The organism is Pseudalkalibacillus sp. Hm43 (assembly GCF_051842935.1).
Lineage (GTDB): Bacteria > Bacillota > Bacilli > Bacillales > Fictibacillaceae > Pseudalkalibacillus.
Map to the genome: position 1 here is coordinate 1 of NZ_JBPXRR010000002.1, position 56,658 is coordinate 56,658.

General features: G+C 44.0%; 62 protein-coding genes (1 of these 62 only partly in view). 18 read left to right on the forward strand and 44 right to left on the reverse strand.

Translation table 11 applies throughout. The annotated features are described in order from the left end of the window. Window positions 1–431: 431 nt before the first annotated feature. Entirely contained in the window at window positions 432–1,301 is an 870-nt protein-coding gene (locus tag ACSVDE_RS16320; RefSeq protein ID WP_439302034.1) for a nucleotidyltransferase-like protein, read from the reverse strand. Between the two features lie 156 nt (window positions 1,302–1,457). Between ACSVDE_RS16320 and ACSVDE_RS16325 the strand changes: the two genes are divergently transcribed. Then, window positions 1,458–1,823: a YgzB family protein gene (locus tag ACSVDE_RS16325; RefSeq protein WP_439302035.1), complete on the forward strand. Its 366-nt coding sequence runs from the start codon at window positions 1,458–1,460 to the stop codon at window positions 1,821–1,823. Window positions 1,824–1,843: 20 nt separating this feature from the next. Here the strand turns inward: ACSVDE_RS16325 and perR are convergent, their stop codons facing one another. The 9 genes from perR to ACSVDE_RS16370 form a co-directional block, all read right to left on the reverse strand. Then, window positions 1,844–2,281: a peroxide-responsive transcriptional repressor PerR gene (gene perR / locus ACSVDE_RS16330; protein ID WP_439302257.1), complete on the reverse strand. Its 438-nt coding sequence runs from the start codon at window positions 2,279–2,281 to the stop codon at window positions 1,844–1,846. A 106-nt stretch (window positions 2,282–2,387) separates the two neighbouring features. Beyond that, window positions 2,388–2,939, reverse strand: coding sequence for a cob(I)yrinic acid a,c-diamide adenosyltransferase (locus ACSVDE_RS16335; protein WP_439302036.1), 552 nt, complete (start codon window positions 2,937–2,939; stop codon window positions 2,388–2,390). A 2-nt stretch (window positions 2,940–2,941) separates the two neighbouring features. Beyond that, window positions 2,942–3,892: a D-2-hydroxyacid dehydrogenase gene (locus ACSVDE_RS16340; RefSeq protein WP_439302037.1), complete on the reverse strand. Its 951-nt coding sequence runs from the start codon at window positions 3,890–3,892 to the stop codon at window positions 2,942–2,944. A gap of 230 nt (window positions 3,893–4,122) precedes the next feature. Then, entirely contained in the window at window positions 4,123–4,590 is a 468-nt protein-coding gene (gene bcp / locus ACSVDE_RS16345; RefSeq protein WP_439302038.1) for a thioredoxin-dependent thiol peroxidase, read from the reverse strand. Between the two features lie 97 nt (window positions 4,591–4,687). Then, on the reverse strand, window positions 4,688–5,110 hold the full coding sequence (locus ACSVDE_RS16350) for an ion channel (RefSeq protein ID WP_439302039.1): 423 nt from the start codon (window positions 5,108–5,110) through the stop codon (window positions 4,688–4,690). Between the two features lie 96 nt (window positions 5,111–5,206). Further along, a complete protein-coding gene (locus ACSVDE_RS16355; protein WP_439302040.1) occupies window positions 5,207–6,490 on the reverse strand; it encodes a hemolysin family protein in 1,284 nt (427 codons plus the stop codon). 91 nt (window positions 6,491–6,581) lie between these two features. Next, the gene (locus tag ACSVDE_RS16360; RefSeq protein ID WP_439302041.1) at window positions 6,582–7,367 is read right to left on the reverse strand and encodes an ABC transporter permease; all 786 of its coding nucleotides are present in this window, start codon (window positions 7,365–7,367) and stop codon (window positions 6,582–6,584) included. 6 nt (window positions 7,368–7,373) lie between these two features. After that, window positions 7,374–8,165 carry a daunorubicin ABC transporter permease gene (locus tag ACSVDE_RS16365; RefSeq protein WP_226551708.1) on the reverse strand — a complete coding sequence of 264 codons (792 nt, stop codon included), beginning with the start codon at window positions 8,163–8,165 and terminating at the stop codon, window positions 7,374–7,376. Then, the gene (locus ACSVDE_RS16370; RefSeq protein WP_439302042.1) at window positions 8,158–9,171 is read right to left on the reverse strand and encodes an ABC transporter ATP-binding protein; all 1,014 of its coding nucleotides are present in this window, start codon (window positions 9,169–9,171) and stop codon (window positions 8,158–8,160) included. The genes ACSVDE_RS16365 and ACSVDE_RS16370 overlap by 8 nt, the downstream gene beginning before the upstream one ends. 268 nt (window positions 9,172–9,439) lie before the next feature. Between ACSVDE_RS16370 and ACSVDE_RS16375 the strand changes: the two genes are divergently transcribed. Further along, window positions 9,440–10,729, forward strand: a complete 1,290-nt coding sequence (locus ACSVDE_RS16375) for a glutamate-1-semialdehyde 2,1-aminomutase (protein WP_439302043.1) — start codon at window positions 9,440–9,442, stop codon at window positions 10,727–10,729. A gap of 196 nt (window positions 10,730–10,925) precedes the next feature. Here the strand turns inward: ACSVDE_RS16375 and ACSVDE_RS16380 are convergent, their stop codons facing one another. After that, window positions 10,926–11,738 (reverse strand): TerC family protein, encoded by an 813-nt coding sequence (locus ACSVDE_RS16380; RefSeq protein WP_439302044.1) that lies wholly within the window; start codon window positions 11,736–11,738, stop codon window positions 10,926–10,928. 359 nt (window positions 11,739–12,097) lie between these two features. Between ACSVDE_RS16380 and ACSVDE_RS16385 the strand changes: the two genes are divergently transcribed. Further along, the gene (locus tag ACSVDE_RS16385) at window positions 12,098–13,186 is read left to right on the forward strand and encodes an FUSC family protein (protein ID WP_439302045.1); all 1,089 of its coding nucleotides are present in this window, start codon (window positions 12,098–12,100) and stop codon (window positions 13,184–13,186) included. Window positions 13,187–13,232: 46 nt separating this feature from the next. Here the strand turns inward: ACSVDE_RS16385 and ACSVDE_RS16390 are convergent, their stop codons facing one another. The 9 genes from ACSVDE_RS16390 to ACSVDE_RS16430 all read right to left on the reverse strand — a co-directional run bounded on the left by ACSVDE_RS16390 (window position 13,233) and on the right by ACSVDE_RS16430 (window position 22,913). Then, window positions 13,233–14,144, reverse strand: coding sequence for an ABC transporter permease (locus ACSVDE_RS16390; RefSeq protein WP_439302046.1), 912 nt, complete (start codon window positions 14,142–14,144; stop codon window positions 13,233–13,235). A 47-nt stretch (window positions 14,145–14,191) separates the two neighbouring features. Further along, on the reverse strand, window positions 14,192–15,196 hold the full coding sequence (locus tag ACSVDE_RS16395) for an ABC transporter permease (protein WP_439302047.1): 1,005 nt from the start codon (window positions 15,194–15,196) through the stop codon (window positions 14,192–14,194). Window positions 15,197–15,400: 204 nt separating this feature from the next. Further along, window positions 15,401–16,984 (reverse strand): ABC transporter substrate-binding protein, encoded by a 1,584-nt coding sequence (locus ACSVDE_RS16400; RefSeq protein WP_439302048.1) that lies wholly within the window; start codon window positions 16,982–16,984, stop codon window positions 15,401–15,403. A 25-nt stretch (window positions 16,985–17,009) separates the two neighbouring features. Continuing rightward, a complete protein-coding gene (locus ACSVDE_RS16405) occupies window positions 17,010–17,996 on the reverse strand; it encodes an ABC transporter ATP-binding protein (protein WP_439302049.1) in 987 nt (328 codons plus the stop codon). A gap of 14 nt (window positions 17,997–18,010) precedes the next feature. Then, window positions 18,011–18,982 (reverse strand): ABC transporter ATP-binding protein, encoded by a 972-nt coding sequence (locus tag ACSVDE_RS16410; RefSeq protein ID WP_439302050.1) that lies wholly within the window; start codon window positions 18,980–18,982, stop codon window positions 18,011–18,013. A 273-nt stretch (window positions 18,983–19,255) separates the two neighbouring features. Continuing rightward, complete coding sequence (locus ACSVDE_RS16415; RefSeq protein ID WP_439302051.1) at window positions 19,256–21,046, reverse strand: ABC transporter ATP-binding protein; 1,791 nt, start codon at window positions 21,044–21,046, stop codon at window positions 19,256–19,258. 66 nt (window positions 21,047–21,112) lie between these two features. Beyond that, entirely contained in the window at window positions 21,113–21,640 is a 528-nt protein-coding gene (gene ntdP, locus ACSVDE_RS16420; RefSeq protein WP_439302052.1) for a nucleoside tri-diphosphate phosphatase, read from the reverse strand. An 84-nt stretch (window positions 21,641–21,724) separates the two neighbouring features. Further along, on the reverse strand, window positions 21,725–22,402 hold the full coding sequence (locus ACSVDE_RS16425) for an SOS response-associated peptidase (protein WP_439302053.1): 678 nt from the start codon (window positions 22,400–22,402) through the stop codon (window positions 21,725–21,727). Window positions 22,403–22,682: 280 nt separating this feature from the next. Further along, window positions 22,683–22,913 carry a gamma-type small acid-soluble spore protein gene (locus tag ACSVDE_RS16430; RefSeq protein WP_439302054.1) on the reverse strand — a complete coding sequence of 77 codons (231 nt, stop codon included), beginning with the start codon at window positions 22,911–22,913 and terminating at the stop codon, window positions 22,683–22,685. A 177-nt stretch (window positions 22,914–23,090) separates the two neighbouring features. Between ACSVDE_RS16430 and ACSVDE_RS16435 the strand changes: the two genes are divergently transcribed. After that, a complete protein-coding gene (locus tag ACSVDE_RS16435) occupies window positions 23,091–23,315 on the forward strand; it encodes a hypothetical protein (protein ID WP_439302055.1) in 225 nt (74 codons plus the stop codon). A 212-nt stretch (window positions 23,316–23,527) separates the two neighbouring features. Here ACSVDE_RS16435 and ACSVDE_RS16440 read toward each other — a convergent pair whose 3' ends face one another. Both ACSVDE_RS16440 and mutY read right to left on the reverse strand, forming a co-directional pair. After that, complete coding sequence (locus ACSVDE_RS16440; protein WP_439302056.1) at window positions 23,528–24,286, reverse strand: SDR family NAD(P)-dependent oxidoreductase; 759 nt, start codon at window positions 24,284–24,286, stop codon at window positions 23,528–23,530. Between the two features lie 2 nt (window positions 24,287–24,288). After that, window positions 24,289–25,380 (reverse strand): A/G-specific adenine glycosylase, encoded by a 1,092-nt coding sequence (gene mutY, locus ACSVDE_RS16445; RefSeq protein ID WP_439302057.1) that lies wholly within the window; start codon window positions 25,378–25,380, stop codon window positions 24,289–24,291. Between the two features lie 202 nt (window positions 25,381–25,582). Here mutY and ACSVDE_RS16450 point away from each other — a divergent pair, with 202 nt between their 5' ends. Further along, entirely contained in the window at window positions 25,583–26,566 is a 984-nt protein-coding gene (locus tag ACSVDE_RS16450; RefSeq protein ID WP_439302058.1) for a metal-dependent hydrolase, read from the forward strand. Between the two features lie 195 nt (window positions 26,567–26,761). Here ACSVDE_RS16450 and ACSVDE_RS16455 read toward each other — a convergent pair whose 3' ends face one another. Then, window positions 26,762–27,025, reverse strand: coding sequence for a YfhJ family protein (locus tag ACSVDE_RS16455; RefSeq protein ID WP_439302059.1), 264 nt, complete (start codon window positions 27,023–27,025; stop codon window positions 26,762–26,764). Between the two features lie 95 nt (window positions 27,026–27,120). On the opposite strand from ACSVDE_RS16455, the gene sspK reads away from it, so the two are divergent. Next, on the forward strand, window positions 27,121–27,270 hold the full coding sequence (gene sspK / locus ACSVDE_RS16460) for a small, acid-soluble spore protein K (protein WP_439302060.1): 150 nt from the start codon (window positions 27,121–27,123) through the stop codon (window positions 27,268–27,270). 22 nt (window positions 27,271–27,292) lie between these two features. Then, window positions 27,293–27,451: a YpzG family protein gene (locus ACSVDE_RS16465; protein WP_226551677.1), complete on the forward strand. Its 159-nt coding sequence runs from the start codon at window positions 27,293–27,295 to the stop codon at window positions 27,449–27,451. Window positions 27,452–27,527: 76 nt separating this feature from the next. On the opposite strand, the gene ACSVDE_RS16470 is transcribed toward ACSVDE_RS16465, so the two are convergent. Beyond that, on the reverse strand, window positions 27,528–27,842 hold the full coding sequence (locus ACSVDE_RS16470) for a YfhH family protein (protein WP_439302061.1): 315 nt from the start codon (window positions 27,840–27,842) through the stop codon (window positions 27,528–27,530). A gap of 90 nt (window positions 27,843–27,932) precedes the next feature. On the opposite strand from ACSVDE_RS16470, the gene ACSVDE_RS16475 reads away from it, so the two are divergent. After that, window positions 27,933–28,604, forward strand: coding sequence for an SDR family NAD(P)-dependent oxidoreductase (locus tag ACSVDE_RS16475; RefSeq protein WP_439302062.1), 672 nt, complete (start codon window positions 27,933–27,935; stop codon window positions 28,602–28,604). Here ACSVDE_RS16475 and recX read toward each other — a convergent pair. Next, window positions 28,591–29,406 carry a recombination regulator RecX gene (gene recX / locus ACSVDE_RS16480; RefSeq protein WP_439302063.1) on the reverse strand — a complete coding sequence of 272 codons (816 nt, stop codon included), beginning with the start codon at window positions 29,404–29,406 and terminating at the stop codon, window positions 28,591–28,593. The two genes, ACSVDE_RS16475 and recX, sit on opposite strands and share 14 nt — an antisense overlap. A 110-nt stretch (window positions 29,407–29,516) precedes the next feature. On the opposite strand from recX, the gene ACSVDE_RS16485 reads away from it, so the two are divergent. From ACSVDE_RS16485 to ACSVDE_RS16500, 4 genes are all read left to right on the forward strand, one after another. After that, complete coding sequence (locus tag ACSVDE_RS16485; RefSeq protein ID WP_439302064.1) at window positions 29,517–30,425, forward strand: TIGR01777 family oxidoreductase; 909 nt, start codon at window positions 29,517–29,519, stop codon at window positions 30,423–30,425. Window positions 30,426–30,501: 76 nt separating this feature from the next. Continuing rightward, complete coding sequence (locus ACSVDE_RS16490; RefSeq protein WP_439302065.1) at window positions 30,502–31,626, forward strand: amidohydrolase; 1,125 nt, start codon at window positions 30,502–30,504, stop codon at window positions 31,624–31,626. Window positions 31,627–31,910: 284 nt separating this feature from the next. Next, window positions 31,911–32,471, forward strand: a complete 561-nt coding sequence (locus ACSVDE_RS16495; RefSeq protein WP_439302066.1) for a GNAT family N-acetyltransferase — start codon at window positions 31,911–31,913, stop codon at window positions 32,469–32,471. A 246-nt stretch (window positions 32,472–32,717) separates the two neighbouring features. Next, complete coding sequence (locus ACSVDE_RS16500) at window positions 32,718–32,876, forward strand: YfhD family protein (protein ID WP_439302067.1); 159 nt, start codon at window positions 32,718–32,720, stop codon at window positions 32,874–32,876. Window positions 32,877–33,129: 253 nt separating this feature from the next. Here the strand turns inward: ACSVDE_RS16500 and rlmD are convergent, their stop codons facing one another. The 4 genes from rlmD to ACSVDE_RS16520 all read right to left on the reverse strand — a co-directional run bounded on the left by rlmD (window position 33,130) and on the right by ACSVDE_RS16520 (window position 37,559). Then, the gene (gene rlmD, locus ACSVDE_RS16505; protein ID WP_439302068.1) at window positions 33,130–34,509 is read right to left on the reverse strand and encodes a 23S rRNA (uracil(1939)-C(5))-methyltransferase RlmD; all 1,380 of its coding nucleotides are present in this window, start codon (window positions 34,507–34,509) and stop codon (window positions 33,130–33,132) included. 80 nt (window positions 34,510–34,589) lie between these two features. Further along, complete coding sequence (gene pdaA, locus ACSVDE_RS16510) at window positions 34,590–35,393, reverse strand: delta-lactam-biosynthetic de-N-acetylase (RefSeq protein ID WP_439302258.1); 804 nt, start codon at window positions 35,391–35,393, stop codon at window positions 34,590–34,592. Between the two features lie 275 nt (window positions 35,394–35,668). Then, window positions 35,669–37,219: a fumarate hydratase gene (locus tag ACSVDE_RS16515; RefSeq protein ID WP_439302069.1), complete on the reverse strand. Its 1,551-nt coding sequence runs from the start codon at window positions 37,217–37,219 to the stop codon at window positions 35,669–35,671. A 151-nt stretch (window positions 37,220–37,370) separates the two neighbouring features. Further along, window positions 37,371–37,559 carry an SE1561 family protein gene (locus ACSVDE_RS16520; protein WP_226551664.1) on the reverse strand — a complete coding sequence of 63 codons (189 nt, stop codon included), beginning with the start codon at window positions 37,557–37,559 and terminating at the stop codon, window positions 37,371–37,373. Window positions 37,560–37,949: 390 nt separating this feature from the next. On the opposite strand from ACSVDE_RS16520, the gene ACSVDE_RS16525 reads away from it, so the two are divergent. Then, a complete protein-coding gene (locus ACSVDE_RS16525) occupies window positions 37,950–38,291 on the forward strand; it encodes a winged helix-turn-helix transcriptional regulator (protein ID WP_439302070.1) in 342 nt (113 codons plus the stop codon). A gap of 94 nt (window positions 38,292–38,385) precedes the next feature. Here ACSVDE_RS16525 and ACSVDE_RS16530 read toward each other — a convergent pair whose 3' ends face one another. From ACSVDE_RS16530 to ACSVDE_RS16550, 5 genes are all read right to left on the reverse strand, one after another. Further along, window positions 38,386–39,186, reverse strand: coding sequence for a YfkD family protein (locus tag ACSVDE_RS16530; protein WP_439302071.1), 801 nt, complete (start codon window positions 39,184–39,186; stop codon window positions 38,386–38,388). A 183-nt stretch (window positions 39,187–39,369) separates the two neighbouring features. Then, a complete protein-coding gene (locus ACSVDE_RS16535) occupies window positions 39,370–39,972 on the reverse strand; it encodes an abortive infection system antitoxin AbiGi family protein (protein WP_439302072.1) in 603 nt (200 codons plus the stop codon). Window positions 39,973–40,029: 57 nt separating this feature from the next. Continuing rightward, window positions 40,030–41,385 (reverse strand): MATE family efflux transporter, encoded by a 1,356-nt coding sequence (locus tag ACSVDE_RS16540; RefSeq protein ID WP_439302073.1) that lies wholly within the window; start codon window positions 41,383–41,385, stop codon window positions 40,030–40,032. A 43-nt stretch (window positions 41,386–41,428) separates the two neighbouring features. Next, complete coding sequence (locus tag ACSVDE_RS16545; protein ID WP_439302074.1) at window positions 41,429–42,040, reverse strand: YitT family protein; 612 nt, start codon at window positions 42,038–42,040, stop codon at window positions 41,429–41,431. Further along, complete coding sequence (locus ACSVDE_RS16550; RefSeq protein ID WP_439302075.1) at window positions 42,025–42,411, reverse strand: OsmC family protein; 387 nt, start codon at window positions 42,409–42,411, stop codon at window positions 42,025–42,027. The genes ACSVDE_RS16545 and ACSVDE_RS16550 overlap by 16 nt, the downstream gene beginning before the upstream one ends. A gap of 136 nt (window positions 42,412–42,547) precedes the next feature. Here ACSVDE_RS16550 and ACSVDE_RS16555 point away from each other — a divergent pair, with 136 nt between their 5' ends. The 3 genes from ACSVDE_RS16555 to ACSVDE_RS16565 all read left to right on the forward strand — a co-directional run bounded on the left by ACSVDE_RS16555 (window position 42,548) and on the right by ACSVDE_RS16565 (window position 45,060). Then, a complete protein-coding gene (locus ACSVDE_RS16555) occupies window positions 42,548–43,714 on the forward strand; it encodes an MFS transporter (protein ID WP_439302076.1) in 1,167 nt (388 codons plus the stop codon). 16 nt (window positions 43,715–43,730) lie between these two features. Continuing rightward, a complete protein-coding gene (locus ACSVDE_RS16560; protein ID WP_439302077.1) occupies window positions 43,731–44,492 on the forward strand; it encodes an alpha/beta hydrolase in 762 nt (253 codons plus the stop codon). 127 nt (window positions 44,493–44,619) lie between these two features. Further along, the gene (locus ACSVDE_RS16565; protein ID WP_439302078.1) at window positions 44,620–45,060 is read left to right on the forward strand and encodes a redoxin domain-containing protein; all 441 of its coding nucleotides are present in this window, start codon (window positions 44,620–44,622) and stop codon (window positions 45,058–45,060) included. Window positions 45,061–45,112: 52 nt separating this feature from the next. On the opposite strand, the gene ACSVDE_RS16570 is transcribed toward ACSVDE_RS16565, so the two are convergent. The 4 genes from ACSVDE_RS16570 to ACSVDE_RS16585 form a co-directional block, all read right to left on the reverse strand. Continuing rightward, window positions 45,113–45,595, reverse strand: coding sequence for a VanZ family protein (locus ACSVDE_RS16570; protein WP_439302079.1), 483 nt, complete (start codon window positions 45,593–45,595; stop codon window positions 45,113–45,115). A 473-nt stretch (window positions 45,596–46,068) separates the two neighbouring features. Beyond that, window positions 46,069–47,712 carry an acetolactate synthase large subunit gene (locus ACSVDE_RS16575; RefSeq protein ID WP_439302080.1) on the reverse strand — a complete coding sequence of 548 codons (1,644 nt, stop codon included), beginning with the start codon at window positions 47,710–47,712 and terminating at the stop codon, window positions 46,069–46,071. Window positions 47,713–48,029: 317 nt separating this feature from the next. After that, window positions 48,030–48,863 (reverse strand): YihY/virulence factor BrkB family protein, encoded by an 834-nt coding sequence (locus ACSVDE_RS16580; RefSeq protein WP_439302081.1) that lies wholly within the window; start codon window positions 48,861–48,863, stop codon window positions 48,030–48,032. A 38-nt stretch (window positions 48,864–48,901) separates the two neighbouring features. Beyond that, on the reverse strand, window positions 48,902–49,369 hold the full coding sequence (locus ACSVDE_RS16585; protein ID WP_439302082.1) for a YtxH domain-containing protein: 468 nt from the start codon (window positions 49,367–49,369) through the stop codon (window positions 48,902–48,904). Window positions 49,370–49,529: 160 nt separating this feature from the next. Between ACSVDE_RS16585 and ACSVDE_RS16590 the strand changes: the two genes are divergently transcribed. Continuing rightward, complete coding sequence (locus ACSVDE_RS16590) at window positions 49,530–49,787, forward strand: GlsB/YeaQ/YmgE family stress response membrane protein (RefSeq protein WP_439302083.1); 258 nt, start codon at window positions 49,530–49,532, stop codon at window positions 49,785–49,787. A gap of 39 nt (window positions 49,788–49,826) precedes the next feature. Here ACSVDE_RS16590 and ACSVDE_RS16595 read toward each other — a convergent pair whose 3' ends face one another. Then, a complete protein-coding gene (locus ACSVDE_RS16595) occupies window positions 49,827–50,288 on the reverse strand; it encodes a low molecular weight protein-tyrosine-phosphatase (RefSeq protein ID WP_439302084.1) in 462 nt (153 codons plus the stop codon). A 146-nt stretch (window positions 50,289–50,434) separates the two neighbouring features. Here ACSVDE_RS16595 and ACSVDE_RS16600 point away from each other — a divergent pair, with 146 nt between their 5' ends. Further along, window positions 50,435–51,796, forward strand: coding sequence for an alanine/glycine:cation symporter family protein (locus ACSVDE_RS16600; protein WP_439302085.1), 1,362 nt, complete (start codon window positions 50,435–50,437; stop codon window positions 51,794–51,796). 72 nt (window positions 51,797–51,868) lie between these two features. On the opposite strand, the gene ACSVDE_RS16605 is transcribed toward ACSVDE_RS16600, so the two are convergent. From ACSVDE_RS16605 to ACSVDE_RS16625, 5 genes are all read right to left on the reverse strand, one after another. Next, on the reverse strand, window positions 51,869–52,270 hold the full coding sequence (locus ACSVDE_RS16605) for a secondary thiamine-phosphate synthase enzyme YjbQ (protein ID WP_439302086.1): 402 nt from the start codon (window positions 52,268–52,270) through the stop codon (window positions 51,869–51,871). A gap of 2 nt (window positions 52,271–52,272) precedes the next feature. Next, window positions 52,273–53,319: a ribosome small subunit-dependent GTPase A gene (rsgA, locus tag ACSVDE_RS16610; protein WP_439302087.1), complete on the reverse strand. Its 1,047-nt coding sequence runs from the start codon at window positions 53,317–53,319 to the stop codon at window positions 52,273–52,275. Window positions 53,320–53,607: 288 nt separating this feature from the next. Continuing rightward, the gene (locus ACSVDE_RS16615; protein WP_439302088.1) at window positions 53,608–54,525 is read right to left on the reverse strand and encodes a type II secretion system F family protein; all 918 of its coding nucleotides are present in this window, start codon (window positions 54,523–54,525) and stop codon (window positions 53,608–53,610) included. A 4-nt stretch (window positions 54,526–54,529) separates the two neighbouring features. Further along, a complete protein-coding gene (locus ACSVDE_RS16620; protein ID WP_439302089.1) occupies window positions 54,530–55,489 on the reverse strand; it encodes a type II secretion system F family protein in 960 nt (319 codons plus the stop codon). Then, on the reverse strand, window positions 55,489–56,658 hold the 3' portion of the coding sequence (locus ACSVDE_RS16625; protein ID WP_439302090.1) for a CpaF family protein. The gene runs 264 nt beyond the window's last position; 1,170 of the gene's 1,434 nt are visible here — the last part of the coding sequence; its start codon lies off the right edge, out of view — the gene reads right to left on this strand; it ends in the stop codon at window positions 55,489–55,491. Before ACSVDE_RS16625 ends, ACSVDE_RS16620 begins: the two co-directional genes overlap by 1 nt.

Below are 56,658 nucleotides of genomic sequence, written 5' to 3' on the forward strand. Positions count from 1 at the left end.
AGGATCAAACTCTCCAATAAAGTGTTTGATTGCTCATTAAATGTAAATCGAAATTGATTCAGGGTTCTTATAAAAAGACCCGTTTCACGCTTGGCTTTTGTTCAGTTTTCAAAGAGCTGTTTCCTTCGATGTCGACCCGCAAAATACGATGTCTTTTATCGAAGAATTTTGTTTGTCGTTGTCTTAACAGCGACTTTTATAGAATATCATCTGCAAGCTCCGCTGTCAACGACTTTTTTTGCTGTTTTCTTTTTTCTTTCGTGGTTTACAAAAGAAATATCCCGCCGCCTTCCGTAGCGACGAGATATAATATACCATGCTTCAAAAAGAAGTGTCAATAACAATTTCGTAATTAATTTAGATGTTTGTCTATAAGTAGTTCACCATTCAATTGGATCACTTAATGGAGAATTCTATCTATAAAGAATGACTTACTTTCTGAACTGATAAGTCCTGTGGTAAATCCCTTTCCCCTTTGTTTCGTTACGAACGACTTGAATGTACTCTTTTTCGATAAGATGCTCAATCATTGCTCCTAGATCGATCTTATAATCTTCCATTTCAGGATGCTGCATCAATTCATAGAAAGACCAAGAATCGACTTTTGTCTGCATGATATCTTTCAGATGACGAGAACCAAGCTCCGTTTTGGATGAGAGAGAAAACTCATTTGCCAGAAGTAACAGTTCAATCCGTTTATGGATCGGTTCATCACTGGACGTCAATTCTTCATATAATTTGTAGATTTCCGGTTCAATCTGTCTCACCTGGTTCCAAACCGTTACCTCTGGATAGAAACCATGTTCAATGACAGATAACCTCGCTAGATGATGTAGGGCATGGATAATATTATTGTAAGCATCAAGGTAATGACCGGCATAATATAGTTCTTTTCCATCTGAAAAACGACGGACAAGCTTTGCGAACTCGATACCGATCTTCTTCTTACGTTCTGCAAGAGGAAAATCGTTGATCCTCTTCTTCAATGCATCTACGAATTCATTTCGATCAAACAATACTTTACCATTGACTACCCAATCCACGACTCTTCGGTGCGAGCCGAGCATCAACCATTCATTGAGCTGCTGGAGGTCGACCACATGAAGGGCTGCCTTTTTATCCTCAAACTCATAATGCTTGACCTGCCATGAGTCTTCTGCTTTTTCCACAATAATGAACAAAATGACATCGAAGTGATCCGTCGAAGGGCTGAACGCTTTGTGCTTCTCGACCAACAATACCCCCAGGGTTTCCTCTCGACTAGCTCTTTCCTGATAGAGCGGTCGTAATATATCTTCCATCTTTTCAATCATCTCCTGTATGAATGTCCGTGTTCTTCACTTTTTACATTATTCCATATGATATCGGTTTTTCCTTTTACAATATGAAAAGTTAAAAGATTGTTCATGATTTCGAAAAATATCTTTGCTATACTGTGTGCAGGAGGAATGTATATTATGGATATCAAATATACAAGTAAAATAAATAAAATCAGGACCTTTGCACTAAGCCTCGTGTTCATCGGAATCGTGATTATGTATGCAGGTCTTTATTTTAAAGCCAGCTTTACTGTTATGACCATCTTCATGTTAATTGGATTTCTTGCAACATTATCGAGCGCTGCCGTATATATATGGATCGGAATGTTATCCACGAAAGCTGTTCAGGTCGAATGCCCGAACTGCAACAAGGTCACAAAAGTGCTTGGTCGTGTAGATGCATGCATGTTCTGCAAACAACCGCTAACGTTGGATCCTAACCTTGATGGTGTGGAATTCGATGAAAAGTATAATCACAAAAAGAAGAGCAAAGAAAAAAGCTGAGGTATGGACCTCAGCTTTTTTTAGTGGACTTTTTGACAATCCGGACAAGTGCCATACACTTCCATCCGGTGATTATTTACTTTAAAACCGGTAACATGTTCCGCAACGTTCTCGACTTCATCCAATCCTGGATAAGAAAAATCGACGATCTTACCACATTCCTCACAGATGACGTGGTAGTGATCGGTTGTTACACAGTCAAACCGGCTGGATGAATCACCATAGGTCAATTCCTTGACGAGTCCAGCGTTTTTGAATACACGCAAATTGTTATAGACGGTCGCAACACTCATATTTGGAAACTTGCTTTCTAATGCTTTATAAATCTCATCTGCCGTTGGATGAGACAACGTTTGAATCAAATACTCTAAAATCGCATGACGTTGGGGCGTTATGCGAACTCCCGCATCTTTCAACGTATCAACCGCTGTCTGTAATCGGCTTTCTTCATGAGTCATCGTCATGCACCTCTCTTCCGAAAGACATTCTTACTTTATAATATTTATAAATAGTGTACACGGTACTTGTGAATGTTGTCAATTAAAACCCTTATGGTGCTTGACTTCACTCTTCTTCATGCAGAATAGGTTCAGTCATACCTGATTGCTGGTTTACATATCTCGCTGCGACGAACAAGAAATCCGACAAGCGGTTCAAATAGGAAAGTACGAGCGGATTGACGTCTTCGATTGCTACGGCTTGACGCTCAGCGCGCCTTGAAACCGTTCGTGCGACATGAAGGGCTGAAGCCGATTGTGAACCTCCAGGCAAGATGAACTGCTTTAATGGCGTAAGTTTATCATCCCAACGGTCAATCGCTTCTTCGAGGAAAGAAATATCCTTTTCTTCGAGCGTCCATCCGACCTTTTTCCCTTTCGGTGTCGCAAGTTCCGCTCCGACATGGAACAGGACCGTTTGGACTCTTAGCAATGTTTTCTCGAAATCGACCTTCCATTCCCGATCATTCTCGTCCAAGTGACTAAGAGCCAGACCGATCATCGAGTTCGCCTCGTCACACGTACCATACGCCTCTACTCTTGCATCGTTTTTAGGGACGCGATCTCCATAAACTAATGACGTTGTGCCTTTGTCGCCTGATTTTGTGTAGATCTTCATTCTTAATACCCCCTATTAACATCGATTTTATTCATATAGTTCCCTTCACCAGTCCGGTACACGCGGAGATTAGAGAGGAATTGTTCAAATGCTCTGTCCTGATATTGAGGTGTAATACCCGAAATATGCGGAGTGACGGTCACATTCTCCATTTCCCATAGGACGCTGTCTTCTGGTAAAGGTTCTTCTTCCATGACATCCAGTACAGCATGAGCGATCTGGTTTTCACGCATCGCTTCAACCAGACCATCCTGGTCGACCGTTGTCCCTCTTCCGATATTGATAAAAACAGCATGCTCTTGCATCTGCTCGAAATGTTCTTTTTTCAAAAGTTGATGCGTTTCCTTCGTCCTTGGTAACACGGAAACGAGGAAATCCACTTCTTGTAACAGGCTGTCAAGCTCAGAGATTTTCATCGTCTCATCGAAATGATCGGCAGGGTTTCCACTTCGGTTTACGCCAATCGTTTTCATGCGGAAAGCTTTTGAGAGCCTTGCAATTTCCGAACCTATCGCACCTGCTCCTAAAACACCAATCGTCTTCCCATGAAGTTCTTCCATCTTAACGCGGCGATTCCACACTTTATCCTTCTGGTTCTCATGAATCAGCGCTAGATTACGGGTAACCTGAAGCATCATCCCAATCGTGTATTCGGCCATCGGTACCTGGTGGATGCCTCTTGCATTTGTAACGAGCATGTTTCGTTCTTTAATCGCCTGGAATGGCATCTTATCGAGACCAGCCGATAGAACATGAATCCATTTCAAGTTGGTCGCTACTTGTATGGATTCGGGTTTTAAATCTTCCCCATACGTCAGGAGGATATCGGCCTCAGGTAAATAAGGAGTCGCTTCCTCAATGTTCTGGCAGAACTGCCACTGGATATCTGGATAGTCCTTCGTCAATTGATCTTTAATTCTAGAACGGATTTTAGCTGAAGATACAATGAACATCGTTGTTCCACCTCTGTTATATATGTAGGATTACAAGTTTATCATTGAAGGATTGAATTCTCAGTTGCCGTTAAAGACTCTTTCGCACCCTGAAAACTGTAATTCTCCATTTTCGGGCATCGCAAGCCTCAAACTCACTGCCATTTCAAGTTTTCTGACGATTTAATCGTATCATAAAGGGGTTCTAAGTAAAAATAAAAACGAGGTTGTAGGAACCCCGTTTTTACCTATTACATATTCTCTTTAATGTAGTTGAGCGCTTCTTCTACGTGATCTTTCACGCGAACCTTGCGCCATTCTTTGACGAGTTCTCCATCTTCATCAATGATGAAGGTCGAACGGACAATGCCCATATACTCTTTCCCGAAATTCTTCTTCAGTTGCCAGACACCGTATTGCTCGGCAACCTCATGATCCTCATCTGCCAGTAGCAAGAATGGCAGATCATGCTTCTCGATGAATTTCTTGTGACGGTCTATCGGGTCAGGGCTGACACCGAGTATCACAGTGTTCTGATCACTGAATTCGCTGTGGTGATCTCTGAAGTCACATGCTTCCGTCGTACAACCTGGCGTCATGTCTTTCGGATAGAAATACAACACGACATTTTTTCCTTTGAAGTCAGAGAGGCTAACCTTCTCTCCATTGTTTGCTTCTAGTGTGAAATTTGGTGCTTTTTCTCCTGTTTTAACAGTCATGTTCGAGAACCCTCCTATACATAATCGATATCCGTGTCCGAAAACTGGACATCTTCCTGCTTTAAGGGTACCCAATCTTCAATTCTGTTACAAGTAATCAGTCCGTATCAACGACTGTTGAAAGGACGAATGCAGCTGGCAGAAGGTAACCGACCAGTGCTTCTATGACAGAGATCCACCTGCCGAGTCCGACTGGGGTGATGTCTCCATAACCGACGGACAATAAGGTGACCGCGCTGAAATAGGAAACCGCTTCAGTCAATTCGGTAAAATCTCCGTTAACCGGTACCCCACCTTCCATCAGGACAGGAACACCCGTGATGATGAGTGTAAAGTAGATCGATCCGAAGCCAAAGATGATGATGGAATAAACGATGAATAAAGCCATCAAGTCTTCAAACGAGATGAACTTCCTAGGTTTTTTATGTGAAGGACGGGGATGTCGAAAGAATGACATGATACTTCTTTGGATGATGAAAAACACGACACAAATGACACCAACAATCATTAATAGATCCATCCAATCCACCTCTCCACAATGTATGCGGAAAGCGGGGAAAAATGGACAGGTTTTTACCGCACGAAAAAACCCCCACTATTGTGGAGGTCCCTTCCCTTAGTCTGCAACTGCAGCGATCCGTTTGATCTGCTGATCGTCCGCTTCTGAAATTTTAAAGCTGACATGCCCGTAAGTGAATTCGTCCCCTTCTATGACTTCGGAAGTTTGGGATAAGATCCAGCCTCCGATCGTATCGAGTTCGGAGTCGTCTATATCCAATCCGAAGAACTCGTTCACATCGGCAATCAACGCTTTTCCATCCAGGATCGCATGTTGATCGTTCACTTTCTTGATTTGTGGTTGCTCTTCAATATCGAATTCGTCTCGGATTTCTCCGACGATTTCTTCTAATATGTCCTCTACCGTTACAAGTCCAGCCGTTCCGCCATACTCATCGATCAAGATCATCATATGGATCCGTTCACGTTGCATCTGGACAAGAAGGTTCTTGATCGGCGTGGTCTCGATCACTTTCGTTACCGGACGGATGAAATCCTCTATCGGTTTGTTTTCATTCTTCAACAATGAATTGAACACTTCTTTAATGTTCACGATTCCGACGATACGATCCTTATCTCCATCCGCTACAGGATAACGGGTATATTTTTCACGGCTCATCACTTCAATGTTTTCTTCCATCTCTTCATCCGTGAACATACAGACCATCTCAGTACGCGGTACCATGATTTCCTTAGCAGTCCGATCATCGAATTCGAAGATCTTATTCACGTAGTGAAGCTCAGATTGATTGATTTCACCACTCTTATAGCTTTCCGATAAAATAATTCGCAATTCCTCTTCCGAGTGGGCCATGTCATGTTCATTTGCTTGGCTGAAGCCGAGCATCCTGATGATCAAACGAGCAGAACCGTTCAAGGACCAAATGAATGGATACATGATTTTCGCAAACCAAATCAGTGGCCTTGCTAAAAGTAAACTGATGGTTTCCGCTTTCTGAATCGCAACTGTCTTTGGTGCCAACTCCCCTAATACGACGTGTAAAAAGGTGATCAAGGAGAACGCTATGATGAACGATAGCGTACTTGCAAGGGTCGGGGAAATTTCGAACTGCTCAAATACAGGATGCAGCAGTTTTTCAACTGTCGGTTCCCCCAACCAACCAAGGCCGAGCGCGGTGATGGTGATTCCGAGCTGACAGGCGGAAAGATACCCGTCCAGATTGTCGAGCACTTTACGAGCGGCTTTCGCCCGCTTGTTTCCTTCTTCAACAAGCTTATCGATCTTTGTGGATCTTACTTTTACAATTGCAAATTCTGCAGCGACGAAAAATGCGGTAGCCGCGATTAATATAGCGACAAGAATGAGATTAATGATTGCCACGGTTCGCCTTCCTCTTAAGAGAAGGCTTCACCTCCGTTATAAGATAATTTACTTCTATGTTCCCTCATAACCCCTAAAACATAACCTCGAATTAACTTCCTGCTCCTCGATACTTCGTCACACCTACATTCCATAGGAAAATCGAAAGGCCGAAGAACAAGATGCCCATGAACGGTGTCAAGAATGCGTAGCCGTACCACTCGGTTTTATCGAGGAAAAAGGCGGCTGGATATACACCGACAAAGGCGAATGGTAAAATCCACGTCAACACATATCGGATCACCTGGTGGTAGATGTCGACGGGATAGCGCCCGAAGTTCCCGATGTTGTACATCATCGGCATGATGGCAGTCCGGCTGTCCGACCAGAAGCTGACAGTTGCGAGACTGATGAAGATCCCTGCATAAACGAGGGCTCCTCCGATGACGAACAGGATGAACAGGATCGGGTCATACCAATCGATCGTCAGCCCAAGGTTGCTTCCGGCATAAAACATGACGACGAGTCCTGTGATGATCCCGAACATCGACTCCAGTTCCATACGCTCAAGGATGACCTGGAACAAACTGTGGATCGGTCTGGTCAGGATGCGATCCAGTTCTCCTTTTACGATATAACGCTCGTTGAAGTCCCAGATGTTGAAGAACGTCGAGAAAAAAGCGAATGGGACCAAAAAGAATCCGTAAATGAAAATGATTTCATCCTTCGTCCAGCCGCTTAACAATTTCGTGTGGCCGAAAACGACCAGGATGAAGATCAGGTTGACCGCCTGGAACAATAGGTCAGAGAGGAGCTCAACGACCATGTCCGAACGATAGGTCAAACGTGTCTTCATATATTGCCCGACATATTGCATGAAAATCGAAATATATCGCATGACAGATCAACCTCCTTGTATGACCATTTGTTTTTTTGCGAGCGTCCATAGGACCTGAATCGGAACAAGGAGAATGAGACACCAAACAAGTTGCATCATGATTGCGTTATACACTTCACTTCCGACAAACCCTTCTGAGAAGATCATACTCGGAACGTACGAAATGTATTGGAACGGAAACCATTCCATTGCCGATTGCGCCCATCCTGGATAGAAGCTGATCGGCAGGATCAATCCGGAAAACAGGTCGATGACGACGCGCTTCGCTCTCATCAGACCATCATTATTAAATAGGAAGAAGGTGATGATGCCTGTCATCAAATTGATCTGCGTATTGATGATGAAGCTGAAAATGATTGATATTCCGAAAAAACCCCATGTGGACAAGTTCGCTGAAAATTCCATCGGAAAAATGAGCGATACGATGAACATCCCAGGAACCGAGAAGAAGAATAACCGGAAGATCCCTTCTCCTAGCGCTGCCATCGTTTTCATATTCAAATAGTGATACGGCCGAATGAGTTCAACCGCTACTTTTCCCTCTTTTATTTCGAGCGCGATTTCACGGTCGATGTTATTGAAGTAAAAAGCACGAGCCATCCACGCAACTGCGATGTATGTAGTCATCTGGATGACGGAAAGTCCTTGAATGTCCTCTTTACCGCCATAGATGGCACTCCATAAAAAGTAATAAGCAGCGATGTTGATGCTATAGATGATGATTCCGCTGTAGTAATTTGTTCGGTAAGCGAGCATCATCAAAAACCGAATCCTGATCATTTCTATATATTTAGCCATGAATAACGCCTTCTTCATAGATGTTTCGGATGATCTCCTCGGTTGACGTTTCAAGGATCTTCAAGTCAAGAATCTGATGGTTGGAGACGACATCCCCGATGACTTGAGAGATGATGTCTTCATCGTTCGTTACGTTCGCAGTCCAAGTATTCGCGTTTTCCCCTGGCTCCCAGACAACCAGTTGTTTGCCTGTAGCGGCGTTCAGCTCTTCTCTCGACTTCGCCGCCTTAAAATGGAATTCGATCTGCTTGCCTTCGCCCCAGCTCGTTTTGAGCTGATTAAGTGCCCCGTCATAAATGATTTTACCTTCATCCAGCATGACGACCCGTTCGCATAACGCTTCAATGTCTGATAGGTCGTGAGTCGTCAACATGATGGTCGTGTTGTATCTTTCATTCAGTTCTTTTAAAAATTCTCGGATTTTCAGTTTGACGAGCACATCGAGACCGATCGTCGGCTCATCTAAAAAGAGCAACGGCGGATTATGAATGAGGGCGGCTGCCAATTCACATCTCATCCGTTGACCGAGTGATAGCTTACGAACCGGCCTGTCCAATAACGGTGCGATGTCGAGTGCTTCAATGACCATCGACATGTGCTCGTTATAATCTTCATCGGATACGTTGTACACTTTTTTGAGCAGGCGGAACGATTCCTGTACCGCAATGTCCCACCATAACTGGGACCGTTGACCGAAGACGACTCCAATCGTTTTCACAAACTTTTCCCTTTCCTTGTGCGGGTTCATCCCATTGATAGTGACTGTTCCATCCGTTGGAGTCAGGATGCCTGTAAGCATTTTGATCGTCGTCGATTTTCCTGCCCCGTTTTCACCGATATAACCGATCATCTCTCCAGGCTTCACATCGAGAGAAATCGAATCGACCGCTCGGTGGATTTTATAATTTCGTGTGAGCAGGTCACGGAAAGCCCCTTTGAGGCCTGATCTGCTCGAATACGATTTGAATTCTTTCGTCAGATTTTCGACATGTATCATCTTATCCATAAGTAAGTTCCCTCCAATTACACCATTAACAGTGTATACAACCCGAGAGTAAAAAGACAACTCAGTTGTTTTCTCTCGTCCATCCCCATATTGAGTAAGGAAGCAAAATGTGGATGAAATAGGATTCTGCGTAATCACCGAAACTTTGCTACAATATTCATTGAAGTGCCAGGCACCGAAAAAGAACTGTTGTTACATAAGGCTTTCAAAACGGTGCCTGGTACCAGCCCCAAAGCTGACTCTTCATTTATAGGGAGGTATTCTTATTATGGATCGAAATCGATCAGTTGAATTATATTCAGATGCACTTGAACATATCGTCGGTGGAGTGAACAGTCCATCGCGTTCCTTTAAAGCTGTTGGCGGAAGCGCTCCTGTTTTCATGGAAAAGGCGCAGGGCGCTTACTTCTGGGATGTCGACGGCAACCAATATATCGATTATCTCGCCGCTTATGGTCCAATTATTACAGGGCACGCACACCCTCATATCACAAAAGCCATCACGAACGCCGCAGAAACGGGTGTCTTATACGGCACACCTACACGACTCGAAAACCAATTTGCCTCTATGTTGAAAGAAGCGATTCCTTCTATGGAAAAAGTCCGTTTCGTCAACTCTGGTACAGAAGCAGTCATGACGACGATTCGTGTCGCTAGAGCTTACACAGGTCGGGATAAGATTATCAAATTCGCAGGATGCTACCACGGACACTCAGACCTTGTCCTCGTTGCGGCTGGATCCGGTCCGTCCACACTTGGAACACCGGACTCTGCAGGTGTACCGAAAAGCATCGCCCAAGAAGTGATTACTGTCCCATTCAATGATGTTGATGCTTTTAAACAAGCGATTGATACGTTCGGAGATGAAGTTGCCGGCATTCTCGTCGAGCCGATCGTCGGGAACTTCGGAATCGTCGAGCCGAAACCCGGTTTCCTGGAAGCGGTAAACGACATTGCTCATGATGCAGGCGCGCTCGTCATTTATGATGAAGTCATCACTGCTTTCCGTTTTATGTATGGCGGTGCTCAGAACCTGCTGAACGTTGAACCGGATATGACGGCACTCGGTAAAATCATCGGTGGCGGTCTTCCAATCGGTGCGTACGGCGGTAAAAAAGACATTATGGAAAAAGTCGCACCACTCGGACCAGCCTATCAAGCAGGAACGATGGCTGGTAATCCAGCTTCCATCTCAGCAGGTATCGCATGCCTCGAAGTCCTTCAACAAGAAGGCGTGTACGAAAAGATGGACCATTTAGGTGAAAAGCTTGAAACCAGCATCCGTCAGTTGGCCGAAAAATACTCCGTACCCCTTTCGCTTAACCGTTTGAAAGGCGCACTGACTCTGTATTTCGGTTCAGACGAAGTTGTCACGAATTATGAGCAAGCGGAACGAAGTGACGGAGAAATGTTTGCTCGTTTCTTCAATCTAATGCTGGATCAGGGCATCAACCTTGCGCCTTCAAAATATGAAGCCTGGTTCCTGACGACTGCTCATACAGAAGAGGACATCGATCAAACAATTCAAGCAGTAGAGCACGCTTTTAAAAACCTTTAACTTATAAGGAGGTTGACCCAACATGATCGGGTCAACCTTTTTCATTGTAATAGAAGTCTGTTTTGTATGGTTTCTGATCAATTCAACGGTTTTTCTGTTCATTTCAGCTTTTATTCTGTTCATTTCACTCCGTATTCTGGTCATTATGGAGGATTATTACATCATCCCTACATTACATTGCATACACAAACCAGATTTACGCACCTGTCTTTGAATCCTGGTTATAAGAAGGCTCCTCTGTTGATTCTACACTTGGCTTCTTTTCCTTCGAAAACACCCATCCACCGACCGCAATCAATATCAAAACGCCATAAAACGTCATTTTCCAGGCTGGTGACTTCGCGAAGCCTTCTTCAATAATCGCAAGTTCCGGGTGAGTCAATGTGTATACGGCCAGCTTCACCCCTACCCAACCCACAATAAGAAAGGCAGCAATTTCAAGCTTCGGACGAGACTCCAGCAATTTCACGAATACGTTTGCAGCAAATCGCATGATGATCAGTCCAATCAATCCACCGAAAAAGATGACCAGGAATTTCCCTCCATCTAGTCCACCAATGTTCGGTAGGTTCGTTTTCGGAAGTGTAACCGCTAGTGCGACCGCCGCTAATATCGAGTCTACTGCAAATGCAATGTCCGCCAACTCGACTTTCAAAACGGTACCCCAAAATCCAGATGCCTTCTTTTTAGCTTTGACCTTACCTTGTTTCCCGACCTTTTTGACCATCACTTTTCTAAAAATGTGGTTAAAGGCGATAAAGAGGAGATAAACGGCTCCAATCGCTTGCACTTGCCAAACGTTTACTAGAAATGAAATGGCGAAGAGTGAGCCGAAACGAAAGACGAACGCTCCTAACAATCCATAAAACAATGCTTTCTTTCGCTGCTCTTCCGGTAAATGTTTTACCATGATTGCTAAGACAAGAGCGTTATCTGCTGCAAGGAGTCCTTCCAATGCAATCAAGACCAAAAGAATCCAACCGTATTCCATGAGCACAGCAACTTCCATCTGTATTTCCTCCTTTTTTTCAGCTCACGTCACTTCACAAAAAAATGACCCTTACCTATTAGGTAAAGGTCATCAGAACATAAATAAAGACCTTTACCAACCGTACGGTAAAGGTCTTGCTAACAACACGATGTGCTGCCACTGGAACCGAGAGCATCAGCTCTGGAATGACGACTCCAATGTAAAAGCTACTCCCCTTTAGGAGCTATATTATTAGACTCATTTTACCCCCTTTTCATAAAATTGTAAATAGGTTTACATCTTCGTGTAGGAATTATTTAAAGTATTGATTTCTAGGAAGATTGGGTGTATAGTACGTTCATCACAAGGCTTATTTTGAGAAAGGGTTTTACGATAACATGAAATTCGGTGCTCGTATCATTAAGACAGGAGTCGCAATTTCACTCGCTTTATATATTACGATGTGGTTGAATCTGGATTCGGCATCCTTCGCTGCAATTGCTGCATTGTTTGCCATCCAACCGACCATCTACCGTTCCTATCAAACCATCATTGAGCAAGTCCAATCCAATTTGATTGGTGCGACACTTGCGATTATCGCCGTTCAGACATTAGGGAATGCACCGATTGTCATCGGACTGATCAGTGTTTTGATCATTGCCATCAACATTAAATTGAAGATAGAATCCACCATTCCGTTAGCGATTGTGACCGTCATCGTGTTGATGGTCAATCCAGGAGACGATTACCTTACATTCGCAATCACACGTTTTTCGGTCATCATGATTGGCGTATTTTGTGCGTTTCTTGTGAATTTGGTCTTTTTACCGCCAAAATATGAAACACGTCTTTACCATAAAAACGTCAAAAACATGGAACAGATCTCTCAGTGGATCCGTCTCGCTACCCGGAATGATGCGGAGCGAAAAATCTTGAAAGATGATCTTGCCAAAATCAACGAAAGTATGATCAAGGCAGATAACTACTATCTCATGTTTAAAGAAGAGAGGAATTATTTCAAAGGTTCGGAGTATACGAAGAATCGGAAACTGGTCCTCTTCCGGAACATGATTACGACGACGAACAAAGCTTTGGCAATCTTGAAAAGTCTAGATCAGCATGATCATAAGATCTACCAGATGCCTGAAACGATTCAAAAACTGATTCAAGGTCAGCTGGATCATCTGACGAACTATCATCAACGGATACTCATGAAATATATCGGGAAAGTCCGCTATCAATCTCCCGAAGAAGTCGTGAACCAACTGGATGAAGATGAGAAAGAGCTGACAGAATACTTCATGGAGCTCTATGATCATAACCAAGTCGAAAGAGAGCAATGGATGAATGTCTTCCCGCTCATCGGGTTGATCATCGATTACAACCACCATCTCGTCCACTTGGATAAATTGATTGAAAGCTTCCATACGTATCATACGGAAGATAACGAGGTAAAAATAACCGACGCTTATGCGCAAGATGAATAGAAAGCAAAAAAGGTCTGCCGTCAGAGGCAGACCTTTTACATTGAAACTAGCTTTTCATTTTCGGATCGAGTGCATCACGGAGACCATCACCCATCAAGTTGAATCCGAGTACGGTCAACATGATGGCGAGACCAGGGAAGATCATTGTCCAAGGTGCATCGGTAATATAGCTCCGTGCATCCGCCAGCATCGTCCCCCATTCTGGTGTCGGTGCTTTTGCACCTAATCCGAGGAATCCGAGTGCAGCAGTTTCAATGATTGCTGTTGCGATCAGCAAAGTCCCTTGAACGATGATCGGTGCGAAACTGTTCGGAAGGATATGCTGGAACAAAATTCTTCGGTCCCTCATTCCGACCGCTTTCGCAGCCATGATATACTCTTCCTCTTTTATACTCAAAACCTTCGATCGAACGAGACGTCCGAAGTTCGGAACGTTGATGATGGCGATGGCGATGAGCGCATTCCTTAGTGAAGGTCCCAGCACCGCGACAATCGCGATTGCCAGTAGAATACTAGGGAAAGCAAGCATGATATCGAACAAACGTGAGATGATCGTATCAACCCATCTGCCATAGTAGCCCGCCAAAATACCGAGCGTCGATCCAATGATGATGGATCCAAGTACGGCAAAGAATCCAACGGTTAATGAGATTCTGGAGCCGTAGATGATCCGACTGAGGACATCGCGTCCAAAGTCATCTGTACCAAACCAATATTCTGAAGAAGGTGCTTCAAGCTTCGCATAATTATCCGATGAAATCTTCTGTTCGTTAATTCCTTCAGGTGCAATGAGTGGAGCAAAGACAGCTAAGAAAATGAAGAAGCTGACGATTCCTAACCCTACCAGCGCCAACTTGTTCTTGCGAAAGCTCTTCCAGGCATCTCTCCATGGCGAAGCAGGCTTTTCTTCTTGCTGCTTTGGCTCTATTGGATTTTCATTTCTTGCAAGTTCCGCCATATTGTTCTCTCTCCTTTTAAACTTCAGCTCTTATAAAACTTCAGCTATTATTGATATTTGATTCTAGGATCGATTGCAGCATATAAGAGATCCACTAGAAGATTGATCGTGACAAAGACCAACGCAATGACAAGAATGCCAGACTGGATGACTGGATAGTCACGGAAACCGATCGCATCATAGATATAACGTCCAATTCCAGGCCAACTGAAGATCGTTTCCGTCAGGATGGCTCCTCCTAGCAAAAGCCCCATTTGTAGACCGATGACAGTCAAAACTGGGATGAAGGCATTTTTCAAGGAGTGCTTGTAAACCACCCAGAACATGCGCAATCCTTTCGCACGTGCCGTACGGATATAATCGGAACGCATGACTTCAAGCATACTTGAACGTGTCATACGAGCGATGATCGCCATTGGAATGGTCGCTAATGCGAGACCAGGTAACGTCAAATGTCTCAAGACCGTTTGCAACTGGTCGAAGCGTCCCTGGATAATCGTATCGATGATGTATAAGTTCGTTATGGAATCGACAGGATTCAAGATACTTTCCCTTCCTGAAGTCGGGAACCATCTGAACTCAACCGCGAACGCCCACTGTTCCATCAATCCTAACCAGAAGATCGGCATGGATACTCCGATAAGAGCAAGTAGCATTGCTACATAGTCGAACCAAGAGTTTTGGAACCACGCACTGATGATTCCTGCGTTCACACCAACCACGACTGCAATGAACATTGCGAATAGAGATAGTTCTAAGGTCGCTGCAAAATAAGGCCATATCTCTTCGCTGATCGGTGCGTGGGTCCGGATCGAGTTACCGAGGTCTCCTGTCAGGAGGTCTTTCATATAGATGACGTATTGGACGTACCATGGTTCGTCAAGACCAAGACTGTCCCGCAATTGAGCGATTGCTTCTTTGGAAGCCTGTTGTCCTAGTATGATTTGAGCTGGATCTCCTGGGATGGCACGGATCAAGAAAAACACAATCAGTGACATACCGATCAGAACCGGGACCAGCATCAAGATTCTTCGTATCGTATAAGCAAACACTTTTCTCTCACCTCTTCAGCATACTGGCTTAATTTCGTTGTTCATAGCTGCTTATACACTGGATAAGCCAATGCTATGCAAACCGGTTTGGGCTTATAGTTGCTGTTTCCCGAACAAGATAAGAAGCAGTTGATCCGGTTCACAGTCAGAATATAAATGCTAAAAGAAAAGGGGAGCGCTATACTCCCCTCTACTTTCAATCCATTACTTTAAAGAAACATTTGTCAACTTATCAGAACCAGTAGGGTGAGGTTGGAAACCTTCAACCGTCTTAAGTCCTGCAAGTGCTGGCTCAGAGTGTACAAGTGGTACCCAAGGAGCATCTTCGTGAATCAATACTTGAGCTTGCTTGTAAAGCTCTGCACGCTTCTCTTTGTCAGGAGTCGATTGTGCTTCGATCAAGATATCATGTACCTTGTCATTTGCATAACGAGAGTAGTTGTTTGAATCGATTGTATCCTTATCAAGCAACGTGTAAAGGAAGTTGTCAGCGTCTCCGTTGTCACCAGTCCATCCTAGCAAGAACATTGGCGCTTCACCTTTTTGTGCTTTTTCGAGGTAAGTACCCCACTCGTAAGATACGATTTCAGCATCTACACCGATTTTTGCAAAGTTCGCTGCGATTGCTTCAGCAGCTTTCTTTCCGTCCGGCATGTATGGACGTGGAACTGGCATTGCCCATAGTTCAGTCTTGAATCCATCTGGATATCCTGCTTCAGCAAGCAATTGCTTCGCTTTTTCAAGATCGAAAGGATATGGATCTACTTCGTCATTGTATCCATCGATTACTGGAGGCATCGGGTTCTTCGCAGGCTCAGCTTGTCCTTCGTAGAACGCTTTGATCAATGCTTCTTTATCGACAGCATGGTTCAATGCTTGACGTACTTTTTTGTCATTGAATGGCTCCATTTGTGTATTGAAACCAAGGTAACCAACATTCATAGATGGGCGGAAGAATGTTTGAAGATCTGCATTATCCTCGATCTCTGCAACATCACTTGGGTTCACGCCATCCATCAAGTGGATTTCACCCGTCTTCAATGCATTCAGACGGTTCGAGTTATCAGGAATTGCACGGAAGATGACTTTATCAAGCTTTGGAAGTCCTTCTTTCCAGTACTCTCCGTTCTTTTCAAGAGTGATGCGGTCGTTACGCTTCCAGTCAACAAACTTGAATGGACCTGTACCAACTGGCTCAGTTTCAATCTTGTCGAATTCACCTGGTGCAGCGATTGAGAACGGTGTCATCGCCAAGTTCTTCAAGAATGGTGCTTGAGGACGGTTAAGTTTGAATTCAACCGTATAATCGTCTTTCGCTTCAACACTTTTGATGACGTGTCCTTCGTCGCCTTTGAATCCACCAAACATGGATGCATAGTAAGCGAACTTACCAGAATCTCCACTTGTCATCCAACGCTCGAAGTTTTTCACAACTGCTTCTGCGTTGAAGTCTTCACCATTGTGGAATTTGACACCTTCACGAAGAGTGAATGTGTAAGTGAGACCATCTTCAGCGATATCCCATTCTTCTGCAAGAGCTGGGTTGACATCCGTATCTTGCTCACCATATTCTACGAGCGTGTCATAAACGTTCTTGATAACTTTGAATGATTCACCATCTGTAACCGTTGCTGGATCTAATCCAACAGAGTCACCGCCACGTCCGAAGATCAATGTTTGTTCTTTAGACTTGTCGCCGTCTCCTCCGTCAGAGTTGGAGTTACATCCTGCAAGAGCTACGGACAACACCATGATTGCGGCTAATGCCCACAGTAAGCTTTTCTTCATTAAGTACTCCCCCTAGATTGAAATTTTATATGGACTTGTCATCCTCATAGAGGTGACAAGCTACATAATGATTTTCTTCGACCTCTTGGAACTTTGGAACAACCTGTTTACATACATCCATCGCTTCTGGACATCTCGTATGGAACGGACAGCCTGATGGCGGGTTGGACGGGCTTGGAACATCACCTTCCAACATAATCCGATCCTTCTTATGATCTACATCCGGTACAGGTACCGCTGATAGAAGCGCTTGTGTATATGGATGCAATGGTTTTTCATATACTTTCTCACTGCCTGCCAACTCGACAATGCGGCCGAGATACATGACGCCGACACGATCACTGATGTGGCGGACGACACCGAGGTCATGGGCAATGAATAGATATGTTAGATCAAATTCACTTTGAAGGTCCTGCAACAAGTTCAACACTTGAGCCTGTACAGAAACATCCAGAGCAGAAACTGGCTCATCGGCAATGATCAACTTCGGCTTAACTGCTAAAGCTCTCGCAATACCGATACGCTGTCTTTGACCTCCACTGAATTGGTGCGGATACCTTTTGGCATGGTAAGCACTCAATCCGACTGTTTCAAGGAGTTCTCTGACTCTTTCCTTCCTCTTCTTCCCGTCTTTTTCAATTTCATGGACGATCATCGGTTCTTCAATGATCTTCTCGACGGTGTGTCTCGGGTTCAGTGAAGCATAAGGATCCTGGAAGACCATCTGAATATCGCGTCTCATCTTGCGCATTTCAGACGCAGACAGTTTCGTCAGCTCTTTCCCGTTGAAATGCACTTCACCTTCTGTCGGTTCAAGTAACCGCAGCAGCATCCGTCCAGTAGTGGACTTTCCGCAACCACTCTCTCCGACAAGACCGAGTGTTTCACCTTCGTTGACGGAGAATGACACTCCGTCGACCGCTTTTACCGATCCGACTTGTTTGCCGAATACTCCACCTGTAATCGGAAAATGCTTCTTAAGTCCTTTTACATCTAATAATGGTTGTGACATACTCTGACCCCTTCCTAGCTGTTATGGAGCCAGCAACGTACCCGGCTTCCATCTTCTTGATTTTCTAGTTCTGGTGTTTCAGCGAAACAGCGGTCAAAAGCGTGTTCACAACGCGGTGCAAATTGGCACCCTTTTTGGATTGAACCTGGTTTCGGTACCGTACCAGGAATGGAGTATAAACGGTCTTTCTTGTCTCGCATGTCAGGTACAGATTGTATCAACCCGACTGTATAAGGGTGTTTCGGTTCTTTGAAAATCGTGCTGACACTCGCTTCTTCAATGACTTTACCGGCATACATGACAACGATCCGTTCACACATTTCAGCGACGACACCGAGGTCATGGGTGATCATGATGATTGAAGTATCCGTTTCTTTATTCAATCGTTTCATCAGGTCAAGGATCTGAGCCTGAATTGTTACGTCGAGCGCAGTCGTAGGCTCGTCCGCAATCAATACTTCCGGTTCACAGACCATCGCCATTGCGATCATGACCCTTTGTCTCATCCCTCCGGAAAGCTGATGAGGATAACTGTTCATCAATTCTTCCGCTCGTGGAAGGCCGACCAGTTTCAAGATCTCGACGGCACGATTCCATGCTTTCTTCTTATCCCATCGATTATGTAACCGAATCGCTTCGATTAGTTGATTTCCGATTCTATAAACGGGATTGAGTGACGTCATCGGTTCTTGGAAGATCATCGCAATGTCATTTCCTCGAATCTGTCTCATCCGCTTATCATTTACTTTTGTTAGGTCTTCCCCTTTGTAAAGGATCTCCCCACCTACGATTTTTCCAGGAGGAGAAGGAACTAGTCCCATTACTGAGAGTGATGTAACACTTTTCCCGCAGCCGGATTCCCCGACGATCCCGAGAACCTCACCACGTTTTACGTGAAAGTCGACATCATTCACAGCAGGTACTTCACCTTCGTCTGTGAAAAAATAGGTCTTTAATCCCTTAACGTCCAGTACTGGAGCATCCATCCGCCCCACCTCTCTTTCTGACTCGATATCCTGGTGTGATAATTTTTACAAAATTGTTACGGTTCTGAACGTTTGTTCATTATTATGCCATCGTTCCATTCTTTTGACAACACGAAATATTTAGAAAGTTTTAAATATACAACTTATGTACTAATACGCTTTCAAGCGCTAAAACTCCTGCTTTCTCCCTAATTTTTACCTGATATTTTCAACTCAAAAAAATATTTTTCGACAAAAAAAGAGGTCGGCTTTTGTCAGCCAACCTCTTCAAAATTATTTTTCATCCAGTGCTTGCACTGTAAACAGATTGTAATAACTTCCTTTTCGCTTCATCAATTCCTCATGAGAACCGACTTCTGAAATCGAACCATTCTCTAATACGACGATCCGGTCTGCGTGCGTGATCGTGGCGAGCCTATGTGCCACAATGAAAGTCGTCCTGTCCTTCGCCAATTTTTCAAGGGATTCCTGGATAAGATGTTCGCTCTCAAGGTCCAGCGCAGACGTTGCTTCATCAAGGACAAGCAACGGTGGATTCTTTAGAAAGACCCGCGCAATTGCCAGTCGCTGCTTCTGTCCTCCAGATAGTTTCACGCCTCGTTCACCGATCTTCGTATCATAGCCTTGTGGGAGTTTCATGATGAAGTCATGGGCATTCGCCGCTCGAGCTGCTGCATGCATATCCTCATCAGATGCGTTAGGGTTCCCCATTTTGATATTCATTCGGACGGATTCGCTGAACAATATGTTGTCCTGCAAAACCATCCCGATTTGATCCCTCAAGGTGCGGACCTGGTACTCACGAATATCCCTTCCGTCAAGCAGAATTCGACCGCTCGTCACATCATAAAACCTCGGGATCAGACTGACGAGGGAAGATTTCCCTCCGCCGCTCATCCCCACAAGCGCAATCGTTTCACCTGACTTCACATCCAAGCGAATATCCTTCAACACCGATTCTTCTTCCTCATCATATTGGAAGGAAACATGGTCGAAGGTAATGTTGCCGTCAACATGCTTCAGCTTCTTCGCACCAGGCTTGTCCTCGATGTCATACGCTTCGTCCATGAAATCGAACACCCTGTCCATCGATGCAATCGCCTGAGTCAATGTCGTCGAGGAATTCACAAGTCTGCGAAGCGGATTATAGAGCCGATCCATGTATGCGACGAACGCGACCATCGATCCGATCGTAATTTTACCTGTAATCGCAAAATAAGCGGCCACACCGATGACGAGCATCGGTGCTACGTCTGTGATCGTGTTGACGACCGAGAAGGTTTTCGCGTTCCATGACGTATGTGAAAGTGCACGATTGAGGAAATGCGTATTCCGGATGTTGAACTGATCCTGTTCGTAATCCTCAAGTGCGAAACTGCGGATGACACTGACACCCTGTACCCGTTCATGAAGATGCCCTTGTACTTCTGCAAGAGCCTGGGACCTTTCCTTAGTGAGACTTCTCAATCGACTGTAAAAATATTTGACCGATAAACCGTAAAACGGGAGTAGCGAAATCGCGACAAGGGTGAGCCAACCATCCATCGTGAACATGATTCCGATCGCGATGAAAATCGTGATCATATCGAGCCATACGTTCATCAAACCGGTCACCACAAAGGATTTCGTCTGTTCCACGTCATGGATGACACGTGAAATGATTTCGCCGACTTTCGTATTCGAGTAATATTTCAGGCTCAGCTTCTGAATATGGCTGAACAAGTAATCCCGGATATCAAACAGCACCTTACTGGCCGTCCATTGGGCATAATATTGCCGGTAGTATTCAATCGGTGGTCTCAATACGATGAACACAAAAAAAGCCCCGCCCAGGACCCAGGATAAGCGGGTGTATTTCTCATCCAAACTGATATCCGCATTAATGACGTCATCAATGACGTATTTCAAAATCAACGGCATCAACAACGGAATTCCGAACTTGAAAATCCCGATGAAGACCGTGAAAATGATCTGTTTCAAATAAGGTCTTACAAAATGGAGATAACGCTTGATACTATCCGTCGTAACCACCTCCTGTTGATGGGTTCTATGTTGTGTATCCATCCATTTTCCATAGTGTAAAAAAAGCTCGACACAAGTCGAACTTTCCATCTTATGAGTGCTTAACTGTTATCGGTGTTCCAAAAACCGTTCATACCAGTTCTCAACGAAATAAGGTTCGAATGGACCTTTCCGTTGATTGATCATCGAACAAAGCTCATCTAAATTCCTTTGTAAGATATCACTGATCTGTTTCGGATAATCCATTTCCTTCTTATGAAGGGCGAATTCATCTTCATCAAGAATCGTGTAGGTCATGTCTGGAAAGACCTTCACATCCAAATCGTAATCGATATATTTCAAAGCTTCACCATCGTATGTAAATGGTGTGCCTAGATTACAGTAATAATGGATTCCTTGCTCCCTTAACATGCCGATGACATTGAACCACTGTTCTGAATTGAAGTAACAGATCGCAGGTTCCCTTGTACGCCATTGTCTCCCATCAGATTCCGTAACGATGATCCGGTCATTTCCGCCGATCACAACAGAAGAAGTTCCTCTAAGTACGATGGTTTCTTCCCATACTCGATGGAGTTGTCCATTATGTTTATAGCTTTGTATTTGAATTGAACTTCCTGTGGTCGGAAAAGACATACGAAACTCCTTCCTTACGCTTTCATCAAAAAAATCCCTCTCCCCATTATATCCTTTCTCATCTGTAATGGAAAAGGATGTGCATTAATTCCTCGAAAGCTCTTCAATACACTCAGGGACTTCATTTCGAGGAGAATTCACAATCGTTGATACATTATACGCCATCATATCTGAGGCTTCAAACGGTTGCATCATATCAACCAAAGCTTCTTGTTCCCCGTCCCATTCCAGCCACTTCGAATAATCGTCTTTCGGTAAAATGACAGGCATGCGGTTATGGATATCTTCCATCAAGTCGTTCGGTTCGGTTGTCAAAATGGTACACGTATGGACCGGATTCCCTTGCTCATCCTTCCATTTTTCCCATAAACCTGCGAATCCGAACGGCTTATCATTTTTCATCTTTATGTATTTAGGCTGTTTTTGTTTGCCTTCTTTTTTCCATTCATAAAAGCCGTCTGCCGGAATGATGCATCTTCGTCTTTTGAAGGCATGCTTGAAGCTCGGTTTCTCAGGAACCGTCTCAGCTCTCGCATTGATCATTTTATAGGCAATGGACGGATCCTTCGCCCAGAAAGGAATCAGACCCCATTTCAGGAATCCTGCGCGACGCTTTCCTTCATTAGAAACGATCGCCACGATATCCTGCGATGGTGCAATGTTATACCGAGGCTGTAAATCGAATCCTGGAGCGAACTCATCGATATCGAACCAATCCATCAGTAAGTCGATTTCCGCTGTCAACGTGAACCTACCGCACATCACAATCCCGCCTTCCATCTCTATTGTAACCGTACCCTACGTTGTTTTAATCATAACATAGAAGAAAAGCGGAAGTACTTGTACAGGATGTACTGACTTCGACGTTCACCAAAGGACGTGGTGGTTTTTAGTCGAAGATTCCTAAAATATTTGAGGGACACTGGAAGACCGACGATGAGGCTGTGATCGCCACAGTAGGTCTGAAGTGGCCAAAAGACTGGGCTCTATCACTTCATCCGAAAAAACACCCCCGACGGCTACGTCGAGAGTGTTTGTGGAGTTACTGTTGCTTGTTTTGTTGTTGCTGTTGTTGTCCCTGCTTAGCGCGCATCGCTTGTTGCGATTGCTGGTTTTGCTGGCGTACTTCTTGAGCATATTCTTGTCCGAATTCTGCTTGGTACTGACCAGCTTGTTGAGCAGGTTGCTGTTGTTGTGCTTGTCGTTGAGCTTGTTGCTGTTGTGCTTGGTTAGCACCAGCTTGTTGTTGTCCTGGCTTTTGTTGTTTTGCCATGAGTCTCACCTCCACATGAGTTAATTTAACCACCGTGGAAGGGTGTTATCCGACAAAATCAGATGTACCATTTACCATACATAATCCATTTTTTGAAGGAAAGATTAAATTCGTTAAGGACAGGGAAAAACAATCATAAGAACATAAAATGCCTTTTCAGCAAGGAGGTTTCAAACCATGTATGTAGGAAGAGATATGACGGAATTAGTGACCCTCTCAACGAATGAATGGACTGATAAAGAACTTGCGTATTTCCACCACGGCTTACAACAGATGACCCAATTTTTGAACACAGAAGGCGTGTCCATGCATAAGGAAATCATCAAGGAAATCGAAGATCGAGGCGGTTTGCACCGTGATGAAGCCGATTGGCAGCACGGAACCCGACCAAATTACGAATAAACTGGAAGAGCTGACTCATATTGTAGTCAGCTCTCTTTATTTGGGTTTTGGATTTTGGCTTATAATTTCTGATTTTGGCTTATAATTTCTGATTTTGGCTTATAATTTCTCATTTTGGATTATAAATCTTGAATTCAGCTCTATAATTTCCGAAAATGGCTTATAAATGATGAAAGGGGCCGATCGAAAACTCGGCCCCTTCCTTATTTCATTTAAAAATTTGAGTAAGCCTGCCCACCATCGACGTTCAATGTGGCGCCGACGACCCAGTTTGCACGTTCAGAGGCAAGAAATGTGACCACGTCCGCGACTTCCTCCGGTTTTCCGAAGCGACCACCTGGAATTTCATCTTCCACGAATTGATTGATCTTCTCCGGGTTTTCATCCAACCTGCGCTGCCAGCTTCCCTTCGGGTGTAAAATGGCACCTGGTGCGACGCCATTCACCCTCACGCCAAAGGCAACTGCTTCTACTGCAAGTGCCTTCGTGAAGCTGATCAACGCTGATTTCGAACTGTTATAAGTCGCTTTTCCGCCTGATTCACGTCCGTAAATACTGGAAATGTTGATGATTGAGCCTCTGCCTTTGCTTTTCATATCCTCAACCGCCATTTTACTGAAGTGGACGGCTGAGTGGAAATTGAGCTCCATCGCCTCCCGGAACTGTTGAACGGTAGTCTCCTCAACGGTGGAACCATTACTGCCACCAGCATTGTTCACCAGGATATCGATGGAACCATGATCCTCGATAAACTTACGAAAAATAGCCTCGCGTGTTTCTTCATCTGTAAGGTCACCCTGATATACAGAAAGATCAGGATATTCTTCCTTCATTTCGTCCAGGTCCTCTTGCCCTCTGGCACAAATTCCGACTGTGACGCCTTCATTTCTTAAACCGAGTGCAATTGACTTCCCGATTCCACGGGACGCACCTGTGACAAGCGCAGTATTACCATGCAGATTCAAGTCCATATTCATTCTCCTTTCAAAAGTGCAGCTACTTTTTGATGCGGAACAGGTAATGGAAAAGATTCCAATTGTTTAAGATCTACGATTTTTCCTTCCTCTAAAGATTGCTTAACCTTAAAAGTCCCTGAGTAAACGGCAATTTTCCATGTTAAGTGCGTGAAAACATGCTGAAAGTCGAGAAGATGCTCGTTTATTTCCACCTGAATGGGGTATCTTTTTTCTAAGTACGTTTTTAATTGATCTCGAACAGAACCATCAGACGAATCAATTTCCACATTCGGAAATTGCCATAAGTTTGCAAGCAGACCTGTTTCAGGTCTTTTCTCAATAATGGTTTCGTTATGTTCATCCCGAAGAAGCGCGACAGCAATCGGGACCGTCTTCTTTTTCAATTTTTTCTTTTTTACAGGAAGTTCTGTTTGCAGCCCTTCCTCAAAGGCTTCACAATGTTCTTGAACTGGGCATAGCATACATGAAGGCTTTTTAGGCGTACAAATGGTTGCACCAAGTTCCATGAGACCCTGATTGAAAAAGGACGGATTCTTCTCGGAAATCAAAATGCGAACCGCTTCTTCAAAAATTTTTCGCGTTTGAGGTTTTGCAATATCATCTTCAATCAAAAGGATTCTCGATAGAACACGCATGACATTACCGTCTACTGCAGGTTCTGGCAGGCCGAAGGCGATGCTCGCAATCGCTCCTGCGGTATAAGGTCCGACACCTTTTAACGATAAAATTTCTTTCGGTCGATTCGGTACGATTCCCTCATACTTATCTCTCACTTCTTTCACAGCCGAGTGGAGGTTACGTGCACGGGAATAATATCCGAGCCCTTCCCACGCTTTCAACACTTTCTCTTCCTCTGCATCTGCAAGTGCATCAACGGTCGGGAATTGTGTCATGAAGCGCTCGAAATAGGGAATGACAGTATCGACTTTCGTTTGTTGCAGCATGATTTCTGAAACCCAGATCTTATAAGGATCACGTTCTTTCCTCCAAGGCATCTCTCGTTGTTCTCTTTCGAACCAGGAGATGAGATCGGATTGGAACGCTTCTATATCAATTGATAATTCACGGTCATATAATGTTACAGTCAAAACAAGTCCTCCATAATCTATAAACTTGGGTTATGTAAAGGAATTTCAAAGATATTTCGCCTACACTATACTATACCAAGTACATGAATTAAAATATATTTATACGCGGCTTTACCCATCGAACGCGCGTAACTTGGACACACTACTAATAGACCGAATCCTGAAAAAGTATAATTGCTATTTGAGGAGGCTTTAACGATTAATGGATACGGGGACACATATTGTCATGGGTATCGCATTAGGTGGAATCGCCACCTTGGATCCAGTCATAGCACAGGATCCGATCACCACACAAACTGTACTGATCGGGACCATCATCGGATCGAATGCTCCCGACTTTGATACGATTTTAAAACTAAGGAATAATGCTGTATACATCCGGAACCATCGTGGAATCACGCACTCCATTCCTGCCGTACTGCTCTGGCCGATTCTGATTGCAGGTAGTCTGGAGCTGTTCATGCCTGCAGCAAATATGCTACACGTATGGATGTGGACATTTTTAGCTGTGTTCCTCCATGTATTCGTCGATATTTTCAATGCTTATGGAACGCAAGCCCTGCATCCTTTTACAAAAAAGTGGATTGCACATGGCATGATCAATATATTCGACCCGTTTATTTTCACTGCCCATATCATCGGATTCGTTCTTTGGTGGCAAGGTTTCCATCCGGGTTACACATTCTTGAGCATATACATCATACTGATCGGCTATTATATTTGGCGGTATATCGATAAGCTGCAAACGATCAAGATGATCAAGAAAGAAGTACCTGATGCGACAAGGGTCATCATCAGCCCTACGATGCGCTGGAGTCAGAAACACGTGGCAGTCATGAGTCCAGGGCAATTCCATGTCATTGAGGTAAAAGGAAATCATCTGACGATTCACGATGTGTATGACCGGAAACCGGTGCCCAACAACCCGATTTTGAACGAAGCTGTAAAAGATTCCAATCTCGCCGCTTTCCTCTCCTTCTCCCCGGTTTACCGTTGGGAAGTGGAAGAAGATGAGGAAGGTTACGAAGTTCGGTTCATCGATCTACGTTATCGTTCGAAAGGTCACTACCCATTTGTCGCAGTCGTCCAGCTGGATGAAGAACTGAATATCATCAGTTCCTATACCGGGTGGGTTTACAGTGAAAAAACGTTGCGTCGCAAGCTTGAAGTTGCGACTACAAATTAAAGCTGAAGGTGCCTGTTAAAGAGAACAGGCACCTTTTATTATGCTATTCATTACCATGAACCGTTTATTTGCACTCTATAGGGATGAATAAGCGTTATTCATTACCATCACCCAAGATTTTGGCTCGCGATAGGGATGAATAGCCGTTTTTCATTACCATCAACCGGATTTTCGATCACTAAAGGGATGAATAGCTCAGTGCTTCGGCCCTTTTTTCAGCAGATGCTGGAATTTCGGGTTTGAGCTGAAGTATTCATGGAGTTTATGTCCGAAGCGGTCGATCCACTCCGCGACGATTCGCTCTGTGACCTCTTGCCCTTTATAGCTTCTTCCAGCACGAGCTCGGGTGGATTCGAAATCTTCCCAAAGTGCTTCCACCCAAGTCCGTGCTTCCTCATAGCTCAACGAAGGATTTTTATCTTGTAATTTGAGTGCTAATGCATGAAATGTTTCTTCCAATGTATTTCCTCTCTTTCCTTGTCAATAATTGCACAACATATCGCTCGGCCGTTCATCTCATAATAAGAGTATCGTTTAGAAAGGAGTGCTTACCGATGCGTAACAAAGCTAAGAACTTCCCTAACCGTATGTCTCCTGACGGCGAAGCCCGTGCAAAGGATGAATATGCGTCTAAACGTGCAAATGGTACGATCCAGACTCACCCTCAAGAACGGATGAGTCGTTCCAACCGGACCGAGGGATAACTTTGTTAGGAGGTGCCGACTCTTGGGCAAAGACAATCGAGATAGACTGCATCCTAACTACGAAGATCCTTTCCAATCGCCTCGTGCGAACCCGAAGCATAGCTTCAACCAAGTAAATGGTGAAACACAACGGAGCTTGCACAACCATGTTTTGAAAGTCGAGACACGGAAACGCTCTTAGTGTTTTCAACCTTAGAAGGTATGTCCTGAAGTCCCTTGAGGACAGCAGGACATCCTTTTATAATGCGAAGTCTTTTTTATAGCTTAACCAGCATTGAAATCGGAAAAGCTTCCATTTCTTCTTGCTCATTACGGTAACCCCATGCAAAAATCCCATTCATGTACGAAATCTTGAAACGGCTGCCTGGGTCCCCTTCTAATTCATACACTTCATCCGGTTTAAAATCAGACGGATTCAATAAGTAACTTTTTGCCATCATGATTTTTCTTTGGTAGACGGCTACCTCGTTTACAATCCCAAGCTGTTCCGCTTTTCTCGCTTTCTCCGTCATTGTCCGAATCTCTTGATGGATTTCGTGCTCGGACATATCACTATATAATCTGCTCATCATACATACCTCCTAGTGTGACTGATGTTTTCTCGAAATGGCGTACAAGTTGTGCTAGCATGGATACGAATCCACGATAAGGAGTGTTACATCATGAAAAATGTTCTGATAACAGGAGCGGGGACAGGATTAGGAAGAAGTCTTGCACTCCAATATGGAAAAGACGGTCATCACGTCTATCTGATCGGACGTCGTGTTGAACCGCTTGAAAAGGTCGCTCAGGAAATCTACACTGCTGGTGGGCAAGCGACGCCTCTATCTTGTGACATCACCAACTACGCAGATGTACAACATCTTTTTACCGATAAACTTAAGGATAACAGTCTAGATCTCATCATCAATAATGCAGGAACCGGGGTTTTCGGACCGTTGAATTCCTATACAGAAGAAGAGATCAATCAAGTCCTCACCACGAACATTAATGGAACCATTCACATGACGCGGGCTGCCCTTCCAAGTCTTATTGAACAAGGAAATGGCCAAATCATGAATATCATTTCGACAGCCGGATTACGTGGCAAGAAGAACGAGTCTGTCTATGTGGCAAGTAAGTTTGCGGTTCGGGGCTTCACAGAAAGCCTCATTAAAGAGCTTGAAGGCACGTCCATCAAAATGACCGCTGTTTACATGGGTGGTATGGATACGCCATTTTGGGATGAGACCGACCATATTAATGACCGGTCACGGTTGAAAAGTGCGGATGACGTCGCCCGGTTGATCATTGAGCAAAATCAAGGACAAGCTGAAATCTTCATTGATCGATAAGCTCTTCATTTTCCTCTAACCATTCATCGATCAGCTCGATTGGGAAACCTTTACGATAGAGGAATTGCTTCATTTTCTGTTTGTATTCCCAGCCTGAAAACTTATCATACTTCCTGTGCGCTTTCCAAGCTTGCAGGTTCAGTGCCTCCCTTTCTTCGTCTTCATCTTTTTCAAGGGAGGCTTTTTCTATTGCTTGCTCCGTTACATTCCACGAATACCCTTTTTGCTGCAGGACTTGAGCGACTTTCTGTTTCAATGCGTTTTCGCTCAGCTTTTTATATTGCTTTGCTTTCTTTTCAACAAGGAGCGTCGCCTCTTCAATCTGTTCTTCTTTAGGGTAAATGTTCATGGCGTCTTCTATGATAGGATCACTGACCCCTTTTTGCTTCAAATCCTGCTTCAACGCTTTCGGACCTTTTTTCGTGGTCGTGATTTTACTCCGGATGAACATTTTCGCAAATTCCAAATCATCCAAGTACCCGAGCTCTTTCAAACGTTCTATGACTGCCTGAATCGTATTCTCTTCGAATTCCTTCTTTTTTAAATACTGCCTGATTTCATCAATCGACCTCATGCGATAGGATAGATAATTCATTGAAAGGTTCAGACCTTTTTGGAATTCATCCTGAAGCTGTAGGGATGCAATTTGCTGATCGGTAATCTCCATGTCATTCCGGATATCAGACTTGATGTATACTTCCTCATCGATGGCAAAACCGAATTCTTCACCATTTCCACGATCTATGAACACGTTAAAACGACTCTTGTTTTTCTTCTGGACTGTGATCTTCGTGATTTTCATAGGATCACCTCCCTTACATTTTAGCATATCCGTGGATTATCTCGATTTAAAAAGGGAAAACATCCTTATAGGAAGAATACTGTAGGTAATGATGCGGAGGAGGAATTGGTATGAAGATCGCCATTTCAGGAGGAACGGGTTTTGTTGGAGAAGCTTTGACAGAACATTTTACAAGTCAGGGCAATCATGTGTTCATTCTCACTCGGAATCCGGATGGGAAACCGCCGAAGGAAAACGTGACCTATGTAAAATGGCTGTCGGAGGACGCAGACTATACAGAACTGGCTGGAGTTGAGGCTTTCATCAACCTGGCAGGTGAAACGATCAACGGCAAATGGACCGATGAAAAGAAAAATCAAATCCTATCCAGCAGAATTCAAGCGACTCGTGAAATGCTGAGAATCATCGAAAAGATGGAACCGAAACCCCACACGCTCATCAACGCTTCCGCCATCGGTTATTACGGTACATCAGAGACTGAGAAATTCGATGAACGGACAACGGAAGCTGGCAATGATTTTTTAGCAAAAGTGACGGAAAAATGGGAAGCTGAAGCTGTAAAAGCGGAGCAGTATGGCGTAAGAGTCGTGCGCACCCGCTTCGGCCTCATTTTAGATAAAGAGGAAGGTGCACTCCCTCGAATGGCACTTCCTTACAAGCTCTACGCCGGTGGCCCGATCGGTTCAGGAGACCAGTGGTATTCATGGATTCATATTGATGACATCGTCTATCTCATTGATTTTGCACTTCATAACGGTTCCGTAACAGGTCCTGTGAATGCAACTTCTCCGCACCCTGTCCAAATGGACGACTTCGGGAGATTGCTCGGCAGGACACTGAATCGTCCACACTGGCTGCCGTTACCCGGTATGGTGTTACGAACCACTTTAGGAGAGATGAGCACCTTGATATTGGACGGACAGAAAGTGTTCCCGCAAGTCGCTCTTGAAAGGGGCTATAAATTCAAGTACCCGACTCTTTCTGCCGCCCTATCCGCTATATATGAAAAAGCAAGATAGCTGCAACCTAAAAGCACTTCCCTTTTAGGTGCCTCAAAGCTATACTTAATTTGAAATATAGAGGAAGAGGTATCAAATGAAAACGTTATTTAAAAATGCAATGTTGTATCCTGTCACATCCGCTTCTTTTAAAGGGGATCTACTCATCGAGGACGGGACAATCACTAATATGGCAAGCGAAATCGTAGCAGACCGAGGAACAAAAGTCATTGATGCATCCGGCATGCACCTTCTGCCAGGATTTATCGATGTTCATACTCACTTAGGCTTATATGATGAAGGGACCGGTTGGGCCGGAAACGATGCGAATGAAACTCATGAACCGCTTACGCCGCATATCCGTGCAATCGACGGTGTCCACCCATTGGATATCGCATTCAACGATGCCATCAAGTTCGGCATTACGACTGCCCATGTCATGCCTGGGAGCGCAAACGTCATCGGCGGACAGACTGCTGTCATCAAGACATACGGTCAAAATATCCAGAAAATGATCATGAAAGAAAAAGCCGGTTTGAAGATCGCGCTCGGTGAGAATCCGAAGCGAATCCACAGCGGCCGTCATAACGATTCCATCACACGTATGGGAATCATGGGGATGCTTCGAGAAGAATTTTACAAAGCACTGAATACCGATAACCCAGAATGCTTGAGAACGGCACCGATTTTATCCGTATTGAAGCGTGAAATGCCGGTTCGAATTCACGCGCACCGTGCGGATGACATCCTTTCAGCGGTTCGATTTGCGGACGAGTTCAACCTGGACTTCCGGATTGAACATTGTACAGAAGGTCATCTGATTGCTGAAGAGCTTGCAGGACGAAACCTCCAAGTCTCCGTCGGTCCGACCATGACGCGTAAATCCAAGATCGAGTTGAAAAATAAAACGTGGCAGACATATAAGGTATTGAACGACCACGGTGTTTCCGTGTCGATCACGACGGATCATCCGTATATTCCGATCCAATATTTGAACGTGTGCGCAGCGATTGCGATACGTGAAGGATTATCGGTTCAACAGGCACTGGAAGGCATTACGATCAACCCAGCGAAAAACTTAGGCATCGCCGATCGCGTCGGAAGTCTTGAAATCGGAAAAGATGCAGATATTACACTTTGGAGCGATCATCCATTCCAGTTCTCTGCGTTACCGACAATGACGATGATCGGTGGTCAAATCGTATATAAAAAGTTCAGTTGATCCGCTCTTTTGAGTGCACAAATTTTCGGTTTTGAACATAGGATATGAGGACGGATTTTTTCGCTAAAAAAATCTTTATTTTGACAAAAATTACTCATTCCCTTTTCAAGATAAATCGATTATGATTAGGTTGAAATTATAAAAAAATATAAACAAGATCTAAGGGAAGGCAATTGGTGCGCCACCAGTACATCTGGTCTTAGTGGGTTCGATTCCCACCCCGAATTAGAAATTTTAATTCGAGGGTAGGAAATCGCTCTACCCTCTTTGGGAGGATGTATATCATGCTAAAGAAACGTGATCTTTCAGATTGTCATGTTCTTTATGAATTAATGGTGGATCCAGCGGTCTTTCCTTTTGTGCGTCATAAAGCAGGTTCAGTGGAAGAGTTCATCTTCTTGACGAAGCAAACGATGGAAGCAGAAGAAAACGGAGAGCTGATCTCCAGAACGATCTTAGACGAGTGGGGCAACCCGATCGGTACTATCAACCTTTTCGATATTGAAGATGGCTGCGGCTTTCTCGGTACTTGGATCGGCAAGCCATTCCACGGCAAAGGCTATAATCAGCCTGCGAAGGAAGCGTTCTTCAATGAACTGTTTTTCGAAAAGGAAATTCAAACGATTTTCATGCGCATTCGTAAAACGAATGTACGCTCTGAGCGCGCAGCATTGAAAATTCCGTATATTTCTTTGGCGAACGAAACGCGCCCGGATATTTATCAACAATTGAATGCAACAGAAGACATTTATAACCTCTTCCAAATTGAGCGTGACAGCTATTACATGCACACAATCCGCGAAATGTCACACACGCCAGCAGAAGAAGTTATCCGAGAAGCTTAAAGATAAAGGTTCTGACTCCGTCGAGTTCAGGCCTTTTTTGTTTTGTCTTTTAGGACTTATCCACTGCTTCCACCCACTTTTATGACTTTATCCAATAATTCTGACTTATTCACATGTGGATGAATGATTTTTACGGCCACTTTTTCACATGATTACCCTTTCTTTCCTCTTATAGTTCCAAGCAGATTGCACATCATAATAAACGAGAGGTCATCCTCTCACTTATCGTCTAAGGAGGGTTCACTCATGGGAAAAGACAATCGTTCGCGCAAACAAGCAAAGAACAAACAAAACATGGCCCCTTCTGATGGCCGTGACGTCGAATTTTCCCAAGAGCTTGCCGACTCTGAGGATCTGCAAGCGCAGGAAAGAGCACGAGCAGCTGATCGTCGCGCACGACGTTAGTAACCTCTGTAAGACTGAACAAGGAGACTTGTCCCTTCCCCGGCAAGTCTCCTTTACATATGTTTGTGGATAAATGTTGATATGTGTATAAGTTATCCACGAGGTTGTGGGTAATGTGGATAAAACCTTGGATAACTTGTGTTTACAATTCCTTAACAAATTAACATTGTGGATAAGCTTGGGGATGAGTGTGCCAGGTACCGTCAAGCAACCCTTGTCAGAGCAGCATTCTTTGACGGTACCTGGCACCACCCTACTTTCTTACTAACGTCGCGACAACTTCCACGTGTGATGTGTGTGGAAACATATCCACAGGCTGGAGTCGCTCCACTTTGAATCCGTGTTTGGATAGATAAGCGATATCCTTCGCCAATGTGGATGGATTACAGGAAACGTACACCATCCGCTTTGGTTGGATGTCCTTAACGGTTTTCAGGAATGTCATGTCACATCCTGTTCGAGGAGGATCAACGACCACCACATCTGGCTTCCATCCTTCCTTCAACCATTTAGGCAATAAGTGTTCGGCTTTTCCTGTCCAATAATGCGCATTTTTGATATTGTGTTGGACTGCGTTCTCTTTTGCGTCAACGATTGAATCCTCAATCACGTCCATACCACGGACTTCTCCCGCTTTTTTCGCGAGCCATAACCCGATCGTACCGACACCGCAATAAGCGTCGACAACTTTTTCTTCTCCCGTAAGCTTGGCGGCACGTCGAACCTCATTGTACAGTTTCACCGTCTGAACCGGATTCAGCTGGAAAAAGGCACGTGCGCTCAGTTCGAAGGAGAGGTCACCGAGCGTTTCCTGAATTGTGTGCTCGCCTTCGAGGTGAATCGTTTCTTCTCCGAAAATAACCGACGTCTTCTTCCCATTCACGTTTTGTAAAATGGAAGTCACTTCAGGCAGTCGTTTTTTGATTTCCGCTAAAAGGAGATCTTTTTTCGGAATCTCACGCTTTGTAGTGATCAACACAAGCTGAACTTTTTCCGTTTCGAAACTGACGCGTGTAACGATCGTACGAATGATGCCTGACCGTTTACGTTCGTTGTAAATCGGTATGCTTAAGTCTTCCAATATGCCCTTCACGGTGTTGGTGATGTTGGTCGTCTGTGGATGTTGGACCATGCAGTTTGTAAGATCAATCAGCTTGTGTGAGCCGATGCCATACAAACCTGCGATGACGCTTGCCCCTTTTTTCGCCACCTGGAACTGACTCTTGTTTCTGTAATACCACGGATCTTCCATCCCGATCGTATCCTTCAACGGAAGATGATGAGCGTTGTATTCGGTGTAACGGTCGAAAGCTTGTCGCACGATGTCTTTCTTTTCACGCAGTTGTGCCTCATACCGTAAATGCTGCAACTGACAGCCCCCGCATTGATCGTATATTGGACATGGTGGTTTTACCCGATCCTCCGATTTCTTCTGAATGGAAACCGTTTCTGCTTCAATCCGGTTCGGTAAGGGCTTAGTCACCTTGGCGATGACGACCTCGCCTGGTAGCGCTCCCGTCACGAATGTCACTTTTTTATTGTAAAAACCGATGCCTTCCCCATTGATGCCAAGCCTTTTAATGGTCAACTTGATTGTATCACCTGGCTTGAGCTGTGGTTCTTTTGTTTTCATGATTACACTCCGTCCTTTTTAAGTCAGGATTCATTATATCACGCTTCAAATAGAAAAAGACAACCTGTATGGCTGTCCTTTTATTGACTCACTTTAGATAAAGGGTTGGGAATTCTTTCGTTTGCTATGAGATCGTCCAGGCTCTTGAACGTGTAGCCCTGTTTTCGCAGGTCGTCAATCACTCTTCCTAAAGCATCTGCATTGTCTTTGGAGACCGAATGCAGGAGCAAAATACAACCCGGATGGATTTGTCTCATGATGTTGTTGTACGCGTAATCCGCTCCCCGCTGTTTATCTGTAAACCAATCGACATAAGCGAGTGACCAGAAGACATTGGTGTAGCCCTCTTTTTCAGAAAGCGCTAAGGTTCTTTCGCTGAACACCCCTCTTGGAGGTCTGAGGTACATCATGTCTTGCCTACCCGTCAACTCTTCGTATTTGTTTTTTACTTTGGACAGTTCTTGTTTTAAGCGGGATTCACTGACAGTTGTAAGATCGGGATGATGCCAGGAGTGATTTCCGACGATATGGCCTTCTTTAACCATCCGTTTGACGAGATCTGCCTGATCATTCAAGTAGTGTCCAGTCACAAAAAAAGCAGCAGGTACCTTTTTATCCTTCAGAACATCCAACACCTGTTTCGTATAACCATTTTCATATCCGTTGTCGAACGTGAGATACAAGTTCTTCTCACTGGTATCCCCGATAAAATAACCATTGTATTGTTTAAGAAGCTCGATATATTCAGCTTCAGTTGTTGCAGGCTGATGATCCTTCCCCCGTTTGAAAGACCAATTGTGTTTTTCATTGGAGTAAGCGTGACCGACCATCGGCACCGATAACACAAAGCTGAAAACAAGCAGATAAATTAAGGTTTTTCTCAACACATTGAATCGACTCCTTCACTTGACCTTAGTATTAGTTTGAAACCTAAGATTTTAACCATACAAGGAATCGATTACCAGTCATTCAGCGAACCACCAGTACCAGGTACCGTTTTGGAACCGTTGATACGACTGAATTTCTTAAGTGTACCTGGCACCGTGTGAAACCTCAACTGCGCAAAGGGGTCTTAATCGGTGCCAGGTACACAAAGAACTCTCAATCAAAAAAACCGGGGAAATTCCCCGGTTTTCTCATCATTCTTATTAATTCTTATTTACTTGAATACTGGATCTTTGAATTGCGCGAGTTTCTCAAGTGATGACTTCTCAACGTCGTGGTGAAGACTGTTTCCGTGGGAGTCCATTGTCACGACTGCCGTGAATCCTTCCACTTGCAGATGCCACATCGCTTCCGGAATACCAAACTCAAGCAAGTCCACGCCATCGACTTTCTTGATACACTCCGCATAGTATTGTGCCGCTCCACCGATTGCGTTCAGGTAAACGCCGCCGTGTTCTTCCAACGCTTTCAACGTTTTCGGTCCCATACCGCCTTTTCCTATTACAGCGCGGATTCCGAACTTTTTCATAATGTCGCCTTGATAAGGCTCCTCACGTATACTCGTCGTTGGTCCTGCTGCTTTTACATGGTATTCGCCATTTGCATCTTTCATCATGACCGGTCCACAGTGATAGATGATTTGACCGTTCAGATCGATCGGTGCATCATTGCTCGTCAAATGCTTATGGATCGCATCTCGACCTGTATGCATCACACCGTTGATTTTCACAACATCACCGACACGGAGCTCACGGATCTGTTCTTCTGTAATCGGTGCTTCCAATACGACTTCACGGACTTCATCCTTCACTTCTTCATCAAGAGAAGCAGCTGCTTTTTCCATCTCTTTTTTGAAGTCGATCTTCTCGCCTTCCTGGTATAACCACTCTGTAATTTCACCCGTATTTGGATCCATTTTGATACCGAGACGGCGATATGCCCAACAGTTGTACGCAACCGACACGAAGAAACTTGCAGGAATACGGTTCATGACGCCGACTTTACAACCGAGAAGCGTCGCCTCTCCACCGAAGCCCATCGTTCCGATTCCGAGCTTGTTCGCATTCTCCATCACATACTCTTCTAGCTTACGGAGGTCTTCATTCGAATTGGTGTCTTCCAATGTGCGGAACAGCTGCTCTTTTGCAAGTTCGTAACCAGAAGTACGGTCGCCACCGATTCCAACTCCGATGACACCTGCACTACATCCTTGTCCCTGTGCTTGGTAGACGGAGTGCATGATACATTTACGGATGCCATCCAGATCACGTCCTGCACGGCCCAAACCTTCCAGTTCAGTCGGCAGACTGTATTGGATGTTCTTGTTCTCACATCCGCCACCCTTCAAAATCAGGCGCGCATCAATATAATCCTCTTCCCATTGCTCGAACTTGATGACCGGTGTTCCTGGTCCAAGGTTATCACCACTGTTCGCTCCAGTTATGGAGTCAACCGAATTCGGTCTAAGCTTTGTATTGTCTGTTGCTTCCTTGATTGCTTCGATGATTGCATCTTTGATCTTCAACTGATTGACACCGATTGGCGTTTTGATTTTAAAAGTCGGTAAACCTGTATCCTGACAGATCGGAGATACATTTTCATCCGCTTTTAAAATATTTTCACTGATCGTATCCAGAGACATTGCGGCTCTTGTGCCTGCATTCTCTTGAGCTTTCGCTTTCGCAATTGCTCGACGGACGTCCTTTGGTAAGTTGGTTGATGTTTCAACGATGAGTTGATACATACTTTCTTTCAGCTTTTCCATTCCCCGATGACCCCTTTATTCGTAAGATTTCACATGATGCTTTCCCTCATCACGTGGTCATATATGTCCAAATTTCTTGTGTAAGCGTAATCAAAACTACATATCTTAAGTTCAGTATAACAAAATCCAGCATTTCATTCGTCAGATTTGTTTACTCGTTCCAATCGTGACGGAATTGCTTGCATTTCAATTCAAGTTCATCCAGCATCGCGATGATTCGATCGATTTCCTCAACGCCAGCTGTTTCTGGATCGATGTTGTCCAACACTTTCAACAACATATCGATACGGTTCTGAATGTAATGCATCTGTGTTGACTTATCATTGATGGAATTACCCATAAAAGCAGTCCCCTTTCTGATTTACGTTAATATCATAACAGATTTTTGCGATCTCATCATTTCTGTGTCTTACAAGGGCCGCAAGAGCTCCTCTTACGGAGTGCAAACTCGTCATTTCTCCGTTTTCAGGGTGCGCAAGAACCTCTTACGGGGTGCGATCTCGCCATTTCTCCGTTTTCGGGGTGCGTAAGAGTCTCTTACGGGGTGCGATCTCGTCATTTCTCCGTTTTCGGGGTGCGCAAGAGCCTCTTACAGGGTGCGATCTAGCCATTTCTCCGTTTCCGGGGTGCGCAAGAGACCCAATCATCTGTATCGCTTTACAAAAGTAAGTTTAAACTTTACACTAAATGTAAGGATTCAATCTCAGAGAAAGATTTGAGGTGAGGATTGATGAAGAACTTTGAAAACATGTGCCCGAAATATGAAGCTGCTATTGAAATCATTGGAAAAAAGTGGACAGGTCTGATCATACGTGTACTGATGTCCGGCCCGAAGCGATTTAAAGATATAAAAAAGCAAATTCCTGATATGAGTGATCGCATGCTTACAGAACGCATGAAAGAGCTTGAATCGGTAGGGATTGTCAAACGTGATGTCTATCCGGAAACGCCGGTACGTATCGAGTACACGTTGACCGACAAAGGTAACTCATTGAAAGAAGTCATCGGTGAGATTCAACGCTGGAGTGACGATTGGATCGATCTTGAACAACAGAATGAACAATCCATGTAACGAGGTGTACCAACTATTGGTGCACCTTTTTATATGATGCAAAAACAAAGAGCTGACTCAATTTGGATCGTCAGCCCTTTCGTAATACTCGAAGTTAGTTCGTCATGTTGAAACGGAAGGTGATGTAATCCTGGACCGGAATCCAAGCACCGATTCCTTGGTGCGTCACGTTTTTCACTTCGATACTTTTCTTGTTCCCTTTCAGGTTGATGTACACCTCACCGTAGGTCACTCTTCCTTTTTCATTGACTGCCGGTACATATCCAGACAGATAACCGACTTTCTTCGGCGGTATATTGTACACATTCTCTTTTTTCGTACCTCTGCCAATCACTGTCGTGAACGATAGCGGTAACTGCGTCTTTTCGGAAGCTTTGATCATCATCATCTTCTGGACGTCATCACTGCTCTCCACTTTCGCAGTCAATCCTCCAGACACTTTCTGTTCGTTTTCTTGTACGAAGCGCAATTGCTGTATAGCTGTTCCACCACGGTTGTTCAGCTGATTCACATTCACTTTGTGGTACTCCCAGTTCACATTCGTTTCAGCCGATTCGTAGTTTAACGGCCATTGACCTAAGTAAATGCTAGCCCGGTAACCGATCGCCGTTTTCGTTGGTGAAATGTGTGATTCATTAAAGAGTCGGATAAGTTCCGGATTTTCGATCTTGATCTTAGTCGTTGAAAACATTTCACGCGTCAACTCGCTCGGTTGTAGATCCGGAAGATCTTGCGTGGCATTCGGATACGTGTTCTCTTTCGAAATCGACACCGTCGAATTCGGAATAGAAACTCTTTCGGATTGTTTTGCTTTCTCTGCTTTTTCTGCTGAAAATGCTTGATCAGGCCATAACAAGAGCCCGAAACAGGCAATCATAATACCCAACTTTCTCATCGGACATGCTCCTTTCATATCTTTATTTTTTTCTAGAAGAGATAAAATCTACATGCCAAATTTTTCATAATGTCAAACAAGCGATTGAATGAAAATCACTTTCCTATAACAGCGCACTCTAGAGCCCTTTAAACAAATGTTTGATTGATAAAATAAAAACTTTGTCGATGCTGATTCAAGGTTTCACGCTTCTTCAATCAAGCGCCACGATAGAACCGAAATGTCTTCAGGAAACCGATGGTCCGTCAAGAAATCATGGACGTGCTTTACAGATTCGTCCGGTACGACAATGGCTGCGACTTCTTCCTTTTTAAAATGAAAGTCACCTACCTTTCGCCACTCTCTTTCCCTGTAAAAGGTATGACCTTCATCAGGATGGAAGTCGGTCAGCTTGATGTAATCCAACAAAGGATGCACGTCACTCAGCAACTCCCCTTGTAGCGAATGTTTGTCAGAGACATAACAGATCGGCAAAAAGATGTCATGGATCGCTTCAGCCTTAAAACCGATAGCAGCCTTCCCATAAAAAACCGCATGCTCGACGAGGTCCTTGAACGGAATGTCTGTCGTGCTGCAAAACGGATTCGTCTTGTAATCTCCGACCTTTTCTTCACTCGTAGCTTCCAGCACTTGCGAATTTAATATCGCTAAAAGAATCTCTACCGATTCTTCAACAGACTTAGGCTTACTCTTTTTCAACAATTCATCCGGACTTAATACACCTGGTGTCGACCCTTTCGGAGAACCGGTGAAATGCCAGTAGATTCTAGAATAATACCGCTGCATAAAAAAACACCCTTCTGCTCGTCTTCCTAACAGAAAGGGTGTACATCTCCGTTCCAATTATGTGCGTTGGTCCGCTTCCTCTTTAAAAATTTCAATCTCACGCCAATTGCCGAACTTATAATAGGCGTACGCGATGATACTGCTGATGATGAAACTGGTTCCTATACCGAAAGCAATCCCTTCTTCACCTAACCATCTGGAGAAGAAATAGGTCAACGGAACACGAAGCACCCAGAATGAGATGAGATTCAGGATGAGTACTTGAACCATCGCCCCTGCCGCCCTGACAATCCCGTTCAGGACGAAATTGATTCCGAGGAAAGGATAGAAGAACGCGACACTTTTCAAATAGGTCGCACCGAATTCTATGGTCTCTTGATCCTGCACAAACAGTCGAATCAAGCTATCCGCGCTTAAATAAGCGATCGTACTGATCGTAAAGGAAACACCAAGAATCAGATAAATTCCGTTCCGCGATATCGCATCCACCCTGTCCCATGAACGAATTCCAATGTTCTGCCCAGCCATACTGTTTACGGCCGATCCTAATGTAAAGGCAGGAAGCATGATGATGCTATCAATCCGCTGCGCAGCTCCAAACCCGGCGACCACGTCGGTGCCGAAATGAGCAACGATACCCATAATCGCTGCTATACCACCGGAAATCGCCATCATCTGCAATCCAGCTGGTACACCGAGCTTGAACAAAGTGACGAAATAAAAGCGAGGCGGAATATACGGAGTCACAAAAGGAACCCCAGCTTTCCAAACCGAGTAGAAGATGCCATACACAAACGCGAATCCTTGCGACACGATCGTTGCATAAGCTGCCCCGACAATCCCCATATCGAACACGCTGATGAATAATGGATCAAGGATCGTGTTCAGTACGACTGCAATGAACACGAATCGAATCGGCGTCTTACTGTCGCCAAGTGCCCTTAACACTGTTCCAATGAAGTTGTAACCGAACAAGAACAAGATTCCGAGGAAATTGACTTGCAAATACGACTTCGCTAAAGGAAAGATATCATCCGGAGTTCCGAGTAATTCCAACAACCAACCGGCTAATACGAAACCGACGAGCCCTAGACTGACAGCTAGAATACCAAGAACGAAGACGAAGGCATTCAACGATTCTTTTAACCCTTGTTCATCGTCTGCCCCTTTTTTCTGGGAAAGGACGGTAAGAGAGGCACTGTTTACACCGATAATGAACGATAATATTGTAAAAATGAGCGTCGCCGAGATGGATATCGCCCCAAGCGAAGCCGACCCTAATAGATTTCCGACCCAGACGCTATCGATAAACTGAAAAGAAGTTTGCAGGATATTCGTCAGAAAGATCGGGACGGAAAAAACGATCATCTGCTTCGGTACCGATCCTTTTGTAAAATCCATCTGCTGTGCCATGCTACTTACCTCCTTTCGCGTTTATTAAAGAAAAGCACCCCAGTTACATTTGGAGTGCCTTACGAAGTTTCACGAATGTGAGCTGTCCGTTATAAACGAAATCCAACACTTTTGTTCCAAGCCATTGTGTGACGATTGCGAACAGGAAAATCCACCAACCGACCACGAACGCTGTGACGACGAAAATCACTGAGTTGATCCAGAACATCATTCGGCCTGGTGACTGTGAGAACCACTTAGCGAACATTTGGGCGAGTATCGCCATACCGCCTGATGAAGCGCCATTACGGAATAAAATACCGACACCAATCCCGAATAGACAAGCACCAAAAACAAGATCCACCCACGGGACCGAGATCGGAGCCGGTAACACCAGACCAATTACGTCGACAGTGAGCGATGTCACCGTTACTGCAAAAATTGTTTTCACAGCTGAGCCGGTGCCTAAAAATTTCACAGCTGCAAACAACAAAGGAACGTTAACGAGCCATAGTGACCAACCGTGTGGAATATTCCAGAAATACTCATTAATGACCGCGATGCCTGCAGCACCACCCGAAGGGATATGATGCGGAAACAAAAACAGCCCCATGCCGAGACCTTGAATGAGTGCGCCGATCGCTAATGCACAAAAAGTCTTTAAAGTTTGACCCATTCGGCTTTTTCCACTACTTCTATGCTGTTTTGGACCGATTGAACCATCGAACAATTTTTACGCGTCAGATGCATCGCCTTTTCAATCTTCCCTTCATCCCACTTCTCAGTTTGAATATGGAATGTGAGCTCGATTTTCTCGACGCGATTCGCTTCTTCTTCATTCCGTACAATTTCAGCTTTTACCGTTATATCTTCGAAAGGGTAGCGCATCTTTTCAAGTACCTTTCTCAATACGCCCCCGCTACAGACAGCGACAGATGAGACTAATAGTTGATAAGGTCTGAATCCATATTGTTCATTCCCTGAAATATCGAGGCTTCCATATTCGAACTCTGTCGTGAAGCCTCCCTCGGTCATTTTAAATTCCAAATCTAACACTCCTCAGAAGAGATCATATGATTGTCTCTGTTATAATGGATGAAGATTTTCGACATAGATCACAATAGTTAGTATTGCGATATCAGATATAGTAAAATGTATCAACTTATGAAAGGAAGTACAAGTTATGCGCTCCGTCCGTTACCGTTTCAACGTCCTGATTGCCGTCGTATTCGTATCAGGGTTTGCACAAGGAATGCTTCTACCTCTCTTGGCGATTTTACTTGAGCAGGCTGGAGTGTCTTCAAGCATCAATGGACTCAGTGCTTCTGCCTTTTATATCGGGATCTTAGTCATCTCCCCTTTCATTGAAAAACCATTACATAAGTACGGATACAAACGGTTGATCGTCACGGGCATCGCCTTAACCGGAGTCTCTTTGCTCATTTTCCCGTTATGGCAAGCGATTTGGTTCTGGTTCATCCTTCGATTGATCATCGGAATCGGGGATCATATTTTTCATTTCGCCACTCAAGTTTGGCTCACATCTATGAGTGTAAAAGGAAAACGTGGACGTAACATCTCTATATATGGGGTATCCTTCGGACTAGGGTTTGGAGTCGGGCCTGTGATGACGAAATTGATTGATATTCATCCCGCTTTGCCATTCGTGGTTGCGACTGTGTTGTGCGGGATTGCGTTGCTCTTACTCATTCGAATCGATCATGCATACCCTGAAAACATTACGACTGCCGATTTTCAAGGAACTTGGCAACGTTACGGTAAAGTTTTCAAAATGTCATGGCCAGGATTGCTCGGGACGTTCGGTTACGGATTTATTGAAACGACCGTTCACAGTAACTTCCCTGTCTATGCAGTCCGGCAAGGTTTAGGAGTGGATGCGGTCTCCATACTGCTCCCTGCTTTTGCTGTAGGTACTCTTATTTTCCAGGTACCATTAGGGTTATTGAGTGACCGTCTGGGGAGGAAACCTATATTGGTCACTTCTCTATTTATTGGAGGAGTCAGTTTCATTCTGATGACCCTGAATTCCTCACTCATCTATTTGACGGTCATGTTCCTGATTGCAGGACTCTTTTTGGGTTCGCTCTTTTCCATGGGGATTACATTCATGGCGGATCTTCTTCCGAAAGAATTGCTTCCGGCAGGCAATATTTTGGCGGGTATCTGTTTCAGCCTCGGCAGTATTTTCGGACCACTGATTGGAGGAGCAGCCATTCAAGTGCTGGAAGAAGGAAGCATCTTTTTTACGATCGGTGGAATGATGCTTGTCCTGTTCCTCACCGTTTCATTCTTCAACCCACGTAAACACCATGAAACAGTGACGGGATAAAGGAGGGGGATCAATTATGTTATCTGTTAGACGAGAAAAAGTTGAAGAAATTCCTTACGTTCACTATCAACTCGAAAATAGACAAGACCAAAATCCTGTTATGATTGTACTCTATCACGGATGGGGTTCCAGCGTTCAGAACATCCGATTTTTAGCCTCTACCCTAGCACGATGGGGCTATCAAGTCATTACACCTGAAATCATCTATCATGATTCAAGGAATGGTTTGGAGCATCCTTTTCAAAAAGAGATCCAAGAACGGTTTTTCTGGGAATCGATCATTCGAAGTGTGGAGGATATCGAGGTTCTTACTAATCATTTATATGAGACATACTCTGAGGAACTTGTTTTATTCGGCAGTTCCATGGGAGGAATGATGACCTCAGGAGCTTTTGTAAAAGACTCCAAGATTAAAGGATTCATCAATATGAACGGGTCCTTTGATTGGATGGCATGCGAGGAGTACTTCCAGAATGTTGGTTTTGAACCATCAACTTTTTTGGAAGAGATTCGATCACTAAATCCTGCTAACTCGTTAGAAAGATTGAATAATCGACCTCTTCTGATGATGAACGGTTCGAAGGATCACGTTATTCCTTCTGACATACAGCATCGCTTTTATAAGACTGCTCTTCCTTACTATACGGATCAAAATAAAATCACTTTCTCACGTTATGAAGGTGTCCAGCACACAACTACGTTAAACATGGTTGAGGAAGCGATCCTCTGGTTGGAGACGCATTTTTCTCCCGTTTCAAAACCTCCTTTCAACGTTTAACGTTTCAAAGGCAAAGGTATACTATATTCGAGACAGAATAATTGACGTAGGGTCTTATAACTTTTAAAATCACCATTAGATAATAATTATTTTAAATAATTCAGTTGATAAAGGAGTCGATCTTGACATGAGATTACGTACAGAAATGCCTGAATTTGAAGGTGCGACAGAATGGTTGAACGGTGAAGTTTCAAAAAGTGATTTGGTCGGAGACAAGCCGACACTCGTTCACTTCTGGTCTGTAAGTTGCCAGCTATGTAAAGATGCTATGCCGAACATCAACCAATTCCGTGATGATTATAAAGACGAATTGAATGTCATTGCTGTACACATGCCTCGTTCTGAAAAAGACTTGGATCTTGATCAAGTGAAAGAAGTGGCTGAAGAACACGGCATCTCACAACCGATTTTCGTCGATAACAAGCATAAGTTGACGGATGCTTATGAGAATCAATATGTACCGGCTTACTATGTATTTGATGCAGAAGGAAAGCTTCGCCATTTCCAAGCTGGTGGAGACGGAATGAAGATGTTGACGAAGCGTGTGAATCGCGTACTCGGCAAATAATGATGAGAATTGTAAAAGACGGAATCCACTCGGGATTCCGTCTTTTTTATGGTCACTTTTTATATTTGAAGTTTCGCTCATACAATCGGTAAAAGAAGGCAAGGATCTTGAAGATGATTAATCCGACCAGCCCTCCCAGGCCATTCAATAAGATGTCATCAATGTCGAAGATCCGGTTCGCATAATTGAATTGCAGCAGCTCAATTAAAGTACTCATACCGAACGAAATGATAAACATTCGTCTGAACGGAGCGAGCTTTCTTGAAATGAGCGGCAGAAGAAAGCCAAGTGGCATGAACAATAGAATGTTTCCGATGACGTTTTTGAAAATCAACCAGTAGTCTCCGCTTCTCCACATCAACCGGATACTGTCAAACAGCACCAGGTTGAATGACTTTCCGTAAACATAATAATTGAAAGTGAACAAAGTAAAATAGATAAGCACAGCAAAATAAGCAAGGAATAGGATGGTTCCGATCCATTTCCACTTTAAGCGTATGCTGTTGCGATGTTGTGGTGCATTCTGTACTTCCATACCGCTGTGCTCCTTTACATAAATGAAGATGGTACCAGGTACGATTTGAGAACCGTTGCTACGCCTGCATCTTGTGATGGTGCCTGGCACCATTACCGAGTTTCAGTGTACCACATGTTAAGGACTTGCTGTACTAGTGTATGATTTCCAGGTCCTGTTTCATGACGGTCCGACATTATAGAAGTAAAAATTGCTTCGAGGAAATGATAAACCGAAATCAGAAATTATAAACCAAAAATCGAGTTTTATAATCCAATTTCAGAAATTATAAGCCAAAATCGAGAATTATAAGCCAAATTCTAAAATTACAATCCAAAATCGGAAATGATAGCTCCGTTTCGGCTTTTTCCAATAAGAGTCCCTTCACTTCCTTCTTCTAAATCACATAGAAAAAAGAGGCATCCCTCTAAATGAGAGAGACACCCCTTTCCATATATATTCGGAAATCCCCTACTTTTGGCGTCCGTCGAATATCATCCGTTGCCGCAGATGATATTTCCGAGTCGTTCGGTCATCCGGATGTTCTCTTTATAATCAATCGGACAATCCACAATGACCGGTTTCTCCATCTTCAACGCTTCCTCCATGATCGGCTTGAATTCTTCTGCTCTCAACACTTTCAGACCTTCTGCGCCAAAGGCTTTCGCTAATTGGACAAGATCCGGGTTTTCAAACGTAATGTTTGCACTTCTGTCGAATTCGTTCATCTGCTTCCATTCAATCAAGCCGTACCGGTTATCGGTCCAAACAACAACGACGATCGGTAAATTCAAACGTACCATCGTTTCAAGCTCTTGAACGGTCATCATGAAGCCTCCGTCACCGGCCACAGCGACAACCTTACGATCCGGCATGGCAAGCTTCGCACCAATCGCTCCTGGCAACGCAATTCCCATGGACGCGAACCCATTGGATATAAGGCACGTATTCGGTTTTACACAATGGAAGTAACGGGCCAGCCACATCTTATGTGCCCCGACATCTGACAAGAGAATATCGTCATCATCCAGCACTTCCCTCAAGTCTGCAACGACCTTTTGTGGTTTCATCGGATAAGACAAGTCCTCGTCGTCTTTACGCAAGTCCTCTAGTAACTTCGAGCGTAATTCTTTAAAATCTGGATTCAATTCTTCTCGCTGTTCCACTTTTTCCGTCAACAAACTCAGGTTGACGCCAATATCCCCGACAAGGCTTGCTTTCATCGGATAGTGGGCATCCACTTCCGTCTCTTGGGTATCGATATGGATGATGGGCTTATCCCCGTTCGGATTCCAAGCAGATGGCGGATATTCCACATAGTCATATCCAACTGTGATGATCAGATCCGCTTTATCGATGCCACATGCTACATGATCTTTATCCTGCAGTCCTGTTGTTTGCAGATTGAGCGGATGCTCCCAGCTGATTGCTCCTTTTCCCATAAAGGTACTTGTAAAAGGCGCATTGATTTTTTCTACGAAGGTCTGCAACGCTTCAGAAGCATGCATGCGCGTAACACCGTTCCCGACCAACACGACCGGTTGCTTCGCCTTATTAATCAATTCAGCAGCTTCTTCCAGAGATGGATCGACTGCTCGGGACAACCGTTCATTAGGCATCGCTTCTAACGGTTTCCCTTCTACTTCAAGTGCGGCGATATCTTCTGGCAGCTCAATATGAACCGCTCCAGGCTTTTCACTCGTCGACAACTGGAACGCTTTACGGACCACTTCCGGCACAATGTCCTTATCCCGAATGGACGTGTTCCATTTTGTTACTGGCTTGAACAAGGAAATGAGATCATAATATTGATGCGATTGCTTATGCTGCCGCTCAAGACCTGCTTGTCCCGTGATTGCGATCAGTGGAGCTTGGTCCATGTTCGCATCAGCCACGCCTGTGACCAGATTCGTCGCTCCAGGTCCTAACGTGGCAAGGCAGACCCCGGGCTTTCCGGTCAGTTTCCCGTATTGTCCAGCCATGAAAGCTGCACCTGTCTCATGTCTCGTTGTAATGAATTCGATATCCGATTCTTTCAGAGCATCAAGAAAATCGATGTTCTCTTCACCAGGTACACCGAAAATGTACTCGACACCCTCGTTTTCAAGACATTTTACCAATAATTCAGATACACGCACGTACATCCCTCCATTTTCATTCCGTTACGATTAGTAGGACTAATATAGTAATACCTTTTCACCATAGGTGCTCAAACGTCGATATGTATAATCAGCCCTTCATAATGAAATGCCACCCGGTTCGGATGGCATATTTGATTAATGAAATTGGTTTTTCTTGTTGGCAGAACTACTCGTCTTATGCTTGCTGTCACTCGTATGCTTTTTATGGTTCTTTACATTATGGTTCTTTTTATTGTTACTCATTGTATAAGCCCCTTTTTTCAGAAGAGTACGTTTAGTTTCTTCTTTACCCTCAGGACTTATGCGGTGTAATGTCAGGTCTTAGTGGTACCTTCTTCTAGGCTTTTGAAAGTCGCGTTCACTTCTCCGCCAATGATCAGCATCAGACCTGACACATAGAACCACAGCATCAGAACGATGACACCACCAAGACTTCCGTAGGTCGCACTATAATCATTCATATTATTTACGTAAAAAGAGAAGGCCAATGATACAAGCTGCCACCCGATTGTCGCTACGACGGCACCTACCCAAACATTCCGCAAGATCAGTTTCTTATTAGGGGCGACCATATAGATGATGGTAATGACAATAGCGATGATGACTGTACTGAGCACCCAACGCAGGATACCCCAGGTTTCTTCAGCATTCGGAATACCGATATAAAAGAACAGATTTCCAATCAGCTCACCGAAGACAGGCAGCGCCATGGCAACGAAGATAATCAAAAGCATTCCTAATGTAAGTAAAATGGCGACCGCTCTCGCAACGATGAAGTTTCGGCTTTCGTCTACATCATAGGCTTTGTTCAATGCCCGGATGACCGCATTCATTCCATTCGATGCTGTCCACAGAGTACCGATGATACCAAGGGACAGGATCGCTCCACCCTGACTCCCGATGACATCCGTATTTTCTTGGATGACATTCATGATCTCCTGAGGCGCATAGCGATCCAGCATAGTATACAATTGACTTTCATCGATGATAGCCGTCACAATCGTAATCGCCACTATTAGAAATGGAAAAAGTGACAGGAGGAAATAATAAGCCAATTGGGCTGATAAGTCTGTCACTTCATCTTCTTTAATTCGTTCAATTAATTCCTTCCAGAAGATTTTCTTAGAAGGTTGTTTAAGTCTCCCCACAGTCACTTTCACCTCTCTCAAGTTTCCTTAAAGATCGCTTACTTATGGTCGTTTTCCTTATAATCCACGTCCGTAATTTCTCTTCCCGCTTCTTTCAGTTTACTGGAGACATCCTTCAGTTCTCCACCTACTTCACGGACACTTGAGTACGTTTCAAGGGAGTTCTCTTTCACTTCTTCAATCTTACCTACGACTTCTTTCACTTCTCGTGATAATTCATTCAATGCTTTGGACGTTGTTTCCATTGTATGCTTGACTGTATTCATGATGACTGCCGGTTCTTCTCGCACTGTCCGATAAAGGGAAGTCGTTTGGTCCTTCAACTTGACGGATCGCTCTTGGACATTTTTGCGTGTATTTTTGTCGATCAAGGCAGCCAGACCGCCTACTACCGCTCCAATCAAGATCCCTTTCCAGAGGAAATTCCCCTCTTTCCGTCTGTGGTCGTCAATATGTGTAGGAGTACGTTGTGCTTGTCTTTCTGGTGTGTGTACAGCTTGCGTCATTTATGATCTCTCCTTTTTCATCTTGTAATAATATTTAATTTCCCCCGTTCTTTGAAAACCCAAACATTTACGATGAATTGTTTATGAATCATTTCCGACGGGTATCACAAAACTAAAATTATTTCCAACAAACATTTTTCAATAAAAGGAGGAATTTATTATGGGATTGATTTGGGCATTAATCATTGGAGGTATCATCGGTTGGTTAGCCGGCCTGATTGTCGGCAGAGACGTGCCAGGTGGAATTATCGGTAATATCATAGCGGGTATCATTGGTGCATGGCTCGGTACCGCTCTCTTAGGTTCCTGGGGACCATCATTAGGTGGCTTTGCTCTTGTCCCAGCCTTGATCGGAGCGATCCTGGTCATCCTGATCATCAGCTTCATCATGAAAAACATGCGAAAAACACGACACTAAGGACGAAAAACCCGATCTCGCTTCTAGCGGATCGGGTTTTTATTGTTTTAACAAGTATCCCAGGAAAGCTTTGCACCCTTTATAGATCAGGTCATAAACACTTTCGATATTGCCTGTCTCGTAAGGATCAGGGATGTCATCTTCCTCCCTAGTCTCCGCTAAGTCCAACAACCTTAATATTTCACCCGTTTCCTCCATACCAGCCATCTGGTGCAAGGTCCCCAATATTTCCGCATCCATCGCTACAAGATAATCGAAGGCTTGCAGATCTTCCTCTGTAACCTGCCGAACAGGTTGACACTTTACTTGGCAGCCCTTCTCCTCCAACAGCTCAACGATTTCATCATCTGGTGATTCACCGATATGCCAATGACCTGTCGCCGCAACTTCGACAAGAAATTCCTCTTGAGAATCTTGTTTTTTAAGCATGCTCTCAAATAGAGATGCAGCCATCGGTGTGCGAGAAATCCCACCTCTCCCTACAAACAATACTTTTTTCATCGAAACCTCTCCCTTCGCTTCATTTTATCATGAACAAAACTTGAGTCATTCTCCTGTTTTTTTTACAAATTTCAACTAAAAGAAAAAGGCATGTTTCAAAATATGGAGAATATTTAAATAGAGATAATATATAGATTGGAGGAATAATGATGCAAGCTTTCGAAGAGTGGTTGGGCACGATCAGTGGTTGGGTCTGGGGACCTTGGTTGCTCATCTTATTGGTTGGTACGGGTATCTTTCTGACGATCCGACTCGGGTTTTTACAGTTTTCATTACTTCCTTATTCTTTAAAATTAGCCTTTACTAAAAAACAGGATAAAAAATCGGAAGGGGACATTTCCCACTTCCAAGCGTTGATGACCGCGCTAGCTGCCACAATCGGTACAGGTAATATCGCAGGTGTTGCAACGGCCGTCTTCATCGGGGGGCCAGGAGCCGTTCTATGGATGTGGCTCAGTGCTTTATTCGGAATGGCGACGAAATATGCCGAAGCCATTCTCGCGGTAAAATATCGCGTCAAGAACAAAAACGGCGAGATGTCTGGTGGACCGATGTACTACCTGGATAAAGGTCTGAACGCCAAGTGGCTCGGTGTAATGTTCGCTTTCTTTGGTGCTTTCGCAGCCTTCGGTATCGGTAATATGGTTCAGTCCAATTCGGTTGCAGATGCTGTTGAGACGACCTTTGCCATTCCTGGGTGGGTAACAGGACTCGTATTGATGGTCTTGACAGGTCTCGTCATTCTTGGCGGTATCAAGAGCATCGGCCGTGTGACAGCCTACCTTGTTCCATTCATGGCGCTCTTCTATGTTGTCGGTGGATTAGTCATCCTCATTATGAACTTCAATCTTGTGCCGGATGCAATTGGATTGATCTTTAGTGATGCATTTACTGGGGAAGCGGTAGCTGGAGGTGCGTTAGGTGCCGTCATCCGTTGGGGTGTTGCACGTGGTGTATTCTCGAACGAAGCTGGTCTCGGTTCGGCACCGATTGCCGCTGCTGCAGCAAAAACCGACTTTCCAGCACGTCAAGCACTCGTATCCATGACACAAGTATTCATCGATACGATCATCGTCTGTTCCATCACTGGAATAACCCTTGTCATGGGTGATATGTATAAGGGTGACCTGAATGGTGCAGCCCTGACGACGGAAACGTTCAGAAGCTTCTTAGGAGAACCAGGTGCGTTGATCGTCACAATCGGTATCATCCTATTCGCATACTCGACGGTTCTAGGATGGTCTTATTATGGTGAAAAATGTTTCTCTTACCTCTTCGGCGACAATTCCGTCAAGTACTATCGCATCCTGTTCGTATTGGCGGTCTTTATCGGTACGACGGTATCCCTCAACGTCGTCTGGACGCTCGCCGATATCTTCAATGGTCTGATGGCGGTACCGAACTTGATCGGACTTCTCGGACTTTCCGGAGTCGTTGTCGCAGAAACGAAACGATTCCTCGAAGCGAAGAAACAAGAACAACAAAAAGACAAATCATTATCCGTTTAATATGGAAAAAGGTGACCTTCAGGGCTCTTATGAGCATCCTGAAAGGTCACCTTTTTTATTGGGTAATATCATTTATCCTTCCATCACTTTTACATAATAATTGCGTGTACGCGGTCCATCGAATTCACAGAAATAGATTCCTTGCCATGTACCAAGGATCAACTCGCCATGTTCGATGATGACAACTTGTGAACTTCCGACAGTACTCGCCTTTAAGTGCGAGGCTGAATTGCCTTCAGCGTGTTTGTATTTCACGTGGTTCCATGGATAGATTTCATCCAACCTCATGAGCATATCATGCTTTACATCTGGATCTGCATTTTCATTGATTGTGATGCCTGCGGTGGTATGCGCACAGTACACATAAGCAACCCCGTTCGGCACACCGCTTTTCTTGATCAATTCTTTCACACTCGAGGTAATATCAATCATTTCATCATGGTCATTGGTTTGGATCGATTGTTTGTATAGCATCGTTACCTCCTCATTTTCGCGATCTTCTTCCACTTTTTCTTTTCCTGCAACTGCGCTTTTTGGTCATTTTTGCGCTCAAGATAGGCAAGCTCTCTTTGCAATTTTTTATAAGATGCAAATCGTTCTTCTGTCAGATCTCCGGCTTGAATCGCCCCGTTCACGGCACAACCCGGTTCATCATCATGCTGACAGTCCCGGAATTTACATGTATCCGCAAGAGCTTCAATATCCTGAAAGCTTTCAGACAGTCCATCATTCGTATTCCACAATTGGAGCTCTCTCATACCTGGTGTATCAATCAACAGTCCACCCTGCGGCAGCAAGAACATTTCACGATGCGTGGTCGTGTGCTTTCCTTTGTCATCTCCTTCACGGATTTCCTTCACCTTCTGAATTTCCTCGCCATACAGGCGGTTCACAAGCGTTGATTTTCCCGCTCCAGAAGATCCAAGTAAAGCAACGGTCTTACCTTCCACAAGATAAGGTGTTAATGCTTCAATTCCCTCACCTGTTTCAGAACTGATGACAAGAATCGGGACACCTAAAGCTACTGTTTCTACTTCATTTACCCGCTCAGCTACATTTTCACACAGGTCGGATTTACTGAGTACGATCACTGGATTCGCACCGCTTTCCCACGCCATCAGAAGATACCGTTCAATTCTTCTGACATTCAAATCTTTATTCATCGCATTGACGAGAAAAACCGTATCAATATTTGTCGCAATGATCTGCTCTTCAGTTGTTGTGCCCGCAATTTTACGGGAAAACTTGCTCGTTCGAGGCAGGAGCGTATGAATGGTGGCACGGTCTTCAGAACCGTGTACCTGACACATGACCCAATCGCCGACAGCTGGATAATGTTCACGGTCAAACGCTTCATAATTCATTTTCCCAGAAATCGCACCTATTACTTCACCTTGTTCTGTCAATAAAGTATACATCCCTTTATGTTCTTGTGAGACACGGGCTGGCTCATAACCTTTTTCAATCCATTGTTTTGCTTGTTCATTTCTTTCTTCATTAAAACCAAGTTGTTGTAAATTCAAATTTGTTTCCTCCAATTTTTAAGTAGAAAGTAAAGAGACCACCGGAAAATAAACCGATGGTCTCTCGTGTAATTTTTAAGAAAATAAAAAACCATAGGCTAGACGCACAGCCCATGGTGAAAAATCTACATCAAAAATTAGAGAACTATTTCACGTTCACCTTAAGGGGCTGTGCTTTATATACAATTAATGAATGAAGAGTGCTATTGAATTTGTACATAAAACATACCTCCTTAAAGTGCTTTCGATTTGATACCATTATATGCTAATGAAAATGAATTGTAAATGTTATTTGCTGAATGCCTCTATCATTTGAATTGCAGCTGGTCCTAAAAGTACAATGAACAAACTCGGGAAGATAAATAATACAAGGGGGAACAACATTTTGACTGGAGCTTTCATCGCTGCTTCCTCTGCCCGTTGCTTCCGTTGATCACGTACTTCTTCGGATTGAACACGTAATACATTGACCATTCCTATACCAAGCTTTTCTGCTTGTAATATACTACTGATGAGGATATTGATTTCATCCACTGTCAGTCGTTCTCTGACCCCACGAAGAGCTTCTCTGCGCGTTTTCCCTAACCGAATTTCTTCAAGGCAACGATGGAACTCGTTAGAAAGAACTCCTTCCTTTTTGGAAACAACCTTACTTAAAGCACCATCAAAACCTAGACCAGCTTCAAGACTAACTGTCAACAGATCCAATATATCAGGTAGCTCTCGTAAAGCCGAATGAGATCGTTCTCGTATTTTACTTTTTAAATAGTATGGGGGAAGAATGATGGCAATTACCATAGCGATAATAACGGAAAGAATGATTCCCCCTAATTCAAATTTCGACATTGCCCCCCATCCGCCAGCTAACAAAGGTATAAATAGAACTAAACCTAGTTGTATAAGCCGATATTCGAATGGTGTCATCCCAAAAGGATTACCTGCTTGAAGTAGTTTCAATTCAAGCTTTGCCTGGTTCTCACTTTTCATTTTTCGCTTGAAACCTTTACGGAGATCCTTATAAATCGGTCCTAATAGACGTAAATATAACGGTTTAGATGTTTCATCGTTCTCATCTAGATAAGGAGGATCTTGTTTATTGATAAAAGTCGATAACCTTCTTTTTACAGGCTCTTTTTTTTCGCTACGAAACACGTAAATAGAATAGATAAACAACGTAACTGCAGCAAAGAAACTGATATACAGCATTTCTCTACACCTCTATTGTGGTTACTTTTTTGACTAATATGAATCCGATGATACCGGATATTAGTCCTGCCCCAAGTAAGACCATCCCTATGAAATTTGTAAATAAAGTTCCAATGTAATCAGGCTCAATTAAATACAGTACAAGCGCTAATATTAATGGAAGTAATCCTATTACAATACCTGAAAGCTTCCCTTGTGCAGTAAGAGTAGTGATTTGACGTTGAATTTTGGTACGGTCTCGAATAGTCTGAACAATCTTATCCAACACGGTCGCCAAGTTCCCTCCTACCTGCCTTTGAATGAGAATAGCCTGTATCATGAGTTCCAAGTCTTCACTAGGCATCCGATCATATAATTCATTCAAGGCATCTTCAAGTGAGCTTCCGTATTGCATCTCCTTTAGAACAAAACCGATTTCACTGCTAATTGGATCCTCAGCTTCTTCAACCACTGTTTGGAGTGCTTGCGGAAAGCTGAACCCTGCTCTCAATGAGCCTACAACCGTTGAAATCATATCCGCTAATCCATCGTTAAATCTTTGAATGCGCTTCTTCTCTTTTTTCTTAACCCACATCATCGGTAGGATATATCCTCCCGCTCCACCAATAATGAGCATTAGCAAGTTACCTGAAATCAAAAAAAGAAATCCAGCACCTAATGCAGTTGAAATCCATCTGAACAATAGAAATTCTTCGGGTTTTAATGGAATACCTGATCTTCTTAATAAATTTTCAAGCTTTCGGGTCTTCCTTTTTGAGACTTTCGAGCGTAAACGTTGTTTTGAAAGTTGAAGTTCCAAGAAAAGATTGAATTTCTTCCGTTCAAGCTTAGATTTGTTATAGCTAGACAAATAATAGTTCATTCGTTTCGTCATGCGCTTATCCGAAAGTAAGGTCATATGCAGGATGGCATAAAAGAATAAAAAAGAAGTAAACGAAGCTAAAAGAACCAAGTAATAATGCATTAGCCCCAATCCTCCTCAGACACGAACACACTTGGAGGAATATCTAATCCTGAACGTTCCAATAAATCATAAAACTTCGGGCGAACACCAGTCGGTACCAGTCGACCTCTAATTTTACCTTCAGCGTCGACCCCTTCTTGTTCATATTCGAATATATCCTGAAGGACAATAACATCTCCTTCAAGACCTTGTACTTCTGTGATTTTAGTGATTTTTCTTGAACCATCTTTTAAACGAGACTGCTGGATAATTAAATCAAGCGCTCCAGAAATTTGTTCACGGATTGCTTTTACAGGAAGCTCAACTCCAGCAAGCAAAACCATTGTCTCTAATCTTGAAATCATATCCCTTGGACTGTTCGAGTGTCCCGTTGCGAGTGAACCATCATGACCTGTATTCATCGCTTGAAGCATATCGAGGGCTTCACCACCACGGACCTCACCAATCACAATACGGTCAGGTCTCATACGCAATGAGTTTCGTACAAGGTCTCGAATTGCGATAGCTCCTTTTCCTTCGATATTCGGTGGACGTGATTCAAGTGAAATGACATGAGGTTGTCCAAGTTGCAATTCTGCAGCGTCCTCAATTGTAACAATTCGTTCATCATCAAAAATAAAAGATGAAAGAACATTCAGTGTGGTCGTCTTCCCTGATCCCGTTCCTCCAGAAACAAAAATATTAAGCCTCGCTTTTACACAAGCTTCAATGAACGTTGCCATCTCACGAGTTAAAGTGCCAAATGAAATTAAATCATCAATTTTGAAAGGATCAGCTGAAAATTTTCGGATTGTAAGTGTTGGTCCATTTAAAGCAAGAGGCGGGATAATAGCATTCACTCGGGATCCATCAGGTAATCGTGCATCAACCATCGGAGAGCTTTCATCAATTCTTCTTCCGAGTGGGGAAACAATTTTTTCAATAATGTTCATCACATGTTCATCATCTCTGAAACGGATGCCCGTCAACATGAGTTTACCTTTACGTTCGATATAAACCATACCAGGACCATTCACCATGACCTCTGTTACTTCTGGATCCAATAATAGCGGATTGATCGGACCAAAACCTGTTAAATCATTTGTGAGCTCCTCGACTACTTTTTTTCGATCGATGGCTCCCCGGAATTGTTCATCTTCCTTTATGATATCAATCGCCATAGCATCTAA

Coding starts and splice junctions, on each gene's coding strand:
- ACSVDE_RS16320 (WP_439302034.1), bottom strand. CDS start 1,301: ATGGAAGATATATTACGACCGCTCTATCAGGAAAGAGCTAGTCGAGAG.
- ACSVDE_RS16325 (WP_439302035.1), top strand. CDS start 1,458: ATGGATATCAAATATACAAGTAAAATAAATAAAATCAGGACCTTTGCA.
- perR (WP_439302257.1), bottom strand. CDS start 2,281: ATGACTCATGAAGAAAGCCGATTACAGACAGCGGTTGATACGTTGAAA.
- ACSVDE_RS16335 (WP_439302036.1), bottom strand. CDS start 2,939: ATGAAGATCTACACAAAATCAGGCGACAAAGGCACAACGTCATTAGTT.
- ACSVDE_RS16340 (WP_439302037.1), bottom strand. CDS start 3,892: ATGTTCATTGTATCTTCAGCTAAAATCCGTTCTAGAATTAAAGATCAA.
- bcp (WP_439302038.1), bottom strand. CDS start 4,590: ATGACTGTTAAAACAGGAGAAAAAGCACCAAATTTCACACTAGAAGCA.
- ACSVDE_RS16350 (WP_439302039.1), bottom strand. CDS start 5,110: ATGGATCTATTAATGATTGTTGGTGTCATTTGTGTCGTGTTTTTCATC.
- ACSVDE_RS16360 (WP_439302041.1), bottom strand. CDS start 7,367: ATGCGATATATTTCGATTTTCATGCAATATGTCGGGCAATATATGAAG.
- ACSVDE_RS16365 (WP_226551708.1), bottom strand. CDS start 8,165: ATGGCTAAATATATAGAAATGATCAGGATTCGGTTTTTGATGATGCTC.
- ACSVDE_RS16370 (WP_439302042.1), bottom strand. CDS start 9,171: ATGGATAAGATGATACATGTCGAAAATCTGACGAAAGAATTCAAATCG.
- ACSVDE_RS16375 (WP_439302043.1), top strand. CDS start 9,440: ATGGATCGAAATCGATCAGTTGAATTATATTCAGATGCACTTGAACAT.
- ACSVDE_RS16380 (WP_439302044.1), bottom strand. CDS start 11,738: ATGGAAGTTGCTGTGCTCATGGAATACGGTTGGATTCTTTTGGTCTTG.
- ACSVDE_RS16385 (WP_439302045.1), top strand. CDS start 12,098: ATGAAATTCGGTGCTCGTATCATTAAGACAGGAGTCGCAATTTCACTC.
- ACSVDE_RS16390 (WP_439302046.1), bottom strand. CDS start 14,144: ATGGCGGAACTTGCAAGAAATGAAAATCCAATAGAGCCAAAGCAGCAA.
- ACSVDE_RS16400 (WP_439302048.1), bottom strand. CDS start 16,984: ATGAAGAAAAGCTTACTGTGGGCATTAGCCGCAATCATGGTGTTGTCC.
- ACSVDE_RS16405 (WP_439302049.1), bottom strand. CDS start 17,996: ATGTCACAACCATTATTAGATGTAAAAGGACTTAAGAAGCATTTTCCG.
- ACSVDE_RS16410 (WP_439302050.1), bottom strand. CDS start 18,982: ATGGATGCTCCAGTACTGGACGTTAAGGGATTAAAGACCTATTTTTTC.
- ACSVDE_RS16415 (WP_439302051.1), bottom strand. CDS start 21,046: ATGGATACACAACATAGAACCCATCAACAGGAGGTGGTTACGACGGAT.
- ntdP (WP_439302052.1), bottom strand. CDS start 21,640: ATGTCTTTTCCGACCACAGGAAGTTCAATTCAAATACAAAGCTATAAA.
- ACSVDE_RS16425 (WP_439302053.1), bottom strand. CDS start 22,402: ATGTGCGGTAGGTTCACGTTGACAGCGGAAATCGACTTACTGATGGAT.
- ACSVDE_RS16430 (WP_439302054.1), bottom strand. CDS start 22,913: ATGGCAAAACAACAAAAGCCAGGACAACAACAAGCTGGTGCTAACCAA.
- ACSVDE_RS16435 (WP_439302055.1), top strand. CDS start 23,091: ATGTATGTAGGAAGAGATATGACGGAATTAGTGACCCTCTCAACGAAT.
- ACSVDE_RS16440 (WP_439302056.1), bottom strand. CDS start 24,286: ATGGACTTGAATCTGCATGGTAATACTGCGCTTGTCACAGGTGCGTCC.
- ACSVDE_RS16450 (WP_439302058.1), top strand. CDS start 25,583: ATGGATACGGGGACACATATTGTCATGGGTATCGCATTAGGTGGAATC.
- sspK (WP_439302060.1), top strand. CDS start 27,121: ATGCGTAACAAAGCTAAGAACTTCCCTAACCGTATGTCTCCTGACGGC.
- ACSVDE_RS16470 (WP_439302061.1), bottom strand. CDS start 27,842: ATGATGAGCAGATTATATAGTGATATGTCCGAGCACGAAATCCATCAA.
- ACSVDE_RS16475 (WP_439302062.1), top strand. CDS start 27,933: ATGAAAAATGTTCTGATAACAGGAGCGGGGACAGGATTAGGAAGAAGT.
- recX (WP_439302063.1), bottom strand. CDS start 29,406: ATGAAAATCACGAAGATCACAGTCCAGAAGAAAAACAAGAGTCGTTTT.
- ACSVDE_RS16485 (WP_439302064.1), top strand. CDS start 29,517: ATGAAGATCGCCATTTCAGGAGGAACGGGTTTTGTTGGAGAAGCTTTG.
- ACSVDE_RS16490 (WP_439302065.1), top strand. CDS start 30,502: ATGAAAACGTTATTTAAAAATGCAATGTTGTATCCTGTCACATCCGCT.
- ACSVDE_RS16495 (WP_439302066.1), top strand. CDS start 31,911: ATGCTAAAGAAACGTGATCTTTCAGATTGTCATGTTCTTTATGAATTA.
- ACSVDE_RS16500 (WP_439302067.1), top strand. CDS start 32,718: ATGGGAAAAGACAATCGTTCGCGCAAACAAGCAAAGAACAAACAAAAC.
- rlmD (WP_439302068.1), bottom strand. CDS start 34,509: ATGAAAACAAAAGAACCACAGCTCAAGCCAGGTGATACAATCAAGTTG.
- ACSVDE_RS16515 (WP_439302069.1), bottom strand. CDS start 37,219: ATGGAAAAGCTGAAAGAAAGTATGTATCAACTCATCGTTGAAACATCA.
- ACSVDE_RS16520 (WP_226551664.1), bottom strand. CDS start 37,559: ATGGGTAATTCCATCAATGATAAGTCAACACAGATGCATTACATTCAG.
- ACSVDE_RS16525 (WP_439302070.1), top strand. CDS start 37,950: ATGAAGAACTTTGAAAACATGTGCCCGAAATATGAAGCTGCTATTGAA.
- ACSVDE_RS16530 (WP_439302071.1), bottom strand. CDS start 39,186: ATGAGAAAGTTGGGTATTATGATTGCCTGTTTCGGGCTCTTGTTATGG.
- ACSVDE_RS16535 (WP_439302072.1), bottom strand. CDS start 39,972: ATGCAGCGGTATTATTCTAGAATCTACTGGCATTTCACCGGTTCTCCG.
- ACSVDE_RS16540 (WP_439302073.1), bottom strand. CDS start 41,385: ATGGCACAGCAGATGGATTTTACAAAAGGATCGGTACCGAAGCAGATG.
- ACSVDE_RS16545 (WP_439302074.1), bottom strand. CDS start 42,040: ATGGGTCAAACTTTAAAGACTTTTTGTGCATTAGCGATCGGCGCACTC.
- ACSVDE_RS16555 (WP_439302076.1), top strand. CDS start 42,548: ATGCGCTCCGTCCGTTACCGTTTCAACGTCCTGATTGCCGTCGTATTC.
- ACSVDE_RS16560 (WP_439302077.1), top strand. CDS start 43,731: ATGTTATCTGTTAGACGAGAAAAAGTTGAAGAAATTCCTTACGTTCAC.
- ACSVDE_RS16565 (WP_439302078.1), top strand. CDS start 44,620: ATGAGATTACGTACAGAAATGCCTGAATTTGAAGGTGCGACAGAATGG.
- ACSVDE_RS16570 (WP_439302079.1), bottom strand. CDS start 45,595: ATGGAAGTACAGAATGCACCACAACATCGCAACAGCATACGCTTAAAG.
- ACSVDE_RS16585 (WP_439302082.1), bottom strand. CDS start 49,369: ATGACGCAAGCTGTACACACACCAGAAAGACAAGCACAACGTACTCCT.
- ACSVDE_RS16590 (WP_439302083.1), top strand. CDS start 49,530: ATGGGATTGATTTGGGCATTAATCATTGGAGGTATCATCGGTTGGTTA.
- ACSVDE_RS16595 (WP_439302084.1), bottom strand. CDS start 50,288: ATGAAAAAAGTATTGTTTGTAGGGAGAGGTGGGATTTCTCGCACACCG.
- ACSVDE_RS16600 (WP_439302085.1), top strand. CDS start 50,435: ATGATGCAAGCTTTCGAAGAGTGGTTGGGCACGATCAGTGGTTGGGTC.
- ACSVDE_RS16605 (WP_439302086.1), bottom strand. CDS start 52,270: ATGCTATACAAACAATCGATCCAAACCAATGACCATGATGAAATGATT.
- ACSVDE_RS16615 (WP_439302088.1), bottom strand. CDS start 54,525: ATGCTGTATATCAGTTTCTTTGCTGCAGTTACGTTGTTTATCTATTCT.
- ACSVDE_RS16620 (WP_439302089.1), bottom strand. CDS start 55,489: ATGCATTATTACTTGGTTCTTTTAGCTTCGTTTACTTCTTTTTTATTC.